This is a genomic window from Massilia atriviolacea (genome assembly GCF_003953935.1).
GTDB lineage: Bacteria > Pseudomonadota > Gammaproteobacteria > Burkholderiales > Burkholderiaceae_D > Telluria_A > Telluria_A atriviolacea.
Genome location: NZ_RXLQ01000003.1, coordinates 460,235 through 513,626, shown reverse-complemented (window position 1 = coordinate 513,626; position 53,392 = coordinate 460,235). Strand labels below are relative to the sequence as shown.

General features: G+C 63.7%; 67 protein-coding genes and 1 tRNA gene (2 of these 68 cut by a window edge). 25 read left to right on the top strand and 43 right to left on the bottom strand.

The window, feature by feature from the left end; genetic code table 11:
* The 27 genes from EJB06_RS07620 to EJB06_RS07505 form a co-directional block, all read right to left on the bottom strand.
* On the bottom strand, nucleotides 1–599 hold the 5' portion of the coding sequence (locus EJB06_RS07620; protein WP_126073402.1) for a hypothetical protein. Its footprint begins 46 nt before the window's first position; 599 of the gene's 645 nt are visible here — the first part of the coding sequence; it begins with the start codon at nucleotides 597–599; its stop codon lies off the left edge, out of view.
* On the bottom strand, nucleotides 599–1,585 hold the full coding sequence (locus EJB06_RS07615) for a hypothetical protein (RefSeq protein WP_126073401.1): 987 nt from the start codon (nucleotides 1,583–1,585) through the stop codon (nucleotides 599–601). Before EJB06_RS07615 ends, EJB06_RS07620 begins: the two co-directional genes overlap by 1 nt.
* Before the next feature lie 10 nt (nucleotides 1,586–1,595).
* The gene (locus EJB06_RS07610; RefSeq protein WP_126073400.1) at nucleotides 1,596–2,258 is read right to left on the bottom strand and encodes a phage adaptor protein; all 663 of its coding nucleotides are present in this window, start codon (nucleotides 2,256–2,258) and stop codon (nucleotides 1,596–1,598) included.
* Between the two features lie 8 nt (nucleotides 2,259–2,266).
* Nucleotides 2,267–4,141, bottom strand: coding sequence for a right-handed parallel beta-helix repeat-containing protein (locus EJB06_RS07605; protein WP_126073399.1), 1,875 nt, complete (start codon nucleotides 4,139–4,141; stop codon nucleotides 2,267–2,269).
* On the bottom strand, nucleotides 4,141–4,335 hold the full coding sequence (locus EJB06_RS07600; protein WP_126073398.1) for a hypothetical protein: 195 nt from the start codon (nucleotides 4,333–4,335) through the stop codon (nucleotides 4,141–4,143). The genes EJB06_RS07605 and EJB06_RS07600 overlap by 1 nt, the downstream gene beginning before the upstream one ends.
* Before the next feature lie 49 nt (nucleotides 4,336–4,384).
* Complete coding sequence (locus EJB06_RS07595) at nucleotides 4,385–5,572, bottom strand: P22 phage major capsid protein family protein (RefSeq protein ID WP_126073397.1); 1,188 nt, start codon at nucleotides 5,570–5,572, stop codon at nucleotides 4,385–4,387.
* A gap of 66 nt (nucleotides 5,573–5,638) precedes the next feature.
* On the bottom strand, nucleotides 5,639–6,502 hold the full coding sequence (locus EJB06_RS07590; protein ID WP_126073396.1) for a hypothetical protein: 864 nt from the start codon (nucleotides 6,500–6,502) through the stop codon (nucleotides 5,639–5,641).
* A gap of 63 nt (nucleotides 6,503–6,565) precedes the next feature.
* Complete coding sequence (locus EJB06_RS07585; protein WP_126073395.1) at nucleotides 6,566–8,383, bottom strand: SGNH/GDSL hydrolase family protein; 1,818 nt, start codon at nucleotides 8,381–8,383, stop codon at nucleotides 6,566–6,568.
* Nucleotides 8,380–10,509 (bottom strand): portal protein, encoded by a 2,130-nt coding sequence (locus EJB06_RS07580; protein ID WP_164557858.1) that lies wholly within the window; start codon nucleotides 10,507–10,509, stop codon nucleotides 8,380–8,382. The genes EJB06_RS07585 and EJB06_RS07580 overlap by 4 nt, the downstream gene beginning before the upstream one ends.
* An 8-nt stretch (nucleotides 10,510–10,517) precedes the next feature.
* The gene (locus EJB06_RS07575; protein ID WP_126073393.1) at nucleotides 10,518–11,765 is read right to left on the bottom strand and encodes a PBSX family phage terminase large subunit; all 1,248 of its coding nucleotides are present in this window, start codon (nucleotides 11,763–11,765) and stop codon (nucleotides 10,518–10,520) included.
* Nucleotides 11,758–12,051: a hypothetical protein gene (locus EJB06_RS07570; RefSeq protein ID WP_126073392.1), complete on the bottom strand. Its 294-nt coding sequence runs from the start codon at nucleotides 12,049–12,051 to the stop codon at nucleotides 11,758–11,760. Before EJB06_RS07570 ends, EJB06_RS07575 begins: the two co-directional genes overlap by 8 nt.
* A gap of 84 nt (nucleotides 12,052–12,135) precedes the next feature.
* Nucleotides 12,136–12,339 (bottom strand): hypothetical protein, encoded by a 204-nt coding sequence (locus EJB06_RS07565; protein ID WP_126073391.1) that lies wholly within the window; start codon nucleotides 12,337–12,339, stop codon nucleotides 12,136–12,138.
* Between the two features lie 14 nt (nucleotides 12,340–12,353).
* A complete protein-coding gene (locus EJB06_RS31790) occupies nucleotides 12,354–12,512 on the bottom strand; it encodes a hypothetical protein (protein ID WP_164557857.1) in 159 nt (52 codons plus the stop codon).
* Nucleotides 12,509–12,637, bottom strand: coding sequence for a hypothetical protein (locus EJB06_RS32870; protein WP_267876895.1), 129 nt, complete (start codon nucleotides 12,635–12,637; stop codon nucleotides 12,509–12,511). Before EJB06_RS32870 ends, EJB06_RS31790 begins: the two co-directional genes overlap by 4 nt.
* Nucleotides 12,638–13,054: 417 nt before the next feature.
* A complete protein-coding gene (locus EJB06_RS07560) occupies nucleotides 13,055–13,576 on the bottom strand; it encodes a hypothetical protein (RefSeq protein WP_126073390.1) in 522 nt (173 codons plus the stop codon).
* Between the two features lies 1 nt (nucleotide 13,577).
* Entirely contained in the window at nucleotides 13,578–14,084 is a 507-nt protein-coding gene (locus EJB06_RS07555) for a hypothetical protein (protein ID WP_126073389.1), read from the bottom strand.
* On the bottom strand, nucleotides 14,081–14,215 hold the full coding sequence (locus EJB06_RS32865; protein WP_267876894.1) for a hypothetical protein: 135 nt from the start codon (nucleotides 14,213–14,215) through the stop codon (nucleotides 14,081–14,083). The genes EJB06_RS07555 and EJB06_RS32865 overlap by 4 nt, the downstream gene beginning before the upstream one ends.
* A gap of 60 nt (nucleotides 14,216–14,275) precedes the next feature.
* Nucleotides 14,276–14,695: a Gp49 family protein gene (locus tag EJB06_RS07550; RefSeq protein WP_126073388.1), complete on the bottom strand. Its 420-nt coding sequence runs from the start codon at nucleotides 14,693–14,695 to the stop codon at nucleotides 14,276–14,278.
* 43 nt (nucleotides 14,696–14,738) lie between these two features.
* Complete coding sequence (locus EJB06_RS07545; RefSeq protein WP_126073387.1) at nucleotides 14,739–15,335, bottom strand: recombination protein NinG; 597 nt, start codon at nucleotides 15,333–15,335, stop codon at nucleotides 14,739–14,741.
* Complete coding sequence (locus EJB06_RS07540; protein ID WP_126073386.1) at nucleotides 15,332–16,144, bottom strand: hypothetical protein; 813 nt, start codon at nucleotides 16,142–16,144, stop codon at nucleotides 15,332–15,334. Before EJB06_RS07540 ends, EJB06_RS07545 begins: the two co-directional genes overlap by 4 nt.
* 61 nt (nucleotides 16,145–16,205) lie before the next feature.
* Entirely contained in the window at nucleotides 16,206–16,580 is a 375-nt protein-coding gene (locus EJB06_RS07535) for a hypothetical protein (RefSeq protein WP_126073385.1), read from the bottom strand.
* A 1-nt stretch (nucleotide 16,581) separates the two neighbouring features.
* On the bottom strand, nucleotides 16,582–16,767 hold the full coding sequence (locus EJB06_RS07530) for a hypothetical protein (RefSeq protein WP_126073384.1): 186 nt from the start codon (nucleotides 16,765–16,767) through the stop codon (nucleotides 16,582–16,584).
* Entirely contained in the window at nucleotides 16,764–17,513 is a 750-nt protein-coding gene (locus EJB06_RS07525; RefSeq protein ID WP_126073383.1) for a replication protein P, read from the bottom strand. Before EJB06_RS07525 ends, EJB06_RS07530 begins: the two co-directional genes overlap by 4 nt.
* Nucleotides 17,510–18,274, bottom strand: a complete 765-nt coding sequence (locus tag EJB06_RS07520) for a hypothetical protein (protein WP_126073382.1) — start codon at nucleotides 18,272–18,274, stop codon at nucleotides 17,510–17,512. The genes EJB06_RS07525 and EJB06_RS07520 overlap by 4 nt, the downstream gene beginning before the upstream one ends.
* Nucleotides 18,274–18,489 carry a hypothetical protein gene (locus tag EJB06_RS07515; protein WP_126073381.1) on the bottom strand — a complete coding sequence of 72 codons (216 nt, stop codon included), beginning with the start codon at nucleotides 18,487–18,489 and terminating at the stop codon, nucleotides 18,274–18,276. Before EJB06_RS07515 ends, EJB06_RS07520 begins: the two co-directional genes overlap by 1 nt.
* Nucleotides 18,482–18,679, bottom strand: coding sequence for a hypothetical protein (locus tag EJB06_RS07510; protein ID WP_126073380.1), 198 nt, complete (start codon nucleotides 18,677–18,679; stop codon nucleotides 18,482–18,484). Before EJB06_RS07510 ends, EJB06_RS07515 begins: the two co-directional genes overlap by 8 nt.
* Nucleotides 18,680–18,793: 114 nt before the next feature.
* Nucleotides 18,794–19,042 (bottom strand): hypothetical protein, encoded by a 249-nt coding sequence (locus EJB06_RS07505; protein ID WP_126073379.1) that lies wholly within the window; start codon nucleotides 19,040–19,042, stop codon nucleotides 18,794–18,796.
* A gap of 377 nt (nucleotides 19,043–19,419) precedes the next feature.
* On the opposite strand from EJB06_RS07505, the gene EJB06_RS07495 reads away from it, so the two are divergent.
* The 19 genes from EJB06_RS07495 to EJB06_RS07410 all read left to right on the top strand — a co-directional run bounded on the left by EJB06_RS07495 (nucleotide 19,420) and on the right by EJB06_RS07410 (nucleotide 28,789).
* The gene (locus EJB06_RS07495; protein WP_126073377.1) at nucleotides 19,420–19,887 is read left to right on the top strand and encodes a helix-turn-helix domain-containing protein; all 468 of its coding nucleotides are present in this window, start codon (nucleotides 19,420–19,422) and stop codon (nucleotides 19,885–19,887) included.
* A gap of 315 nt (nucleotides 19,888–20,202) precedes the next feature.
* Nucleotides 20,203–20,637, top strand: a complete 435-nt coding sequence (locus tag EJB06_RS07490) for a surface-adhesin E family protein (protein ID WP_126073376.1) — start codon at nucleotides 20,203–20,205, stop codon at nucleotides 20,635–20,637.
* Between the two features lie 196 nt (nucleotides 20,638–20,833).
* Complete coding sequence (locus EJB06_RS07485) at nucleotides 20,834–21,157, top strand: hypothetical protein (protein WP_126073375.1); 324 nt, start codon at nucleotides 20,834–20,836, stop codon at nucleotides 21,155–21,157.
* Between the two features lie 85 nt (nucleotides 21,158–21,242).
* On the top strand, nucleotides 21,243–21,398 hold the full coding sequence (locus tag EJB06_RS31785; RefSeq protein WP_164557856.1) for a hypothetical protein: 156 nt from the start codon (nucleotides 21,243–21,245) through the stop codon (nucleotides 21,396–21,398).
* A 53-nt stretch (nucleotides 21,399–21,451) separates the two neighbouring features.
* Nucleotides 21,452–22,291: a hypothetical protein gene (locus EJB06_RS07480; RefSeq protein WP_126073374.1), complete on the top strand. Its 840-nt coding sequence runs from the start codon at nucleotides 21,452–21,454 to the stop codon at nucleotides 22,289–22,291.
* Nucleotides 22,288–22,575: a hypothetical protein gene (locus EJB06_RS07475; protein WP_126073373.1), complete on the top strand. Its 288-nt coding sequence runs from the start codon at nucleotides 22,288–22,290 to the stop codon at nucleotides 22,573–22,575. The genes EJB06_RS07480 and EJB06_RS07475 overlap by 4 nt, the downstream gene beginning before the upstream one ends.
* Before the next feature lie 85 nt (nucleotides 22,576–22,660).
* Entirely contained in the window at nucleotides 22,661–22,981 is a 321-nt protein-coding gene (locus EJB06_RS07470; RefSeq protein WP_126073372.1) for an XkdD/Y8K6 family phage-associated protein, read from the top strand.
* Nucleotides 22,978–23,310 carry a hypothetical protein gene (locus EJB06_RS07465; RefSeq protein ID WP_126073371.1) on the top strand — a complete coding sequence of 111 codons (333 nt, stop codon included), beginning with the start codon at nucleotides 22,978–22,980 and terminating at the stop codon, nucleotides 23,308–23,310. The genes EJB06_RS07470 and EJB06_RS07465 overlap by 4 nt, the downstream gene beginning before the upstream one ends.
* A 102-nt stretch (nucleotides 23,311–23,412) precedes the next feature.
* Entirely contained in the window at nucleotides 23,413–24,279 is an 867-nt protein-coding gene (bet, locus tag EJB06_RS07460) for a phage recombination protein Bet (RefSeq protein WP_126073370.1), read from the top strand.
* On the top strand, nucleotides 24,276–24,929 hold the full coding sequence (locus tag EJB06_RS07455) for a lambda exonuclease family protein (protein ID WP_126073369.1): 654 nt from the start codon (nucleotides 24,276–24,278) through the stop codon (nucleotides 24,927–24,929). The genes bet and EJB06_RS07455 overlap by 4 nt, the downstream gene beginning before the upstream one ends.
* A complete protein-coding gene (locus EJB06_RS07450; protein ID WP_126073368.1) occupies nucleotides 24,926–25,147 on the top strand; it encodes a hypothetical protein in 222 nt (73 codons plus the stop codon). Before EJB06_RS07455 ends, EJB06_RS07450 begins: the two co-directional genes overlap by 4 nt.
* Entirely contained in the window at nucleotides 25,144–25,605 is a 462-nt protein-coding gene (locus EJB06_RS07445; protein WP_126073367.1) for a DUF1367 family protein, read from the top strand. Before EJB06_RS07450 ends, EJB06_RS07445 begins: the two co-directional genes overlap by 4 nt.
* A gap of 11 nt (nucleotides 25,606–25,616) precedes the next feature.
* On the top strand, nucleotides 25,617–25,973 hold the full coding sequence (locus EJB06_RS07440; protein WP_126073366.1) for a helix-turn-helix transcriptional regulator: 357 nt from the start codon (nucleotides 25,617–25,619) through the stop codon (nucleotides 25,971–25,973).
* Nucleotides 25,970–26,464: a hypothetical protein gene (locus EJB06_RS07435; protein WP_126073365.1), complete on the top strand. Its 495-nt coding sequence runs from the start codon at nucleotides 25,970–25,972 to the stop codon at nucleotides 26,462–26,464. Before EJB06_RS07440 ends, EJB06_RS07435 begins: the two co-directional genes overlap by 4 nt.
* Nucleotides 26,465–26,475: 11 nt before the next feature.
* Nucleotides 26,476–26,991: a hypothetical protein gene (locus EJB06_RS07430; RefSeq protein ID WP_126073364.1), complete on the top strand. Its 516-nt coding sequence runs from the start codon at nucleotides 26,476–26,478 to the stop codon at nucleotides 26,989–26,991.
* Complete coding sequence (locus EJB06_RS07425; RefSeq protein ID WP_126073363.1) at nucleotides 26,988–27,176, top strand: hypothetical protein; 189 nt, start codon at nucleotides 26,988–26,990, stop codon at nucleotides 27,174–27,176. The genes EJB06_RS07430 and EJB06_RS07425 overlap by 4 nt, the downstream gene beginning before the upstream one ends.
* Nucleotides 27,173–28,360 (top strand): hypothetical protein, encoded by a 1,188-nt coding sequence (locus EJB06_RS07420; RefSeq protein WP_126073362.1) that lies wholly within the window; start codon nucleotides 27,173–27,175, stop codon nucleotides 28,358–28,360. The genes EJB06_RS07425 and EJB06_RS07420 overlap by 4 nt, the downstream gene beginning before the upstream one ends.
* A complete protein-coding gene (locus EJB06_RS07415) occupies nucleotides 28,353–28,538 on the top strand; it encodes a hypothetical protein (RefSeq protein ID WP_126073361.1) in 186 nt (61 codons plus the stop codon). The genes EJB06_RS07420 and EJB06_RS07415 overlap by 8 nt, the downstream gene beginning before the upstream one ends.
* Complete coding sequence (locus EJB06_RS07410; RefSeq protein ID WP_126073360.1) at nucleotides 28,535–28,789, top strand: hypothetical protein; 255 nt, start codon at nucleotides 28,535–28,537, stop codon at nucleotides 28,787–28,789. Before EJB06_RS07415 ends, EJB06_RS07410 begins: the two co-directional genes overlap by 4 nt.
* On the opposite strand, the gene EJB06_RS07405 is transcribed toward EJB06_RS07410, so the two are convergent.
* Both EJB06_RS07405 and EJB06_RS07400 read right to left on the bottom strand, forming a co-directional pair.
* A complete protein-coding gene (locus EJB06_RS07405; protein ID WP_126073359.1) occupies nucleotides 28,784–29,731 on the bottom strand; it encodes a tyrosine-type recombinase/integrase in 948 nt (315 codons plus the stop codon). The two genes, EJB06_RS07410 and EJB06_RS07405, sit on opposite strands and share 6 nt — an antisense overlap.
* Before the next feature lie 153 nt (nucleotides 29,732–29,884).
* Nucleotides 29,885–29,971: transfer RNA gene (locus EJB06_RS07400), tRNA-Leu, on the bottom strand.
* 222 nt (nucleotides 29,972–30,193) lie between these two features.
* On the opposite strand from EJB06_RS07400, the gene EJB06_RS07395 reads away from it, so the two are divergent.
* Nucleotides 30,194–32,308: a DUF6055 domain-containing protein gene (locus tag EJB06_RS07395; RefSeq protein ID WP_164557825.1), complete on the top strand. Its 2,115-nt coding sequence runs from the start codon at nucleotides 30,194–30,196 to the stop codon at nucleotides 32,306–32,308.
* Between the two features lie 19 nt (nucleotides 32,309–32,327).
* Nucleotides 32,328–32,780, top strand: a complete 453-nt coding sequence (locus EJB06_RS07390; RefSeq protein WP_126073357.1) for a hypothetical protein — start codon at nucleotides 32,328–32,330, stop codon at nucleotides 32,778–32,780.
* A 28-nt stretch (nucleotides 32,781–32,808) separates the two neighbouring features.
* Here the strand turns inward: EJB06_RS07390 and EJB06_RS07385 are convergent, their stop codons facing one another.
* On the bottom strand, nucleotides 32,809–33,393 hold the full coding sequence (locus EJB06_RS07385) for a hypothetical protein (protein ID WP_126073356.1): 585 nt from the start codon (nucleotides 33,391–33,393) through the stop codon (nucleotides 32,809–32,811).
* 302 nt (nucleotides 33,394–33,695) lie between these two features.
* On the opposite strand from EJB06_RS07385, the gene EJB06_RS07380 reads away from it, so the two are divergent.
* Both EJB06_RS07380 and EJB06_RS07375 read left to right on the top strand, forming a co-directional pair.
* A complete protein-coding gene (locus EJB06_RS07380) occupies nucleotides 33,696–34,895 on the top strand; it encodes a cation:proton antiporter (RefSeq protein ID WP_229426971.1) in 1,200 nt (399 codons plus the stop codon).
* Between the two features lie 349 nt (nucleotides 34,896–35,244).
* The gene (locus EJB06_RS07375) at nucleotides 35,245–36,666 is read left to right on the top strand and encodes an aminotransferase-like domain-containing protein (RefSeq protein WP_126073354.1); all 1,422 of its coding nucleotides are present in this window, start codon (nucleotides 35,245–35,247) and stop codon (nucleotides 36,664–36,666) included.
* A gap of 1 nt (nucleotide 36,667) precedes the next feature.
* Here the strand turns inward: EJB06_RS07375 and EJB06_RS07370 are convergent, their stop codons facing one another.
* From EJB06_RS07370 to dgoD, 13 genes are all read right to left on the bottom strand, one after another.
* Nucleotides 36,668–37,345, bottom strand: coding sequence for an ion channel (locus tag EJB06_RS07370; RefSeq protein ID WP_126073353.1), 678 nt, complete (start codon nucleotides 37,343–37,345; stop codon nucleotides 36,668–36,670).
* 89 nt (nucleotides 37,346–37,434) lie between these two features.
* Nucleotides 37,435–38,397, bottom strand: coding sequence for a diacylglycerol/lipid kinase family protein (locus EJB06_RS07365; protein ID WP_126073352.1), 963 nt, complete (start codon nucleotides 38,395–38,397; stop codon nucleotides 37,435–37,437).
* A gap of 175 nt (nucleotides 38,398–38,572) precedes the next feature.
* Nucleotides 38,573–41,104 (bottom strand): hybrid sensor histidine kinase/response regulator, encoded by a 2,532-nt coding sequence (locus EJB06_RS07360; RefSeq protein ID WP_126073351.1) that lies wholly within the window; start codon nucleotides 41,102–41,104, stop codon nucleotides 38,573–38,575.
* Nucleotides 41,105–41,245: 141 nt separating this feature from the next.
* Nucleotides 41,246–41,674, bottom strand: coding sequence for a 4-fold beta flower protein (locus EJB06_RS07355; RefSeq protein WP_126073350.1), 429 nt, complete (start codon nucleotides 41,672–41,674; stop codon nucleotides 41,246–41,248).
* Nucleotides 41,675–41,764: 90 nt separating this feature from the next.
* On the bottom strand, nucleotides 41,765–42,529 hold the full coding sequence (locus EJB06_RS07350; protein WP_126073349.1) for an SDR family NAD(P)-dependent oxidoreductase: 765 nt from the start codon (nucleotides 42,527–42,529) through the stop codon (nucleotides 41,765–41,767).
* Between the two features lie 140 nt (nucleotides 42,530–42,669).
* Nucleotides 42,670–43,293, bottom strand: a complete 624-nt coding sequence (locus EJB06_RS07345) for a 2-dehydro-3-deoxy-6-phosphogalactonate aldolase (RefSeq protein ID WP_126073348.1) — start codon at nucleotides 43,291–43,293, stop codon at nucleotides 42,670–42,672.
* Nucleotides 43,294–43,295: 2 nt separating this feature from the next.
* The gene (locus EJB06_RS07340) at nucleotides 43,296–44,171 is read right to left on the bottom strand and encodes a 2-dehydro-3-deoxygalactonokinase (RefSeq protein WP_126073347.1); all 876 of its coding nucleotides are present in this window, start codon (nucleotides 44,169–44,171) and stop codon (nucleotides 43,296–43,298) included.
* A 197-nt stretch (nucleotides 44,172–44,368) separates the two neighbouring features.
* Nucleotides 44,369–45,322, bottom strand: a complete 954-nt coding sequence (locus EJB06_RS07335; RefSeq protein ID WP_126073346.1) for a LysR substrate-binding domain-containing protein — start codon at nucleotides 45,320–45,322, stop codon at nucleotides 44,369–44,371.
* An 85-nt stretch (nucleotides 45,323–45,407) separates the two neighbouring features.
* On the bottom strand, nucleotides 45,408–46,394 hold the full coding sequence (gene araH, locus EJB06_RS07330; protein WP_126073345.1) for an L-arabinose ABC transporter permease AraH: 987 nt from the start codon (nucleotides 46,392–46,394) through the stop codon (nucleotides 45,408–45,410).
* Nucleotides 46,391–47,956 (bottom strand): L-arabinose ABC transporter ATP-binding protein AraG, encoded by a 1,566-nt coding sequence (araG, locus tag EJB06_RS07325; RefSeq protein ID WP_126073344.1) that lies wholly within the window; start codon nucleotides 47,954–47,956, stop codon nucleotides 46,391–46,393. Before araG ends, araH begins: the two co-directional genes overlap by 4 nt.
* 6 nt (nucleotides 47,957–47,962) lie before the next feature.
* Nucleotides 47,963–48,949, bottom strand: a complete 987-nt coding sequence (locus EJB06_RS07320; RefSeq protein WP_126073343.1) for an arabinose ABC transporter substrate-binding protein — start codon at nucleotides 48,947–48,949, stop codon at nucleotides 47,963–47,965.
* Nucleotides 48,950–48,970: 21 nt separating this feature from the next.
* Complete coding sequence (locus EJB06_RS07315) at nucleotides 48,971–49,855, bottom strand: SMP-30/gluconolactonase/LRE family protein (protein ID WP_164557855.1); 885 nt, start codon at nucleotides 49,853–49,855, stop codon at nucleotides 48,971–48,973.
* Nucleotides 49,849–50,997, bottom strand: coding sequence for a galactonate dehydratase (dgoD, locus tag EJB06_RS07310; RefSeq protein WP_126073341.1), 1,149 nt, complete (start codon nucleotides 50,995–50,997; stop codon nucleotides 49,849–49,851). Before dgoD ends, EJB06_RS07315 begins: the two co-directional genes overlap by 7 nt.
* 305 nt (nucleotides 50,998–51,302) lie before the next feature.
* Between dgoD and EJB06_RS07305 the strand changes: the two genes are divergently transcribed.
* Nucleotides 51,303–52,628 carry a PLL family lectin gene (locus EJB06_RS07305; RefSeq protein WP_126073340.1) on the top strand — a complete coding sequence of 442 codons (1,326 nt, stop codon included), beginning with the start codon at nucleotides 51,303–51,305 and terminating at the stop codon, nucleotides 52,626–52,628.
* A 177-nt stretch (nucleotides 52,629–52,805) separates the two neighbouring features.
* On the top strand, nucleotides 52,806–53,392 hold the 5' portion of the coding sequence (locus tag EJB06_RS07300) for a DUF4214 domain-containing protein (RefSeq protein ID WP_126073339.1). 781 nt of this gene lie beyond the right edge of the window; 587 of the gene's 1,368 nt are visible here — the first part of the coding sequence; its start codon is at nucleotides 52,806–52,808; its stop codon lies beyond the right edge, outside the window.

Sequence of the window (53,392 nt, the reverse complement as noted above, 5' to 3'; positions counted from 1 at the left end):
ATCGGGTAGCTGGCACCTGGCGTAACCGCGACCCCGGGGTAGGCCACAGGCGTCGCATAATCGCCAACACCACCGAGGAACGTTTTTCCGAGCCCGGTCGCGTTTGCGCCGACCGTAGCCCCCGAGGCCGTGTAGCTGTAATTCACAGTGGCGGTCCACTGCTGCGGCGAACCTGGCATCGCGCCGCCAGTAATCGGGCCGCTCGGCTGCCATCCGGCCTGGTACGAGACAGAAGCGCTGCCGGCAAGCGATGGCCCCGACCTCACTGTGGTGTTCAGGATGTAGGTGCCGCCGCTGTATTGGGCCACCTGATATTCAGTCCACGAGCCGGCGCCGGCATTGATCGCGCTGGCCGCTGCCGACGCGGCCGCCTGCGCGTTATCCCATGTGGCCACGCCGGGATTAGGGCCTCCGGTTCCGATAAGCCACGTCACCACTGCGACGACGACGCTTGTGGCGGTTGTTCCGCCGGGCGAGCCATCCTGCCCCCGCCCCAGCATGTCAACCGAAGTCGTTGTCATCGGCGCGACCCACGTGCCATCAGCGTAAAACGACACCTGCACGAGGCGCCGCGAGCTTGCGTAGAATTCCTCGTCCATCAGCGCATCACTTTCACGAAAATCGTGGCGCCGCCGTCATCGCTGAACAGCAGCACGTTATCGGTGCCGGAGGTCTGAAAGGTCACGTTTGCGAGCGCCGCCGTCGCCTTGTACGAGCCGTCGTAGTTGATGTACGTCGCGCCGGTGATCGTCGGGATGCCGCCGGCAGCGAGGTTCACGCCCTTGACGCGCAGCGAGGCATAGATGCCGGCCGGCGGCCAATTGGTCACCGTCAGGGTCTTGGCGCCGGATGCTGGCGCCCAGCGCTGCGACCGTCCGTTGCGATAGTCCAGCGTGCCCGACGCGCCGTTGTCGTAGTGCCGCACAGCCTCTGCAACAGCCGTGCCGTCTGCGCGGGTGACCGTGGCCCGGAACGACGTCGTCGTCAGCGCAAGCACGTCCACCTCGTCGCCGGCGGCCAGGGTGATCGACCCGCCCTTGATCGTGAGGTTCGCGCCCTGGATCATGTAGAACCCGGTCGCGGCGATCAGCTTGCGCTTTGCCCCTGCGCGCGGCGCCGCAGCGAAGCCGGTAACGGCCGTGCTGCCGGTCAGGAGCCGGGTACTGCCGATGCCGGACCAGATATCAGGCGCGGCGGCCGTGGCCACGTCCGGCGCCATGGCGTCGTTGAAGCTTGCCCAATCCTTCCAGCTGGAAGTCGTGCCATCCGTCGAGATGATTTTGCCGCCGTTGCCAGCCTGGTCGGGGAGCGAGCTGGCAAACGACAGGCCGTTCACGTAGGCATAGGTAACCGCGTCGGCGGTATTCTGCTTGGCGTCGAGCTGCACCTGAATCGGGCTTGTGACGCCCACAAGATAGTTGATCTGCGTGTGCGTTGCGTTGACCGCGCCGGCGATCTGCGTCCACGACGCCTTGAGCACGGATTTGATCATGCGGATCTGGTCGTCGCCCTGGGATTTCGGATCGGCCGCAGTCGGATTCGCGGTGTTCAGGTCGGTGATGTAGGTTGCAGTTTCGAGAGCCATGATTTTCCTGTTAATAGCAGCGGCGCGACAGCATCGACGTCGGCACGTCTGTGGTCAGCACGCCGACCGATCGGCTTTGGTGCTCGCTGTTGTTGATTTCCTGGATTGCCTGGTCGAACATGCTTTTCCACAGGCCGATGCGCTCGTCCGCGCCGATGAACGGGGCCGACTCCAGTAGCGCGCCGTACAGGTACAGGTCCGGGTATTGAGACAGCAGGTAGTTTGTCGGCGCCTGGGCGGTCAGTCTGAAGCGCGCGCGGTAGCGAAGCGTGATCGGATATGCCTGGTCTGGTACGCGGTCGAACGCGAGCATCGTGCCATCCACTGCCCAGTACGTCGGCATGCCGGAATCGCTGGCTACCGGCATTTGCTCAACCACGAGCGGCGTCAACTTGGCTCGCGGCTGGTTCGCATCCAGCCACACCGCCGACGGCGCCACGTAATCGGACGGCAGCACCACGAAGCGCGAGCCCGGCGTCATCACCAGGGCAGCGTCCACGCCCATCACGCGCACGCGCGCTAGGCGGTTGATGCGCGATTCGGCCAAGAGGATGAAGTCCGGCACGCGCGCCGCCAGGTCGCTGCGATGAAGCCAGTTTTTGACGGTTTCGACCAGCCAGAAATAATCCTGGCTGGTGATGTCGTCTGGGGTGCTGGGGGCAACAATGCTCATGGCTGTCCTTAGTTGGTGCTGCGTGCGATTTCGACCCAAGAGCTGCCGTCGCAAATCAACGTGATCGTCTTCTTGAATGCGGTGACGTAGTTGCCCGCGATGTTCAGGTTGCCGCCGTCCGTGAAAGTCAACACGTCATCGAATTGCAGCGTCACCATGCGCTCGGGGAAGCTGGCCGTCATGCTGGTGATGCTCGTCGTACCGGTGATGTAGAAGTACGAGCCGCCCGGCGGCAAGATGAGTGCCGCAGCCGATGCGACGGTCCGCGATACACCGGTTTCGTTGTCGGTCACGCGGGTGGACACGTTCGGCTGTGCGATCTGGCCGGCCGTGTTGCCGCGCACCGTGTTCATGCCGATGATGTTGCGCGCCTCGGTGCCGGAAACGTTGACGCCCCAACCGGTGTTCCCGGAAAAATTGCCGCCCGTGATCGTGGAGTCGGTCACGTTGCCGAGCTCGATGCCATCGCCGGTGTTGGCGCGCGACGTGCAGCCGTTGAATGTCAGGAAGGAGCTGGCCACACCGTTCCGGAATCCATCGCCGCCATTGCCGCTTGCGGAATTGCTGCCGAACGAGAGGCCGATGCAGCCGTCGATAGCGAAGCCGTGCGCGGTGTTGTCGCACGACGAATTGCCGTTGACAGAGCCGGTGGTGCAGTTTTCGAACCAATAGCCGCTCACGCCGGCGCCGAACACCGAGTTATTGCCGACAGTGCAGCCTTTGCAGATGCCCGTATTCGCGGCCATGACGATGCCGTATTGGGTCGGGTCATAGACAGTATTGTCGGTAACCACCATGTACTGGCCGCCCATGTGAATGCTGTTGTTCAAGCCGCCTTTGCAGGAGTTGTTCGATACCGTGACCGACGTATTCGCGACGTTGTAGCCGGTGATGTTGTCCGCGTTCGGCGTGCCCTGGCCGTTGTCCCAGCAGGCATTGCCGCAGATCATGCCGTGCTTTGCGATGCCGATAATGCCCACGCCGTGCGTGCCGTTCAGCCAGCAGGAATTTTCGTTGAAGGCGAAATTGGTCACGGTATCGTTTGCCGTGATGCCGCCGGCCACGCACCCGGTCACGAAGTTGTTCATGGCCCGTACGCCGCTCAACGTGGCGCCGGCGAAATAGATGCCGGCCGCGCTGCAATTCTTGATGTAGCAGTCCAGCACGCGGATGCTCGATCCGCCGTCGATGGCGATGCCCATGCTGGCCGTGTTGGACGCCTTGGTGCCGTCGATACGCAGGCCGCGAATCTCCACGTTGTCGGCGTTTGTCGCCACGCGGAAAACGTGCTGGTTGACGCCGTTGCCAAGATAAATCTGTGCTTGATCGCCGAAAATGACGGCGTTGCTTGGCACGATCAGCTGGCGGTCGAACAGGTATTTCCGGCTCGCGGACGGCACGTACACCGGCATTCCGGTCGCCAGCGCCTTTTCGAACGCGTCGACCACGGAGATGGTGCCCAGGCCCGCCGCGACGTTGTTGCGCTGCGCCGTCGTCATGAAGTCCTGCGGCGTTACCGCGCCTTCCAGCAGCTTGGCCTGAAGAGTGGTTGCGACCGCGCCCGCGCCAGGATTGATGCAGCCGACCAGCCCGGGCCCGGAGGTCGAGGCCAGCGCCGATTCGGCAACCGGGTTCTTGATCGTCACGTCGCGAATCGACGTCGTGGTGGTATCCGTTTTTGACAACGTGATGTCTACGTCGCCATCGGCCACGTAGAACGCGAATTGGCCAAGCGCATCGGTTACCAAATTCGTGATCGGCGTGACACCGTTGTCCGAATAGATCGTGACAGGCAGCCCGGTTTCGTTCGACGTGACCGAAACCAGCGCGCCAGGGATGCCGTTACCGTAACGGTCCTGGTAGTTGTTCGCGTACCGCAGCATCAGGCCACCTTCTTGTTGTAGGCGCGTTTGGCCGGCGCGGCCGGCTCTTCGTCAGCTTCCGTCGCCTGCATGGCGGCGATGTCTTCTGCCCAATCGGCAAAGCCGCCCTCGCGCGCGGCAACCTCGCCGTCCTCGTCTGCGACAATTGTGCATTCCCCCTTGCGGTAGAGCGCTTTCGGGTATTCGATGTACATGCGTACTCCAGATGTGGAAGCGCCCCAGCCGAAGCCAGGGCGCTTGCGGTTAGTTCGACAGGATGCGAACGGCGGTCTGCGGGCGCAGGGTCTTGTAGCCGTACAGCACGTCCAGGCGGCATGGGAAGCTGCGGTCGCTGATCTGGAACGCGCGAACCATCGACATCGAGATACCGTCCATGACCTCGCGCGCGGCGAAGTCAACACCCTTCGGCTGCACCAGGTCGGCAGTGGCGAAGGTGAAGGCGTCCTTGTGGAACGCCAGCGATGGGCGGTAGATGCCCGAGGCGCCGCCGATCTTGACCACAGCGCCGCCGTTGGTTGGCGAGGCGGTCACGTTCTGGCGCCCGCCGCTGGTCACGATTGCCGGGGAAATCAGCAGAGTGCCGGCGCCGCCCGCGTAGTCCGCAGTAACGACGAACTGTTGCAGGGCGCCCGTATCGAGCTTGGTCTCCGGGTGCACGCGGTTGCAGCCGACGAATGTGACAACGTCGCCTTTCTTGAACGTCGCAGTACCCGTTTGCACCACAACGCCCGAGCCGGTCTGGCCGGCGCCGTTGACGGTGTAGCCGGTGGTGGCGGCAGCCGTGCCGGTCAGCTGCGACGGCATCAGCGTGTTTTCGAAGATGTCGCCAAAGCCGGCCGTCGTGCCAACCTTGCCTTCGCGGTACTGCTTCGAAATTTGCGTCGAGTCCTGGAACAGGCCTTTGACGCCATCGACGAAATCGAGGTTGTCTTGGGTGTTCACGATCAGCGTGCGCTTGTCGCCGGGGGTCAGGTTGTCAACCAGCACCTTGCGTGCGCCCAGGGCCTTGTTGAAGGTCAGCGGGTTGCCGACGTTGTTCACCACGTTGTACACGTCCAGCATCATGTTGAACGCGTCGGCTTCCACCTTGGCCGCGAGCACGGACATGGCCGGTTCGATAATGCGGTCGGTGAAGTCCTGGATATGCAGGGTCAGATCGAGCGACGAGAAGTTCAAGTCGACACCCTTGACGGTCGAAACTTGCAGGGTGGTGCTTTGCTCGACAACGTCCTGCGCCGCCATGGTCATGCCGTCACGAACCGTGTATTCGTTCGGCAGTCGGATTTTCAGGCTGTCACCGATCTTGGCGCCATCCTTGGCGAACGAGTCGTCGTACTGGCGGTTGATCGAGCCGATGAAGTTCAGCTTTTGGTGCAGGATCGCCAACGCGGCGCGGGTGACCTGAACAGGGGTGAGAATGCTATTTGCCATGAGTTTTATTGCTCCAGAAATGACAAAGCCCGCTCAAGTGGCGGGCTTCATTGGGTTTGCGAGGGGTTATCGGCGCTTGCTGCGGTCGGCATAGAACTGCTTGGCCCAGTCGTCGGCCGGCATCTTGTCCAGGTCCTTTGCCGCTGTGGCGCGCGAGGCGCTTACGCGGGTGACTGGTGCAGGCGGCGGGGTCGGCGTCTTGGGTTTGGCGGTCTGCTTCTTTTCCAGCTGGGTGTACAGTTCGGCCTGGTGGAGGATTTTCGCGAACTGCGGGTGCTTGAGGATCACGGATGCCAGCGCTTGGGCTGGGATGCCGCTATCGACTGCGAATTTCGCCACCTGGTTATCCCGCTCTGCGGTCCAATTGGGGATTTCACGCTGAAAGTAGGCACTCGCGTCCTGGACTTGCTTGGCAGTTGCCTGCTGCTCATTCAGTGCAAATTGTTGCTGCTTTTGCGTAATGACATTTACTGCTTGGTCGCGCGCCAGTTGCAGCGCGCGGTGCTCTTGCTGCCACTTCATCGCCTGCACCGGATCGTTGTCGATAGCGGCGTCCCAGTCGAGCTGGGCGAACTGGCTCAGGCGTTCATCGATGGACTGCACCTTCGCAATCTCACCGATGTACTGCTGCTGCTCGCGCGCCTGGCTTTCCACCTGGGCGGCGCGGGCTTCGATCTGCTTGCGGGTTTCTGCTACTTCCTGCGTCTTGCGCGTGTAGTCGGCCTGCATCAGGCGCTCGGCCTTCAGCGTTTCGGCCGCGCTTTTCGGCAGGGCGAACTTGCGGCCTCCAACCTCGACTTCCTCGTCGTCCTCTTCAGGCGTTTCGAGATCGGGGCTGTCAGCATCAAGCTCTTGCTGCGGCTCGTCGTGCTCCGCAGGCTCAACTACTTCTGCGGAATCCTGTGTGACAGGTTGTTCCAGGTCGTCCATGTATACTCCAAGAGTGCGCCGCCATGAGGCAGCAGGGAATGCCGCGCGTAGGCGGCAAGAGGGCTACAGGCGCAACAGGTTCGAAATGAACGCGGTTGCGGTGGTGGAAAGCGGGGATTCGATACAGGCTTCGTTTGGGTGGTAGCCGTCTGCTGCGTAGTTCAGCGCTGTTGCCCAACGCTCCGGGTTCGCACCATCGCCCAGACCGGGAAGCGGCATCCACTCGATGCCGTAGGCAGCGGCCAGCTTCGACAGTTCGATGTCTTGAGCCACTTTCAGGGCGTATTGCGGAGCGGTGAGCGTGTTCAGGGGCATGCGTGGGCACATCACCACCTTGCCGATGCCGTACTTCTTGGCGGTGCTGATCACGTCTTCCGCAAATCCGAAGGCATTGATGATCGTGCCATCCGTGTTCACACCGTCGTTCACGCTATCCATGCCGATTACCATGATCGATGGCGCCGGTGCGCCAGCAGCAAGCGCTGCTTTGGCCTGATTCCAGTACGTCAGCGAATTTTGTGACGACGCACCAAAGTTCGCATACACGATAGGCTTTTGCGGAGTCGAAAGATTCAGGCACGCGCGATACATCCACGAAGAAATTTTGTCCGTGACCAAGGCATCGTTCTGCATAGTCGAGTCGCCTACGCCCCAAATGCTGATGACCGGCACCGAGTACGACACGACCGGGTAGACGTCCAGCAGTTCGCCGGCCAGACCCATCAGCGTGTTTGGCGTGGCCACGGCATCGCTCAGTGCATAGGCCATTTGGTACGTGCGTCCGCGCAATGCTGTTGATGGCGTCCGGGCGACAGCCGACATGGTGTGGAACGGGAACGGGTAGACGGTGCCGTTGCAATGCAATCGGATCAGCAGCAACGGGCGGCCACTGCCATCCAGGCGCGGCACGCTCTTGATGTACGTTTTTTCCGACTGCGCATAGGTCTGATCCACATTCGGTCGCAGCACACCAACCATGTTGGCCGTGTAGCTGCCGACCACCGTTGCGGCCGCACCAGGATCAGCGCCCATGGTGTAGGTAAATGCCGTCGTGCTGGTGACAGTTACGGCGGCATTAGTCACGTTGTAGGCTGGCAGATCGACGTTGCGCACTGTGACTATGGCGCCAGTGATAAGCCCGTGCGGCAACTTGGTCGTCAGCGTTGCAGTGGTGGTCGAATTGGTCAGGCTTGCAACCTCGCGGCCAGGCCAGATAACCGGCTGGAAGCCGTTCGCTGTGCCTGCCGGCGCAAGCTGCGCATACGAGACGCCATTAATCACCGGCGTGGTGAGGTTCTGACTCACCGTCAGGCCATACGACGTGTCGATGGCATTGGAACCGGTCACGCCGATGAGCGCCTTCTGCGCGTCGAGCGAGTTGGCGGCCGAACGGTTGATCCGCAACAGGCGAACCGCATAGAACGGCGCTTCCATTTCCATTTTCATGCTGGACGTGAAATTGCTCGGCGACTGGTTGACGCCAGGGTGCAGCACGCCGCCAGTGCCGCTGACGCCCCATATGCGCGACAAGGCCTCGTTGCGCGTGATCGTGGTCGCCCATGGGTCGGCGCTTGACCAGTCGGCGCGATATGCAGCGAGGCTGGCGGTGGAAGGATGGGAGTCGATATCCAGCGCAACAGCGCCGCCGGTGGCAGTCACGCGAATAAACACGTTGTCGCCCAGCAGGTCGCTGGCAGAGGCGCCGACGGTGCCCTTGCTCCAGATCGCCCACTTGGCCACGCCATTGGCGACGGCGGCGGCGTCAGCGGTCGTGTACTCGACAACAGCCGATGCGCCCGAGTCAGGCGATACGGCCACAATCGAGCCACGGCCGGCGGCTACCGGCTGCGAAATGGTCGCGGCAGGAATGGAAATGGTCATTGCTGGAATCCTTCAGGTGTAAAAAAACCGCCATCGGGCGGTTGCGGTTGTTCGGGCTGCATCATTTCCTGCGGCGGGGGCGGTTGCTGCGGCTGCTCCAACATCGGCTGCTGCATGGGCATTTGCTGCGGCGGGCCGGCGTTCGGCGTGATGTCGGGCGAGCCGAGCATCTGCTGCAGCGTTTGCATCACCAGCGCCTGGATTTGCTCAGGCCCCATGGCCGTGCCAACCACCTTGAGGCGATTCGTGTCGGCGTTGAACGCGTCGATCCTGAGCTTGTCGGCCTCGATCTGCTTGTCGCGCTCGGCGTCGGCCAGTTGCTGCTGCATCTGCTGCATGACCTGCTGGAGCTGCTGCATCTGTTGCTGCGCCTGCTCCAGCGCGGGGTTCTTCCCTTGGGCTTGCGGTGGCAACATCAGCTTGAGGCGGTCGGCAATCTCGTCCGCGCCCGGCCAATCCAGGTTCTTCGCCAGCAGGTCGCCGATCAGGCTACCCGCAGCCGGCACAGCGCGCATGAACTCGGTCATTTGCGCCGCTGCTTCCTCGCGCTTCGTGGTGTAGCTCGGCCCGGACTCGCACGTCACGTCGTACTTGCCGGCGGTCAGGTCGTAGATGCGCTGGATGCCCACGTTCTGCTCTTGCTGCGCCTTCTGCTCTTCCGGCGTCGGCGCGGTCGGCTGGTTCACCGCCACGTTCTGGTTGCTGCCGTCCTCACGAATGGTGCGGATGATGCGTGCGCTGCTGTACACCTTCGGGATCAGGTCCGAGATGATGCGGCCGGCGTGGCGAATCGCGCGCGACAGGTTGTCCGTGAAGTTGAACGTGCTGACGTCGCCCTCGCGCTGCCGGGCCAGGATCGCGCGGCCGGACGACTCGTTCGACCTGGCGCCCAGCGAGGCATCGAACAGGCCCATGATTGCCTTCATGTCCTCGCCTGCGTTCATCGCCTCCTGGAGCGCGCCAGCGGGCGGGCCGTCGAAGAACTGGCGCTGCGGTGGACCGCCGCCGGCAACAGAGTCGTATTCCAGGTACGGATGCGACACGGTATTCGCCGTCTGCCAGTTCGGGTCCGTGTTGAAGCTGCCAACCGGGCCGATGAACGGCGCTTTCGGCGCCAGGGCCACCAGCTCAGTGCTGATCGTGCGCCAGTAGTTGTTCATGCGCTGCGCATCCTTGGCGAAGTGGATCATCGACAGCAGGTAGCGCTTGCCGTTGATGACCACCTCGTCGCCGTAGACCGGCACGATGGGGATGTACTTGCCGGCCCACTCGTTAGTCTCGATGATCTCGGCGCCGCTCATGATGTGCTGCGTGACCTTCATCGTCTTCGTTGGGCGCTGCTCCACGACGGTGATGCCAGCCACCTCGAACAGCTCGACGGCCTTGTCGTACTCGTCCTGGTGCATGCAGGCGCCATTGCTCAGCTTGAGCAGCGTGGCCGGCACCTCGCGGCGGGTCCACCACTCGGCAACGCGCACTTCCTTGCCATCCCACCAGCCCGGCGCGACGTCCTTGCCATCACCTTCGAAGTTGGAAGTCTCGGCCTTGGGCCACTTCGCCTTGAACGCCTCCAGCGAGTAGCTGTCCTCCACGAACGCGTTGTCCCAATTCGCGGAATCGGCGTCCATGCAGTAGGCATCGGGGATGATCGACAGGCTGTTTGCCACGCGCTCGATGCGGATGTCCTGGTCGAACACGTCGTCGCCGGCGTACTCGGTCGTGATGCGGAAATACCCGAACCCGCCCGATACCGCGTTGTCAATCGCCGTGTCGTAGGCCACGTCGGCGTTGCTGCTGTACTCGATGTTGCGCGTCAAGCCGTCGAGCACCTTGGCGGTCCACTCGTCGGCGCCGTCGCCCACCGCATGAAACTTGATGCTCGGCTTGTTCTGGCGCGCGTCGTTCGTCACCTGGCGGATGAAGGCCGGCATGCGGTTGTTGGTCAGGCAAGGCCGCCCATCCTGCTCGCGCTGCCGGCGCACCTCTTCGGGCCACTGCTCGCCCAGGCGGGCAAAGCGGATGTCATCCTCGTAGGTCTGACGGTTCTCGCTCTCGCGTTCCACGGCGATTTTGTAGATTTCCAGCCCTTCGGCGTGCAAATCCTTCTTCTCGGTCTTGTCGGTCATATGTCGGGCTATCCCATCCATCCGCCGCCATTGTTGGCGACAGCCTTTCGTTTCGGTGGCGGCACGCGCATAGACACAGCGGCGTAGCGGAATGCGTCAGCGCCGTGCGACGCCCAATCGTGCAGCGGGTTCTTGCTGTACTGCTGCGTCTCGGGATCGACCTCGTAGCGGTAGTTGCGCAGGCATTGCAGCCCATCGGCGCAGGCCTCGGCGTCGAAGTAGCACGAGCCGAAGAACGCGCGCGCTGCGGCGATGCCGTCGGCAATGCTGGTCTTCGGGGTGATCTGCACCTTGTAGCCGGCGGCCCGGACCTGCTGCGCAATCGTGCGCTCGCTGGCCAGCAGCTCGTTCTCGGCGTCGTGTGGCAGCCAGACCTCGCCGTACACGTAGGGCTTCGTCTGCAACTGCTTGAGGTAGTGCGCGAGCGCGTGCCCCTGGTTCTCGTAGTAGTCGATCATCCGGTACTCGAACCCAACCTGCTGGGCGAACCAGATGGCCGTCTTGTCGGCCCGACCCAAGTCCCAGAACGTCAGCACGGGCTTGCTGGCGTCGTACGGCACGCGCATGAAGCGGTCGCCAAGCAGCGCGGCCTTGACCTCGTTGGCGTACACCGCGCCGTCTAGGGTCTGCTTGCAATGGCCTTCCCACACGGTCAGGTAGGCCGATTCGTCTCGCTCTTTCAAGTCGTCTTTCTCCTGGCGCAGCACGTCGGGGAACCATGGGTTATCGGACCAGTTCACCTTGACCACGATGCTGTCGGTCGGAGGCTTGAGCACGAAGCGCTGGTAAGTCTCGTCCGCCTCAAGCGAGGGGTTGAAGCTGATCCAGATTTCGCTTCCAGGCTTTCGGATCGTCGGCACCAGCGTTTCCCACGATGACTTACCGACCGTCTGCGCTTCCTCGACCCAGGCCACGTCCGTGCCCTCAATCGATTTGATGTTGCCGATGTTGTGCCGCAGGCCGTGGAAGGTGAACTCGGTGCCGTTGCTGCCCTTGATGATGCCTTCCTGCACCTGATAGAAGTCTTGCAGGCCCATCGCCTTGATCTGGTCGGCCAGCAGCTTGTGCACCGAATCGCTCATCGACCTCTGGAACTCGCGTGCGCACAGCACCCGGAGCGGCTTCGATGCGCCGATGATCAGCAGCGCGCGGGCAATGCCCCATGACTTGGCGCCACCGCGCCCGCCGTACAGCGTCTTGTAGCGGCTGGGCTTGAACAGGCATTCCAGCTTCTCGGGGAACTCGATGTTATGCATTTGGCTTGATGAAGGTCACACCGATGTTGCGCACCAGGTGCTCGCCATCCTCGCCGGCGCCGGTCAGTTGTAGCGGCAGAAGCTTCGGGTACACCGTGGTCCAGAACGCGCGCTCGTTGAGGGGGTCTTCCTGCGCCCAGGCGACGAGCCGTGCTGCGCCGCCTAGCTGGGCAGCGGCAAGCGCGATTGCCTCCTTGGCGGTCTGTGTGGTCTTGTTGGGGATGCCTTTGCGCGAACCGCCCTTGGGCTGCGGGCGCTTTCCGGCACTTTTCGGCACTTTGTCCATACGATTCACATAAAAAAATGCCCCGCTCAGCTTTCACTGGCGGGGCGAAGGTCGTCGCTTGGTAGCGAGACAGGGGAGACTGCTTTAGCCCACGAACGATGGCGTTGCGTGAGAGCCGAAGGTCGGCACGAACTGGTTGGCGCGGAGCGGCGGGATCGAGTTGACGTCGATCAGGATGGCGCCCCGGCCCTTGGTATTTGCCGCAACTGCTGCGCGCCCATCTGCCATGCTGCGGCCTGAATATTCGTACGCTTGCAGCTTCCCGTCACATTTGCGGTAAATCTTCATATTGGCTCCTTGGGCTATTCGGGCACCTCCGGCACCGGCCCGTTATTGGGCAGGAGCCACCAGCCAAGCTGACGCTTGATTTCCTCAAGGTCGGGCGGCGGGCTTTCTGCGTGCGTGCGTTGTTCGAGATACTCGCGCGTGAGGCGCTTGTCTGGCTTCGTGGTCTGCGTCATGGCAGCCGCCAGTCGGTGAGCGCCCATGCAGCGCGGAAGGCTGCGCGCGGAGGGTAGATGCGGCGCCATGCGGCATAGCTGCGCTCCAGTCGAGCCAGAAACGAGTTGTGGCTGAGAAAGATCATGGCGTGCCTCACGATGCGGATGGGCAATGCAAAAAGCCCGCGACCTTTGCAGGGGCGGGCTTTCGTCTGGATGTGCGGAGGGCTCCCACCAGGGAACCCACTGCGTTTAATCTTGTCGAACTGAATCAGTTGCGTGGTGGAATTGTATGCTTTTCTTGCGCGATGTCAATGACATTTGGAAATTTATTTTATGCTGGCGCATTAACTTTCCAGCCTCCGCACAATGCCGCTGCTGCCTTCTCGTTGAATGTTAGGGGCACTCTTTTCGCTGGCTCGATGCCATAATTCGGGTTTTTGACCCACCCCAGCCACTCTATGTAAAGCATGTACCCGTTTCCGGTTCCGCCTGGGCTATCGTAGACAGCTCCATACTTTTCTGATGTGCTGATTTGCCTCATATCCGCCCCCTGTTTGCGGTTATTTTACGTCAAGCCAGCAATTATCAAGACCAGATCGCCGGATAACAGAGGCCAGATCAAGGGCGGAAGGCCCATCAATAGCTGCGGATATGCATGCTGTGCGCACTTGTTCGGCCACAGCCATATCCCGCGCCGCCCGCTTTTCCTTGCCGAGCTGACTGGCGATTTCCTGCACCTCGGCCATGCGAACGACCTGCTGGGCGTCGATGGCGTGGCGCAGCGCGGCATTGGCGATGGCCCGATGAGTGTGCAACATATTTGGCTTGAGCTGGAAAGCCATCATGGGGTCTGCCCCGGCTATTTCATCGTAAATTTCATTGTCGCTCATCCGCGTCACCGGGTATTCCACCTCCGGCGCGATGGGCTTGATGCGGTATTCGGTGGCGTCCCAAGCAGGGACGGAACCGTCGGCAGGTACACACCAATCCGTCCAGCCTCCAGGCCCGAGACGTTGACGACATTCAATCTCGACTCCATCAGCCCATGCTTTGATAATTTCTGCGTGTTTGCGTGCTGCCATGTTATTTCACTCCTTGGTTATTTGCCAATACTTCGATAGCCGCTTTCGCAGCGAAGACGCGCGCCACAAACTCCGTGGGCGGTCGAATGGATATGCCGATCACCTTGCAGATCATCTCGGGGCGCCATTGCTCGATGTAGCAGTAACGCAACAGGTCGCGGCTGGCCTTGTCGAGATGGATCATGGCGCGGGCGATGCGCAGGGCGTCGTTGTCGTCGATGGGGTGGCGCGATGCTGGGCGCGCTTCACCGATGGTCGCCGGATCGTGCTCGCGCATGGCGTCGCAGATGATGCCGGTGATCGAGGACTCCCCGCGTGCGCCCCGGCCGCCTGTGCACCAGCGCGACCAGTTCTCAAGACGCAAGCCGATTTCGCGGGCGGCGTACTCGGGCGCGGGCTCGTCCTGCGTTTGGCACAGGACGAAATCATCGGCCAGCACATACCCGGCATCCGGCACCGGGTCGGCCTTGCCGCGCCATGCGAGCGTGATCTTCGGCCTGGCGCTCACAGGCGCTCCTCGTCGAACTCGCGGTCCATGAGCTGCTCAATGAAGCCGCTTGCCATGCAGGCCAGCGTGACGATGACGCCAGCGGCGATGCCGAGGCCGATGACGAGGAAAATGGCGATGATGGTCAGCATGATGCGGTCTCCTTGAGGTGCCGCGCATATCCGGTGCGCGGCCGGCCGGTTACACGGCTGTTACTGCTGCCTGAAGTTGGCGTCAAATTTGTCGGCGATGCTCAGGCGCTGCTTGAGCAAGTAGCCTTCCAGCAGCCAGATTTTTTGCTCGGCGTTCTGGCGCGCGATCTTGCGGCCGATTTCCGCGTCGAAGTTCTCCGGGCTGGCGCACGCGCTTTCGCCGGTCACCGTAAATCCGTTTTGCAGAACGAGCACGCAGAAGGTCAGCAGTGACAGCGGGCCTTCGATGCACTCAACTGCTACGCTCTTTGTCGGCAGGGCTCCGCCGGCGTCGATCTTTTGCGCGACTGCGCCAATGAAGCCCTCGGCCGCAGTGAAGTAGTGCACCTGCGCGATTGCCGCTTGAATGTTCGCCGGCGTGATGCGCGGTGCGGTCTTGCCCTTGGCTTGGATTTCCTGCTCGATTGCGTGGTCGGTCATATGTGCTTTCGTTGTGCCGCCCGGATCGCGGGGCGGCTGCGCGTTACTTCGCTTGCTGCAACTGCTTGAGCTTGCCTCGGTAAATCAACTTGATCCGCGTGGCGTCTTCGATGGTGTAGCGCGCTGGCGCGTGCTCGGTTTCCAGCAGCTCGACGCGCAGCGCCCCGATCTTCTGGATGAGCCGGATGCGGTATTCGACGATGTTCCCGGCGAGGTGGTTATTGCAGGGTGCGCACTGCTTGTGCACGTTGGTTTCGTCAAACCGCAGCGCCGGCTGCGCGCCCACGGAGCGGAAGTGACCTGCATGCCATTGGCCGTCGTGGTGCCGGCCGCACGAGATGCACGGCTCGTCCCGGTCCCGCTCGCGGATGAAGGCGTTGAACGCGGCCTGCGCATCCTTGAGGTGGTCTTGCCGCGACTTAAGCGCCTGCTTGCGCGCGCGGTCGGACTTGCGCTCGGCTACCTGGCGGGCGGTCACTGCCAGCGCGGCCGCACATTCCGGCGAGCAAGCCTTGTGCGTCATCGACCGGGGCGGAAACAGGGCGCGGCAGGCGCTGACGGCGCACTTGCGCTGCCTCGGCCCCTTCGCCGGCTTGGGCTCCCTGACTGGCTTCGGGTGCGGGGTGAAGGTGGCGGTCATACGGTGCACTCGCATGGCAGCAGATCGGGCGTCGAGGCGATTTTGATGAACTTGCGCGCATCGGCCCAAAACTTCTGGTGCGAGATATGCTCGGTCTGCGGCACGCCAGCGCATTTCATAATCGCGAACTTCGCCTCCATGTCCTCCAGGTAGACCGGCCCGCTGTCGTCATGGTGAATCGCGTAGCCAATCTCCTCCTCGGCCCACTTAGCCTTGAGCCAGATATCTGGGCGCGTGCAATACACGATGTACCAGTGCTGCCATCCGGCCTTGAGGCACCCGATACAGTTGGCGTGCTTGAATTGCGAGTACCCGAGCGGCGGCTCGATGTCGATTTCCTTGGTCGAGAGGATTGTTCGATCACCGAACGCCAGCGGATAGGCTGTGGCGTAACCCTGGGCGCCCAGGATGCCAGTGCGGCGCTGGATACGGTCGCGCTCGTTCGCGTCGAAACCGTAGTAAATCACCACGTCCTTGCCCGGGAATGATTTGCTGAGCCACGACATGAACGGTTCGGTCTTGAGCCGCGCAGTGCACAACTCGGACCCGGACCCCACCTTAAACGCCTGGGACTCGACCGACACGTCGAATTGATCCAGGCTTGCGCCCTTGTAATTGACAAAGGTGATCGGCAGACCCAGATACTCGGCAACCTGGCGCTTGAAGCGCTTCACGTCAGCGTCCTCAACGGTCACGTGCATATCGTGGTTCACGAGCATGACGTTGTCGCGTCCATGCTTGCGGGTAGTTTCAATCGCGACCAGGGCCGAGCTGTGCCCGCCGGAATAGCAAACGATGTGCGTGGTCACGACAGCACCTCCTCATCCAGCACGAGCTGGCGCGGGTCGGCCTCGACGTAGATGGTCACCCTCATGACATCGGCCCGAACGCTGGCGCCGACTTCGGGTCGTACTCGACCCACGTCATCACCGGCGCGCCCTGCTTGATGACCGGGCCGCCGTTTTTATCGACCTTCGGTCCGCGCGACATGATCACGCAATCCTTGACCTCGTCTTTCCCGGCTGCGATCCAGTCCATGCAAAACTGCGGCGCGTCCAGCTCTGGCGAAATCTTGCCGCGCTTGGTCGTTTCTGCGAACAACCTCTCGGCCAGCTCATCGCGCGCGGCGCCGAACTCCGAAATCGTCAGGCTCTTCGATGTGCCTTTGCCTGTTGTTGGCTGCTTCTTCGTTGCCGTGATCTTGCATACCGACCGGCTGATTCCATAAACGCAAAATGCTCCCATGTCATTCTCCTTTTTGTGAAATAGCCGGATACACGCGGTACTCGGCGCCCGGCGTGCGCTCGATCAGATGCAGCGCGGTTTCTGCCCACTCGCGCAAGCTGTACGGATCGGTGATGGCGAACCATCCGATGGTCGGGCCGTCGAAGCGCTCGACTGCGTAGCCGAGGTGGTTGGTGGCGAGTCTCATGCTGTAGCTCCCATCGCCGTCTTGGCGAAGCTGATTTGCAGGCTCGACAGCGCCTTGTCGCCGCGCTCCAGGCGGTCGAGGATGCGCTTCGCCCATGCCTTCGAGTCGTCGCCGCGCCCCTTGATGATTCCGCTCGCGCCCAGGTCAGCCAGCATCTTCGTGGCGTGCGCCTTGGCAGCCGGCGATACGTCAGGCATCGGCAGCAGCACACGCGCCGGGGGAATTGGCGCCCACTCGCCGCGTTCCATCTGCGACTTGAGCAGCGCGGCCCAGCGGTCTTTCACGACGGCGTAGGTCTGGCCCATCAGGTCCATGCGCAGCAGGCTTGCCGCCCAGTAGATCGCCGGGTGCGACCACGTGCCCATCTCTCCCTTGCCGCGCGCTTCCAAGCCGGCCAGCGCTTCGTGGTAGGCGATCAACGGATCGGCACCAGGGCGGCATGCTTGGATGAACTCGGCACAGCTCGGCGGCCAGGTGAAGCGCTTGCGGCACTCGCGCAGCCCGATCTTCACGTCGGCCGGCGTGATGCGCTCCTCTTCGAACGCCTCGACCCAGCTTTCGGCCCAGTTGTCGATGGCCTGCTGATTGGCGAAGTTCGAACGCCACTTGTGCGGATAGGCGCCGTCCAGGCGGTTGAACAGGTGGTCGATGAAGGCGATCCCCAGCGATGCGGCCGGCTCGAACCACTGCGAATACGGGCGGGTCGATGACGATGCAGGCAGGTCTAAAACGGTCAGTGGAGTCATGGCGGTATCCGGTTGCGGTTCACGTAGGCAATGGGGTCAAACTTCGGCGTGGCGCCGGGCGGTGGGCCTTGCGCTACGCCGCGCCGCTCGTTGCGGACCCAGTTGCGCCAGGTCGCGTTCCAGTCGGCTTTCTGGCCCTTCGTGCCCGGCATGGCATGCCAGTAATCGCGGAACCGGTCTGCAACCTCGGTGAGTCGGAGGTCTGGACGTTCGGCTTTGCAGAACTCGGTATCGCCATCGGTCGGAAGCCAGTCAGCAGGCAACCGCGTAGCGGGTGCTGTGGCCTTGCGCTTTGCGGGTGCGGGTGTTGCCTCTACTGGAATCAGAGAATCAGGTATCAGTAAAGAGGGAATCAGAGAATCAGGCGATCTTGGCGATGACACGCCATCATCAAGGTCATGCCTAGGCACTGCCTTGGCTGTGCTTGGCACCGTTTCGACTGGTGCAGGTATGGTGCTTGCCTGTTCCCGGACGTGTGGAGTCTGGTGCTCGCTGAACTTGAGCACTTGGATATACCGCTGGCCGTCCACCTCGTAGCGCAGGATGAAGCCGTAGCGGGCCAGCTCATCGAGAAGCTGGTCAACGTCGGCGTTGTCGAACGGCAGCAGTTCGGCCTTGATGCGCTTCGGGCGATCTTCCATACGGCCGTCACGGTCAGCCAGCATCCACAAGCCAGGGAACACGAAGCGCGCCCAGATCGAGCACTCGGCCAAATCCTCGTTCTTGTAGAGGCCGGGTTTGATGTTGCGCGCGCGGGCCATCAGCAACCTGCCTGACGCGCATCAATACGCTCGGCGCCGGCTGGGGCATGATGGGGTTCTGCCGCTTCGGCCAAACCCAATGCATAGCCACGGTTCCAGTCGGCCATTGCGGCAGACCCGTGGTTCATGTGGTGGGCGTCAGGCGCATCGCCACGAAGAGCGGCGTTGTAGCCCTTCCGCTCGATGCGGGCGCGGAGAATGATGGGTTCATCCATGCTTGCCCCCTGGGTTCTTACTCAGGTCGCGAACCGTTTCCAGGGTGGCGAGGATGGCTTTGGCACAGGCGATCTTGCGGGTGGCCTGCTCCGGGGTGATGTGGCCGATGGCGACAGCGCGCGGAAGCGCCTTGTCCTCTTTGTACTTGACGTCGCCCTGTTGAAACTCGATCAGGTCGTAGATATTCACAATTCACCTCCGGCCGGCTGGCTGCGGGTGTATTTGCTCGTCTGCTTGGTCATTGTGTTGCTCCTTCGTTATTGGCTTGCGTTGTGCGCTGGCTCGTTTCGTAATCGAAAACCCTTAAACCTGCCTCCGGACCATCGGACGTGCGATGGATGCGCGGCTGGCTGGGCGTCCGGCACCCCGGCAATGTCGGGATTCCTTCGGCGGCGCTGGCGGCGTACCATGCGTGCGCGCTTCGGCGTGAAGCAGGCTGCGGAAGAACGGGCTTGCGCCCAGGCCGCCGCGAAGGCCATCGAGCGTGCTGCGCTCGGCGCCGTTCAAGAGGATTTCGATACAGATGTTGCGAGCGTTCGGGTTGCTTTTCATGGGATGGTTCCTTGTGGTGATCAGTGGGGACTTCGGGGATGCTTCTGTTGCAATGGATCAGGGTGGCGGCGCGGGGGTGCGCTGCCGTTTGCGTTTCGCCGGGGCTTCCCCGAACACGTCCGGGCGGACGGCTCGCAGATACTTGAGCTGGGTGCGGGGGATTCCGTTGTGAAGCCATTGCGAAACCGCCCCAGGCGTCACCTCGCACAGCGCGGCTGTTTTGGCGTTCCCGCCGAGAAGTTCGATTACTTTTCCCGGCTCAACTAGATGTTTTGACATGGCTTACCTTCGGCGTTGGATGAAACTGCATCCAGTATAGAACGCTAAACCGCAGCGAGTCAAGCACTCTAAACCAAACTTTGTTTAGAATTCTTAACATGAAACTACTGTCCGAAAGATTGGCCTTTATCTACAAGGAAACCCCTGAATTGGAGGGGGAGCGCGGCCAGACCGGGCTTATCAAGGCATCGGGCGCGTCAAAAAGTGTCGTGAACCAGTGGCTCAACGACAAGATCAAGTCAATAGATATCCGATACGCCCTGAACATCGAGCGCGAGCTGGGCTTCTCGCATATTTGGCTGATGACAGGCGACGGCGATCCGCATGAACCGCCGGCGGCGTTTTTGAAGGGCAACCGCCCATGGCACTCGGCGGCACGGGCGGAGGCAGCCGAGGAGGCTCGGATCACATTGGATGAGGCGCTGACCGCGAAGTGTGGGACAGCGGAAGAGCAGCAGTTATTGACCGCCTACAGGCTTACGGATGAGGAGGGGCGTATTGCGTTCCGAGCCACGATGAAGAATGTTCTCATCCGCACCGAGGTGACCCGGAATAAGGCGCAGTAAAGGCCGCCCCTTGAGCGGAACAGGCTGCGCAGATTCGGCGGCCATCGACCGACCTATGCCAAGCCACAGCTCGCGCAGACTCGGATTTAGGGCATTGTGCACTGCAAGAAATTCGTTTTCGGCTTTCATCTTTTCCCTGTGCCAGATCAACAAAATGGTGCGCTTGGACAGGTCAAGATTACGCCGAAAGTTCCCGACCCGCAACGCATATTCTTACCTTTGTGTAACTAAAAGTTGCCCGTAGTTCACAGAAAGTAACACCTGTGTTTATTGTTTAAGGCGCTACGGCACGCCAGGATGCCGAATAGGTTAAATATGAAAATAGCTATTACAATAACGCTGTTGTTTTGCTTGCCCGGCATCGCGCAGAGCGCAGACTGGCTTGCTGTGACGGGCGGCGAAAGCAGCACAGTGAGTGTCGATATTCACTCAATCTCGCAGGTGGGGAAATACTGGAAAGCTTGGGTGAAGACCGATCTTGATGCGCCACAGGAAACTCAAAATTTCCCCGTCAAGAAGTACGTTTCAACAAAATATCTTGAGTACGTTGATTGCCGAAGTAAAACTGGGGTGGTCGTGCAATTTCTGGCATACGATTCAGGTGGGGACGTTGTTGAGCAAAGTCATGCTGAATTTAACCCAAAAAATCTACGTGAAATGGTCCCGGACACTATCGGCGAGCATGTAGCCGGCTTTATTTGCGGAGTGGCGGAGCGGCGGACGTCAGGCGTAAAAAAGAAGGGCAAATAGCTTCGCCCATGTTGACGCCGGTCATTGCTCGCTGCTCACGATACCCCCACCCAACAACGCCCCGCTAGCCGGGGCTTTTTTTCGTCCCGCGATTCGAGGATGAAATTATTTCGCAAAAATAGTTTAGAACTCTTGACTGTAGCTGTTTAGAGTTCTATACTCACTCCATCGAATCAGCAACCAGATGGAGCCGCAAATGAACGCACCGATCTACAGCAGCAATCTCACCTCGCAGCTTCCTGGCGTCCTGCTGCTGGCGGGCTGGCAGCAGACGGACACCCTCCAGCTGGACCTGTATGGCTCCCGCCCGACCGCTGACGACGGCCACATTGTCGAGGCGATCACCGCCCACGGATGCACCGCCAACATCATCGAACTGTTCACCGGCACCCAGCTGGAAAAGATGGGCGAATACCTCGACTTCGAGCACGACATGTGCCCAGTCGGCAAGAGCATTGCAGCCCGCGCCAAGCACGAAGCCATGCAGGGTCCGTGGGAAAAGAATCGCGGCCTGAACTGACCCATCCCGCCCCGCCGATCCATCGCCACCCTTGAGGTGGCATCGGCAGTACAGCGCCGCCTGGCGCACTTACTGAAAGCAGATCATGGACACGAAACAAGAAGCTGAAAGCGAGCATGTAAAGATTGAGCTGCTCATGGCGGCCCTTAAGCAGATTGAACGCCTTGCACGGGAAGGATCGCGCGACGGCCATTTGATCCGCGACGCAATTCAAGAAATTGCCGCCAAGGCTATTGCCTAACACAACCCCGCGCTGCCTTCGGGCGGCGCCCCACCACCTCACAGGGGATTACGATGAACGAACAGAAATTGCAGAGCGGCTGGAAGCTGGTGCCGGTCGAGCCGACCGACGACATGCTGGCCGCAAAGCCAAAGAGCGCCGGCGTGCAGGGCCAGTCAGTGCAAAGCATGCAGCGCAATGCAGACATCGCTAAATACCGCGCCATGCTCGCCGCCGCGCCATCCGCCCCGAGCTGGTCCTCGTGCACCGCGCCCGGCCCTGACGGCTACCAGCGCACGGTGCAGGTGCCGGGCATGCCGGGGGCGGCAAGGGATGCGGCGCTGGAGGAAATTGCAGTGCTTATGGATGGCAAAGACGATGGGGTATGGGCGAATACTTGCGGGCCGCTTATCCTTGCCCGCAAGTCTATCGCCGCGCCCGCCCCGGTGCAGCAGGCAGCATGCGGCCTATCTGCTGCGGAAGTGCATCACGCCGAGCGCATCAACGTTATGCACCATAACGTTGTTGGCGTGTTCGCAGCGATCAAGGCAGAGCACAGCGCCCCGGTGCAGCAGGCAGCGCCGAGCGATTACACCGACGGATTGCGCACGGGCCTGATGCAGGGCGCAACTATCGCCCGGCAGTTGTTCGTGCAGCATTGCCATCATCACGGTGTGGAAGGGTTGCTGAAACGCTGTGAAGAAGCGGAGCAAAAATTGATCGAGGCAGCACGCACCGCCGCGCCGGCCCAGCCGGCCATTCCGGCGCAGCAAAAAAGCATCGACACGCCAGAGTTTCGCAAGCTGTTACGCCAGATCGGCAACTGGCACAGCGGATACACGACAGACGAAATCATTGCCAAGGTCATCCAGCACGTCGACGCCGCCATTCTCGCAGCCAAGGAAGCGCCATGAGCCTCGACCAAATCTTCGACGCGCTCGGACGCGCAGACTCGGCCATGCAAAAGCAGGTCCGCATCAACGAATTAACAAACGATATATCCAAGATCGGACGGCGTTGCGGCGACTGCGATAAATGGATGAAGTCCAGTGGATGCCCCGCCGAGCGAAACGTCAAGGGCCGCAATGTCGGGCCGTCCTGCGAAAGCATCATCTGCAAATCGTTCGCCGAAGCCGGTAGTGCGACCCGGCGGCGCGCAGATCTGACCGAGCGGCTGCAAGGGGAGCAAGCATCGTGAGCCGCTACCTCGACCGCCACCCCGGCGCGTGCATGTGTGCTGCTGCCGCGCTGTACCTGATCGTGCTGATGCTGGACGGTGCGCCATGAGCGCGCATACACCGGGGCCGTGGGTACTGGAGCCAAATGCTCGTGGCGGAATAAATATCCGCTGCTCGTGGGGCGTGATTGGCTGCGCCTTCTCTGGAGTCAGCTTTGCTCCGGGCGAGCCCAATCAAGTCATTGAGCAGCGCGCCAACGCCCACCTGATCGCCGCCGCGCCGGACCTGCTGGAGGCGTTGCGCGAATTGGCGAACGACATTGCCGAACGCTTCGACATGGAAAGCTCAAGCACGAATCCGGGCATGAAGAACGCAGTAGCCGAGGCTCGCGCGGCCATCGCCAAAGCAACCGGAGGTAAGTCATGAGCGCGCGCACCGACCGGGAGCTGCTGGAACTGGCTGCGAAGGCTGCGCAGATCGCACTGTGGCCGCACGGCGACGCGTGGCGAGATATGGCCATCGGGACAGGGTTGCTGCTGGCAAATGGCGGGTGGATATGGAATCCGCTTTTGCACGACGGCGATTCGTTGCGACTTGCTGTGGCGCGCAGCCTGACCCTTTATATCAACCACGACGACATCGACGTGGTGGACAACGAAACGTGCTTCACCGAAACGTGGGCCGAGCACAACGGCGACAAGGGCGCGGCAACCCGGCGCGCTATCACCCGCGCCGCAGCAGGAGATGCGCCGTGATCCGCGACTTCTTCCGCGCCACCGTGATCGTCCTTGGCCTGCTGCTGGTCATGGCCGAAGCCGACGAGCGCGGGCAAATCGAACAACAACTGGAGTATGCACATGAGTAACCTCGCAGTTCAACAGCAAGCCGGCTTGGTGCCGCAGACCGAAGACGACGTAATCCTGGTCCTGCAAAACTCGCTCTACCCCGGCGCGAACATCAACTCGGTCCGCCTGGTGCTCGGCTACTGCCAGGCGGCAGGGCTGGACCCGATGCAGAAGCCGGTGCACATCGTGCCGATGTGGGACGGCAAGCAGGGCGGCATGCGCGACGTGATCATGCCGGGCGTGAACCTGTACCGCACGCAAGCATCACGCACCGGCCAGTTCGCAGGTATGTCCGAGCCAGAGTTCGGCCCCATGATCGAGGAAGTCCTGGGTGGCCAGAGCGTGCGGTATCCGGAATGGTGCCGCATCACCGTGGAGCGCATGCTCGAAGGTGGGACGATTGCCAAGTTCACCGTCATCGAATACTGGATCGAGAACTACGCGGTGAAGGGTGGCAAGGAAAAATCCATCGCGCCAAACGCCATGTGGACAAAGCGCCCACGCGGTCAGATCGCCAAGTGCGCCGAAGCCCAGGCGCTGCGCAAAGCTTTCCCGGAATGCGGCAGCCAGCTTACCGCCGAGGAAATGGAAGGCAAGGCCATGGGCGCCGAGCCTGAGCCGATGGTGGCGATGCATGCCATCACGCAGGATTGGGCCGCAGCCGCCGAGGCGTGCGCCACCACCGAAGAGGTAACGGCCGTCTGGAAGGTGGCGATCAAGGAATTGCAGGCCGCCGGCGACAAGGCCGAATACGACCGGGTGAAGGCTGCCGTCGCCAAGCGCGGCAAGGAACTAACAGCCATCGCCGTCGAGCATGTCGAGCCGATGACCGAAGCAGAAGCGGAAGCCGCCGACCTGGCGCGCGGGGTGCAGCCATGAAATTCATCGAATGCGCCCAGGGCACGCCTGAATGGCACCTGGCCCGCTGCGGCGTGACGACCGCCTCTTGCTTCGCGGACGCGATCAGCCTGATGACCCGGACGTCCGGGCTGCGCAAGGTGGGCGACCCGACCGCCGCCGCCGAGCGCTACGCCGCCGACCTGGCTATCGAGCGCGTGAGCCAGAAGCCGCACGGCGAGCCGCCGAAAGCCTGGGTGCTTGAGCGCGGCCACACGATGGAAGTGTCGGCCCGCATGATCTACGAGGCGCGCACCGGGGCGTTCGTGACCGAGGCTGGCGTCTGCCTGACCGATGACGGCCTGTTCGGATATTCGACCGACGGCCTGGTCGACACGGATGGCCTGATCGAAATCAAGGCGCCCATCGACAGCGCGAAGATTCTGCACATCATCCAGACCGGCGACGTGTCGGAATATTTGCACCAGATGCAAGGCGGTATGTGGATCACCGGACGCAAGTGGTGCGATTTCATCATGTACGTGCCCGATCTGGAAGCCGTCAGCAAAGACCTGTACGTGCGCCGCATCGCCCGTGACGACGAATTTATCGACAGCATGGTCCGCCAGCTTATGCGCTTCCAGGCACTGGTCGACTCCTACGAAAACGTTTTGAGAAAGGCAGTGGCATGAACCCGACGCTTGAAAGAATGCAGAACCTGATGCGCCAGGCCGCCGCCGCGCCACGCGCGCTGTCGCTGGCCGAGCTGGCCGACGACGTGAGTGACGCCGAGCCGACCGACGTTGAAATTGTGGACGTGCTGGTCGAGAGCTTCGACATGACGCGCGGCCAGGCCATCGACCGCCTGAACCACATCGACACCGTTGCGCTGCGGGCGGCCCTGCCATGACTGCCATCGTCCTCACCAAAGCAGCCGGGGGCGCGCTAGTGCCGGTCGATCAGCAGGCGGTCGAGTTCCTGCAAAAGCTCAAGCTCGGCGCCGGCGTCACCGTCGAAATCAAGCGGAACAACAACGTCGCGTTTCACCGAAAGCTGTTTGCGCTCGCCAACTACGCGTTTGAGTGCTGGGAGCCCGGCGAGAAGGAATACAAGGGCCAGCAGGTCGAGAAGCAATTCGACCAGTTCCGCGAGGACATCACGATCCTGGCCGGCTTTTACGAAACGCGCGTGCGCCTCGACGGCACGATCCGGCTGATTGCGAAAAGCTGGTCGTTCTCCAGCATGAACGACGCCGAGAAAGACCGCCTGTACAACAGCATCATCAACGCGGTGCTCAAGCACATCATGCGCGACATGCAGCGCTCCGATCTCGACCGGATTGTCGACCAACTGCTCAGCTTCACCTGAAAGGCAGAGACATGCGCACCCAAAGCAAATTCAGCCCAGCGCAGCACCGGGCAAACACTGACTTAATGCTGGCCTACCTGGAGAAGCACGGGCCGCTGATCGCGCACAACTTGGCTGCGGCAATCGGACTGCCAAAGCCCACGGTTCAAGGCTACCTGTTTCGAGTGATGCGCGCGGGCGAGGCGCACAGCCAGCGGCAGCGCGGAGAGAATGGAAAGGTTGCCTGCGCGCTGTACTGGTTCGGTCCCGGAGATAAGGCGCCGCTCGATATCGAAATCCAGTCATGCCGCACAGTGAAGACCTTCCCAATGCACGCGGTGCGCGACCCCTTGGTGGCGGCGCTATTCGGCCAAGCGGTGCGCTCATGAAGAAGCCGCGCAATAAGCGCTACCGCCCGAAGCCGGTCTCGCTGAACCCGCTGTCCGAGGTCTTCGGCGGCATGAGCGGCGACCACGCCAGCCACTTGCGCGTGCTGAATATCCGGAACCACGCGGCCATGGCGGCGCTGACGACTGGCACGGGCGGCCGGGAAGAATGGGATCTGCTGGTCGGCGCCATCAACATCGCCAACGTGATGTGCGAGCAAGGCATTGGCGACGAGTTCCGCGCCGAGACCATCGCGGGCCGGGATGCGCTGATGGCGGTCGGCAAGCGCGCCATGACCATGGGCCGCTTCGTGTTCCGGGGTGACGAGCTGGCCGCCATGAACAAGGCGCTCGCCTGCCACGACACGCAACTGGAAAACGTCCGCGCCATCGACATCGACCGGGCGTCGAACGAGGTAATCCGCCGCATCCGGCACGGCATTAATTCAACGAACGTGCGCGCCGAGCTGGCGCGCGATGCAGCACAACAATAACGGGAGAGATGATGGATACGAAAGAATTGAAGCGGCTCGCAATCCAAGCGCAATGCGCGCCCGGCACAAATTCCGAGTTGGAGCAATTTCAACAGGAATATTATGACGCACTCGATACGCAAACAGTCTTGGCGCTGATCGCCCGCATCACCGAGCTAGAAGCCGCAGCCGGTGCGCCCGACCTGCGCAGCGCGATTGAGGCAGCGGCAAAAGCAATGGCGCTGTCGGTCGGCTGGGATAAGTGGGACACCGCTACGGATTTCACGCATACCCACAGCGGCAACGATCCCGCAGAAGAAAGAGACTATTTCAGGGGCCTCGCTCGCGCCGCCCTCGCATCGGCTGCGCCAGTTGAGGAGGCCGCGCTGACGGATGAGGAAATTCTGAGAATTGCCGCCAAGAACGAACTCGGATGGGGTGGGGCAGGTAGCGCCGTCGCTCCATTTTCAGTAACGGATCAAGATGCCGAGCCGTATATTTCCTTCGCCCGCGCTATCGAGGCGCGCATCAAGGGAGGGGTGGAATGAGCCCATTCCTTGAACGCAAGGCAGAGCGGATCGCGTATTTTGAAAAGTACGTGAACGGCTGGAAGCAGAAAAAATGCACAGCCTGCAACGGAAGCGGCTACTACGACCATAACGGAAGTCCTCCTTGCAGTGGCTGCGATGGAACCGGTAAAACATTTGAACCACCGAAAAAGGACGCACCATGACCATCCCTATTCAAGCCGCCATCGAGGCGCTGACCCGAATCAAAAATGAATGCATTGCAAATGATGGCCCGAGTGACGATCACGGACACATTCTGGCATCAAATGCCTTGGCCGAAATCGCCGCCCTCCAAGCCGCGCCAGCGCAGGGCAGCATTGATACGCCGGATGAGCGGGCGCTGTTCGAGCGCGAATTCCCCGGCGTGTCGGCATCGTGGAATGGCGCTGATTATGGGGCGAGCCGCTGCCAGCGCATGTGGACCGTATGGCAAGCCCGCGCCCACATCGCCCAGCGTGCGGCCAGCGGGGATGAGGTGACGGGCGATCCGTTGGACTGGCCGATCCCCTGCGATCTTGTCGATGACGCGGTGACGCTGCGCAAGGGCGTGAAGCTGCGCGTGGTGTTGGCCCGCCTCAAGTTTCTATCGGCGCTGGCAAGGGCGCACGGCGCGCAGACTGCCAGCGCGCCAGATGCGCCGGCGGGGGATGATCGCAAGGCATTCGCCGCAGCTTTCCGACAGGTAGACCCTTCCGCGCCGCAGCAGGTCTTGGACATCGCGTGGGCTGGCATCCCCGGTGCTATGTGGCGCGCCGCTCGTGCCGCTGCTGCGCCAGCAGGATCATGGCGCGACAAACTGCGCTGGTCGAAGGCCAACACCGATTACCACGGCATGATCGCGTTCACGCCCGCGCAGCTGGAGCATTTCGTGTCGATGCTGACTGTTGAGCCAGAAACGAATACGGACGATTTTATAGGCGACTTGCAGCGCGAAGCACGCGAAGCAAAGCTGGCCGACTTTGTCGCCGCATCGAAGCCAGCAGAGCATGCGGAGCCAGTGGCGTGGTATGCCGACACGCAGTTAGACGTGAACGAAGACAGCCAGAACGGTCCGGCGCGCTATGTTGCACACCGAGTTTTGGTCGACGGCGCGGAACGGCCGAAGTCAAAAAATGATTGGCATCCTCTTTTCGCCGCCCCTGTAGCAGCAGAGCCAGCGCCGACCGTTCCCGCGCAACCGGCGACGGACCTACGCGCTGCAGTGAAAGCCGCCATCAACGCCCTGGCCGACGAGGTCAACAATTGCGACGAGGATGCGGCCAACGAGAAATTCACGGCGGGGCGATGCGCTGGCATCTTCGACTTGAAGCGCGCGCTCTTGGCGCAGATCGGCGGCGGCCATGAGTAAGGGCAGCGCGCGCCGGCCGGGGCATATACCGGATGACGCCTGGGAGCGGATATTCCACGCGCCCATCGAACCGCCCAAGCCGGAAGCCCACGAGCTGGGCGACGAGAGCGACGGCGCCGAGGTGCCCAGGAAAATAATCGATCTGGATGATGGTGAAGAGAAAGGTGGCTTGATATGAGCGCAGAAGAAATGCTTGAGAAATTGCTCGCACGACTGGCGGCCCAGCCGGCGCCGCTGCCGGTCCAGATCGACGCGTGGGATGTCGAGCACATCGCCCGGTACATGAAGCGGTCGCAGAACACCATTCGCCGCGAGGTGGTTGTGCAGCCCAGCTTTCCGAAGGCTATGCGGCTGCCGGGCGCGGCGCGCGGCCAGGCGCTCTACAAGGCGCGCGAGGTCGTAGCCTGGCTGGAGCGCCAAACGTCATAATTTCGCGGCGATGTCCTCAGCACTTTCGTTATAGTAGATCATCAGTTTGCGGATATCCTTGTGCCCCACCATGCGCGCCAGGTCGAGAACATGCAGTTTCTTGGCTAGGCGCGTAATCGCTTCGTGCCGGGTATCGTGAAACGTCATCCCCTCAATCGAAGTGGTATTCCGAGCCTTGCGGAAATTCGCGTCCAGCAGCTCAGGCGTAACGCCAAAACCTTTCGGGCACATACCCCATAGCTCGACTGCACGCGGCGACAGTGGAACGTGACGAGTATCTCCGTTCTTGGTGTCGCGCACCGTGGCCACCCGCCCGGATACATCACCCGCCCCCAGCTTGCATATCTCCCCTGCCCTCATGGCCGTTTCCAGGGCAAACAGGAAGACCGCCGCCACTTGTTGCAGCCTGGTCTTTGGCGCCTTGTTGTGCCAGCCCAGCGCAACGCACATCTCGCCAATTTCGTCAGGCGTGATCCGCCGAAAACGCGGCTTATTTTCCTCCGGGCGCTTTACATCGGTTGTCGGACTGGCCGTGATCCATTTCCATTCCTTCCATGCGACCATGAAAACGTTCGACAGGAGATTCATTTCTCGCTGCACGGTCGACCCTTGAACCGATTTCAGCCTGGCATCGCGCCACGCGGCCACATGCACCGAGCTCACATCGCGCATCAGCACCGGGCCAAGCGCGCTACGACCAAACGCAGCCAGGCGCAATTTCTCCCACTTGGCGCCTTTCTTCTTTCGCGAAACGTCTCGCTCATATCGGTCGAAGGCGTCTATGCAGGTTTGTGTTGTAGCGCCGCCGCCAACAACGGCCGTTCGCTGCTCGGCCTCCCAGGCAAGCGCCGCAGCCTTCGTGTCAAACGTCCCGGAAGTTCGTTTTCCCTTCACCATTACGCGATGCTGCCACCGCCCATCTACCTTCTTTGGAGCCGCCATTTTGCCAAATCCTTTGCCAATTTTTGGCAAATGGTAGCACCGGAATGGCGTATTTCCGTTAACTTTCGTCAGGAGCGGACGTAAAAAAAGCGCCGCATCCCTCTATGATAGGAGGGATACGGCGCTTTTCGATTATTTCCTGCAAGTATGCTGTGGTGCCCGGAGCCGGAATCGAACCGGCACGCCCTTACGAGCACGAGATTTTAAGTCTCGGGTGTCTACCAGTTTCACCATCCGGGCAGCGGGCAGGATTTTAGCACAGGATATGGTCGATACGGCCACTTTTCCCGTGCACGGGGACGACTCGTGCCGAGGAACGCACGTCCGCCCGGGAAGCCAAGCGCCTTGCGCGAGCCGTCCCAGCCGAAAAAATATCGTTGTAAAAACGCGCCAGAAGTTACCAATACAATAAGTCATCTGATAACATACAATTTCACGTTGTACAACATTACAGGGATGGAAATGACTCAACTGATCCGCAAGACATTGATCGCCAGCGCCAGTGCGCTGCTGGCCTGGAGCGCAGCGCTGCCGGCGTCTGCCGCCGACTGGCCGAGGGGCTACACCAAGTGCGCCACCGAGAAAGAAACCTGCGTTGTCGGTAGCAGCAAGCGCTCCGTGTCGTATGGCGCCAGCGACAAGTGGGTCACTAAAACCCTTTCCGGCAATGTGGCGTGCACCAACGCGACATTTGGCGATCCGATCGCGGGCAAGAAGAAGTACTGTGCGATCGGTCCGCCCACCCCTACGCCTACTCCGACCCCTACGCCTACTCCGACACCCACGCCGACGCCTACTCCGACGCCCACGCCGACGCCGACTCCGACGCCAACCCCGGTGGTCGACGCCGGCACGACCACCACCGTCTGGGCCACCGGCTGCGACACCAGCAAGCCCGCCAGCACGCCGGGTACCTGGACTGCGGGCGGCCCGTCGCCCGACCGCGCGAACTACCGGCTGGTCAAGGAATCGGCGCACTTTGCCTTCTACTCCGACGAACAGGTCTCCGACGCCGACCTCAATCTGGCCGTGACCACGCTCGAAAACACGGTCTGGCACAATCTGTTCAACAGCAACCTGTTCATGCCCGAGCCGTTCTACAACACGGCCACCAAGATCAAGCCATCGATCCACATCCACTCCACCGACGGCCTGACCGCCGGCGGCTGGGCGCGCGACCGGGTCGGCATGTGGGTGGGGCCCGGCGCCCTGAAAGACCACTGGGGCCTGACCCACGAATTCACCCACGCCTGGCAGTACTGGATGGCTTACAACGGCGGTCTTGGCTGCCCCGATTCGAACACCTGCGGCTGGATCGCCGAGAGCCACGCCAACTACACGCCGCACCAGCTGCCCGAGTACAAGAACGAAGCCCACTGCTCCGAGATGCTGGCGAACGCGCCCCACCTCTACCTCGGATCGAGCCGCGACCGCTACTGCAACTGGCAGTTCATGGAGTACCTGAAGGACAAACAGTGCCCGGTCGCGACCAACCAGATCTTCACCACGCCCGGTCCGGACCCGTTCACCAACATCCAGAAGTCGCGCGGATGGAGCATCTCGCAGCTCAACGACTTTTTCGGCGACTGGGCGATGCATAACGTGACGTGGGACTACAAGGCCACGCCCGACGCCTTCCGCAACGCCTATGGCAATATCACCCAGACCGACAAGTCCGAGCGCCTGCACCGCCTGATGCCGCTCGAAGCGCTCGACAGCAACTGGACCGGCAACCGCCGCTTCGTCTCGCCCCACTACGGCGCGCCGCAGCGCTTCGGCTACAACGTGGTACGCCTGTATCCGGCCAGCGGCGCCACCACCGTCAGCGTCAAGTTCCGGGGCGTAAACCAGCCCGGTTCCGATGCCGACTTCCGCTGGGGCCTGGTGGCCACCAACGCGCAGTTCAGCGCGCCGCGCTACAGCGCCTTGCAGAAGGGCCTGGACGGCAACCTGACCTACAAGGTCAATCCGGGCGAACCGCTGTTCCTGGTGGTGACGGCCACGCCCTCGGTCTTCAAGACCATCGTCGCCGAACAGGAATATGGGACCATCTGGCGCTATCCGTACATGATCGAACTGGCCAACGCCTGGCCGCAAGGCTTCCAGAACGGCCAGCGCGATCCATGCCCGACCGGCACCGCACGGCATGCCAACGGCGGCGGCTGCGCGCCGTCGACGACACCGGCCAGCGTCTACGTCGGCCCGTACGCGACGGTCATGGCGGGTAATTCGGTCACCGGCAATGCCCGCATCGAGGACCAGGCCATCATCGCCAACGGCAGCGTATCGGGCGGCACGGTGGGCGGCTTGAGCGTCATCGGCGAGCGCGGTAATAATGGCGACAACGCCTTCATCGTCGGCGGCGCAGCCCAGGTGCGTACCACCTTCTATCCATTGGGATTCTTCGAACGGGCGCAGGTCGCATCGGGCACGCTGAACCTGTACGGCGATGTGGAATACCGTGGCACCGGCCTGAATCTAAGCTCGGGGAATCGCTCCGGCTTCGTCGATGCCGAATCGAGGACGGGACAGGCGACCGATATCAACACCAAGGCAAGGCCGGTGTGGCGCCCGTAAACGGCGCAGCGACGCAGCGATGAACGCTTCCCGGTCCCGCCCCGCTCCCAAACGGTGGCGGGACCGGGCTTTAAATGGCAATAACAATGTCAGCGCCTGCCTGGTCGGCCGCAAGGGCAATGGCGTGTTCGATGCGACCACCTTCGCCAACGACGACGTCTACTTCCCGCTCGCGTCGCCGGTGGAATACACGGTGGAGACGAGCGACAGCGTTGCGCCTGAGGTGAACCCGTTTCATGTCGAGGTGCTTTACCAGGGCGTGAGCAAGGGTGAAGTCAAGATCGCTTACCGCGAATTCATGAATAACCGCACGCGGCCCGCATTCAACCAGGACCTGTCGTACGAACTGCTTGCCTATGGCCCGACGAAGACCGGTTTCAAAGGCATGCGGCTGCGCGTGCTCAAGGCCGATAGCGAAGGCATCGAATATATCGTCGATCGGCCGATTACGCCGGCCACGGTGACGGAGTGAGGGAGTGAGGGAGTGACCTGGCGGCCGCTTACATCTCGGCGCTGTAAATGACGAGCAGGCCTTCCTCCAGCGCGTTTTCGACTACCTTGAGCACGCTGCGCAGGTAGGTAAACAGGTAGTCGGCCGTATCGCCCTCGTCGCCATATACCTGGGTATCGGCGTACGGCCTGCCGCTGACGTAATCGCGCGCCAGCGCGTTTTCGATATCGCCATCGGACAGATGGCCGAAGGTTTCGGCGTCGTAGGCAATCGAGGGATCGGCCCTGAGGGCGGCGAACAAGGCGTTCATCTGCTCGATCACGGCGCGCTGCTTCTGCGCGTCGAGCACCTCGACCAGCGTGGTGCCGTACTCGCCTTCGAAGGCATATTGCTGGCCGCTGTCGGTCAGGAAGGTCAACGCCGGAAAATCGAAGTTGGCCAGGATGTCGCCAAAATAGTAGATCGCATAACCGCTGCGCGTGCTGCCGAAGATGTGATGCAGCTTGTCGGTGCGCGCGCAGGCCACCGCGCCGGGGCCGTGCGCCAGGGCCTCGTAATCCTCGGCGCTGGCGAGCGGCGAGCGGATGCTGGCGGCGGGTGCGGTAAAAATGCGCGTTTCGGATGAGTGGGACATGGGATGGTCTCCGACAGACTGTGGGCGGCGGGGCCGGCGGCAGCACCCACTATACCGCGCCGCGTAATGACGCCACCAGCGCCGCGAACATATTGTTGCCTCCTCACAACTGATCGACAGCCGCCGTCATCGGGCGTCGTACCACTTTCTCATTCCAACATAATTGTTGAATTTGCTCAATTGTTGAGCTAGCATCGGTCTGCGGCACTGATGAAACTTTACTACGTACCGCAGCAAGCAGCGCGAGGGCACATTCGCGCGCATCCCATCACAACAACGAGACAAATCCCATGCACACCGCCATGAACACGACGGAGATCTTCCTCCTCGCGATGCTCCTGATTTTCACCATTCCCTACCTGATCTGGCGCGTATTGAAGACCGATTACTACGCCCCGCTGGTGGTGGTGCAGATCATCACCGGGGTGTTGCTCGGGCCGGGGGTGATGGGTGCAGTTTATCCGGATTACTACAAATTCATCTTCAACCCCTCCGTCATGCTGGCCATGAACGGGATTGCCTGGTGGGCGGTCATGATCTTCGTCATGATCGCCGGCATCGAGCTCGACCTCAAGCAAGCCTGGGCGCACCGCCGCGAAACGACGATCACCTCGGTGCTCGCGCTGGGCGTTCCGCTGGTGTTCGGCGCCGTGGTGGCGGCCGGGATGCTCGGCTACGCCGGCTGGATCGGACCGAAGGCGATGACCTGGCAATTCGTGGTCGGCGTCGGCATGGCCTGTGCGGTAACGGCGCTGCCGATCCTGATCCTGCTGATGGAAAAGCTCGACATCCTGCGCCAGCCGATCGGCCAGCGCATCCTGCGCTACGCCAGCCTGGACGACATTGCCATCTGGGGCGTACTGGCCCTGATCCTGCTCGACTGGGACCGGGTCGGCCGCCAGGTCGGGTTTTTGCTGGTGTTCGGCATCGCCACGGTCCTGTACCGGCGCCTGATGGTCTGGCTGGAGGAGCGCGACCGCTGGTACGTCGGCCTGATCTGGCTGGCGCTGTGCGGTTTCGGGGCCGACTGGGCCGGCCTGCACTTCATGGTCGGCGCCTTCCTGGCCGGCGCGGTGATGGACGCGCACTGGTTCGACCAGGCAAAAATGGACCTGATGCGGCACCACGTGCTGCTGGCGATCATGCCGGTCTACTTCCTGAGCACGGGGCTGCGCACCAACTGGGACATGGGCAGCGCCGCCGTCTTCATCGCCGCCGGGGTGCTGCTGGTGGCATCGGTGGGCGGCAAGCTGATCGGCGCGCACATCGCCGGACGCATTCTCAAGTGGAAAAAGGGTGAAGCGGGGATTATCGGCTGGCTGCTGCAGACCAAGGCCCTGATCATGATCATCTTCGTCAACATCCTGCTCGACAAGCAGATCATTACCAGCGAGACCTTCACCGCCCTGCTGCTGATGGCGATTGCCAGCACGATGCTGACCGTGCCGGTGGTCTACCCGCGCCTGCAACGGATGAAAGAACTGATCTTCCGCAACACCTGAACCCGAACCGCCGCCCACCGGGGTCAGAGCTCTGATTCGAAACTTTTAACATCAAACCAGCAAATTCCTACAACCGGGGTCAGAGCTTTAATTAGCAACATTTTTACAATTGGAGTAACAGCCGTGCCATTGACGGCGGTTGGCGAAAAGGATGCCGGCGCGCATGTCACAGTATTGCTAATTAAAGCTCTGACCCCGGTTGTGCCGGGGCGGTGATGTAACGGTGTTTCGAGTCGGCGGTCTGCCCCCGGTTGGGACGGGGCGTTGGATGGTGGAAAGGCCGGCGCGGCGGATTTGCATTAAGATGCAGCCATTCCGTCTTCCGCCCCCCTCGGGCCGTTGCTGCATCATGAAACTTTACGAGGCGCTTGCGCGCGATATTTCCGAATCGATCCTGAGCGGCGCGCTGCAGCCCGGCGACCGCCTGCCGTCCGTGCGCAAGACCAGCGCCAGCCGCGGGGTCAGCCCCGCCACCGTGTTCGAGGCCTATTACACCCTCGAAGCCCAGGGCCTGGTGCAGGCGCGCGAGCGCTCCGGCTATTTCGTCAGCGTCAGCGCCGAACGCTTGCCGCCGGAACCCGATACCGCGTCGCGCCCCGCAGAAGACGCCCAGCCCCTGGCCATGAGCGAACGCGTCTTCGACCTGCTCGAAACGACCATGCGGCGCGATGTGGTGCCGTTCGGCTCGGCCTTTCCGAGCCCGCTGCTGTTCCCGCTGGCGCGCCTGGCACGCCTGATGAGCACCAGCGTGCAGCAGCTCGATCCCTGGGCCAGCGTCGACGATCTCACCCCCGGCAACGCGCGCCTGCGGCGCCAGCTCTCGCTGCGCTATCTGATCGAGGGCATGACCGTGCACGCCGACGAGATCGTGGTCACCAACGGCGCGCTGGAAGCGCTGAACCTGTGCCTGATGGCGATCGCGCGCCCCGGCGACGCGGTGCTGATCGAGTCGCCCGCCTTCTACGGGTCGCTGCAGGCGATCGAGCGCCAGGGCCTGGAGGCGATCGCAGTGCCGACCCACCCGCGCGATGGCATGGACCTGGCGGCGGCCGAACGCGCGCTGGAGCGGCATCGCCCCAAGGCGTGCTGGCTGATGACGAACTTCCAGAATCCGCTCGGCAGCCTGATGCCCGACGAGAAAAAGCGCGACCTGGTGCGCCTGCTGGCGCGCTACCAGGTGCCGCTGATCGAGGACGATGTCTTCGGCGAGCTGTATTTCGGCGACAAGCGCCCGCTCCCGGCCAAGGCCTTCGATACCGAGGGCCTGGTGATGCACTGTTCCTCATTCTCGAAATGCCTGGCGCCAGGCTACCGGGTCGGGTGGGTGGCGGGCGGCCGCTACACGCGCCAGCTGGCGCGCCAGAAGCTGGCCAGCACCCTGACCACCTGCGCGCCGGCCCAGGGCGCGCTGGCGCTGTACCTGGAAAAAGGCGGTTACGACCGCCACCTGCGCCTGCTGCGCCACACCCTGGCAGCCCAGCAGGCGGTGTTCATGGAGGCCGTGCGGCGCCACTTCCCCGAGGGCACCCGCGTCACGCGGCCCAAGGGCGGTTATCTGCTATGGCTGGAGCTGCCGGGCGCGGTCGACGCCCTGGCGGTGCACGCGGCCGCCCTGGCCGAAGGCATCAGCGTGGCGCCCGGCCCGATCTTTTCGCCGCAGCCGGGCTTCGAGAATTGCCTGCGCCTGAACTACGGCCACCAGTGGGACGCGCACGCCGAAGCGGCGCTGGCCACGGTCGGACGCATCGTGCACGCCCAGCTGCAACGCTAGCCTAGTCGCGCCCGTCCTTGGTCTGCTGCAGGGTAAAGCCGATCAGGCGCGAGACCACCGCCGCCAGGTAGATCAGGCCGACGAACATTTCGACGCTGGCCAGCGCGCGCGCATGCGCGGTCAGCGGAATCACGTCGCCGATGCCGGTGCTCGAGAGCAGCGCGAAGCTGAGGTAATTGAGTTCGGTCCAGGTGCGCGCATCGGCGGCATTCACGGCGGCCGCATAGGTCCCGGGATGCATGGCCTGCACCAGCACGAACAGGTGCGTGAAGCCCCAGGCGATCAGGGTGAAGGTGGCGCCGGCGGCGAACAGTTCGTCGGTGGTGGCGAGCCGGTCTTCCATCATGTAGGCGATCAGGCTGGCCGCGGCATAAAAATAGAACAGCGCTTCGAGCGCGGACGACCAGGGCAGCAGGTCCTTGCGGCCGAACGCCATCTGCAGCACCAGTAGGACGATGATCGGCAGCGCGATGCTGGCGCTGATCCAGGCGTGGCCCGGGGTGCGCCGCACCATGCGGGTGGTGAAGCCGAGCACGATGATGCCGAAGGCGTTGAACACCACCAGCCCGCTCGGGGTCGATTCGATGAAGGGATACAGCATCATCCCGAGCAGTTGCACCATCAGCAGGATGGCGGACGGGTGGCGGTGGGTACTGCGCATCAGCTTGAAAGCGTTCATGGTCGACCAGGTTCATACGGACAAGGCCGCATTGTAGACCAGTCAATACGGACGCTGGCGGCCGCCGGCCCAAAAAATGTGTTCCGGCCTCAGGAGGCGAGCGCCATCTGCTCGACCCCGGCCTGCGCGCTGGCCTGCACCGGCTTGAGCAGCAGCAGCTGCCCTTCCAGCACGCGAAACACCAGCGGCGCGTCCAGGTGGGTGATTTCGCCGTCGATCGCGACCTTCATGCGGCGCCGCCCCGCCAGCCCGCGCTGCCTGACGGTCATGCGGGTCAGGCCGAAGGCGTGCAGGTTGGGCGCGTCGGCAAGGCGCCCGAGCGCGCCGCGCGCCAGCAAGGCCAGCATGCCGAGCTTGCCCACCGGCTGCGGCGCCAGCGCGGCCAGCTTGCCGTCTTCGATGCGCTCGGCCAGCGGCGCAAAGCCGACCTGTTCCATCTGCAAGCGGTTGTTGCCGACAAACAGGGTCGGCGTGCGCAGGGTGCGCGTCTTGCCGTTGAGCTCGACCGTAATGTGCAGGTGCCGGTACGATCCGAGCACCGTTTTCAAGGCCGAGAGCAGGGCCACCAGCCGGCTGCGGCCGAACTGTTTCTTGTCGATCTCGCGTTCCTCCAGCAGCCTGGGATACAGCCCGATGCTGGCGTTGACCAGAAACACGCGTTCGTTGACCAGCCCCACCTGCACCGACTCGACCCGCGCCGTCAGCAGCGCCTGCACCGCCTCGCCCAGGTCTTCGGGGATATGGTGGGTGCGGCCGAAATAGTTGAAGGTGCCTTGCGGCAGCACGCCGAACTGGCAGCCGCTTTCCACCGCCTGGCGCGCCACCGTGTTGATGGTGCCGTCGCCGCCGGCGGCAACGAGCACGCCGCCGGCCTCGCAGGCGCGCCCTGCCATATGGCGGGCGATGTCGGCCAGCTCGCCCGCCTGGTCGACCACGGCAAGCTCGAATTCGCGCCCGGCGGCGGTGAGCAGGTCTTCGATGGTCGTGCGCTGGAGCTCGGTTTCGGCGTGGCCGGAACCGGCGTTAAGGATGATAAAAAGCGGCGCGGGCATGGGAACTGACTGGAAGTTGAATGATGCCAAACTTTATCACCAGCGCGAAAAATTGCGTTTTCAATACGACATCGGAATTCCCCGCCCGCAAGGCAGCCGGCCGTTCGCGCCACGCGAAGCGGCGCCGGACCCGAACGGCAACCAGTGCCGCCGTTTTTCGTCCACGCCACCGGCCTCAGCCTTCGATGCGCTCGGCCAGCGGCGCTTCCTGCCTGGCGCGCCGCACCGGCTTGATCCGGGCCAGCACGCCGATCAGTTCGGCCGTGTTGGCCGGCTTGACGAAATAATGGTCGAAGCCGGCCCGCACCGCGCTGGCCTTGTCGTATTTGTTGCCGTAGCCGGTCACGGCGATCAGGGTGGCCGCGCGCGCGTGCGCGCTGGCCCTGAGCCGGCGCGCCAGTTCGTTGCCGTCCATGCCGGGCAGGCCGATGTCGAGCAGGCAGGCGTCCGGCGCGAAACTGGCCACGGTGTCGAGCGCGTGGTGCGGATCGTGCTCGACCCTGACCACGTGGCCGGCCGATTCCAGCACCATCGCCATGGCATTGGCGGCATCCTTGTTGTCGTCCACCAGCATCAGGCGCAAGCCTTCGCCCGCATGGCTGCCGGGTCCGCGCGTCGCCTCGCCGCCATCGCCGGCGAGCGCGTGCTTTTGCAGGTACACCGAAAAGGTCGCGCCCTCCCCCGGCCCCGGACTGGCCGCCGTCACGTGCCCGCCATGCAGCAGCACCAGGCTGCGCACCAGCGCCAGCCCCAGGCCGAGCCCGCCCTGCGAGCGGTCGGACGAGCGCTTTTCTTGCCTGAACAATTCAAAAATATGCGGCATCAGCATGGCTTCGACGCCAATGCCGTTGTCGCGCACATGCAACTCGACCGTGTCGCCATGGTGGCTGACCTCGACCGCGATCCGGCCGCCGCCCGGCGTGTACTTGGCCGCATTGTGCAGCAGGTTGGTCAGCACCTGCACCAGCCGCTTGCGGTCGCCCAGCAGCGCCACCTCGCCCTCGGCCGGCAGGTCCAGCACCAGCTCGTGGCCGCGTTCGCTGATCAGCGGCTGGGTCTGCTCGACCGATTCCAGCACCACCTGGTGCACGTCGATCACCTGCTTGTCGAGCACCACCAGCCCCGTGTTGACCCGCGACACGTCGAGCAGGTCGTTGATCAGGCTGGTCATATGGTTGACCTGGCGTTCGATGATGACGCTCGACATTTTTACGCGCGCGGTGTCGTCGGGCGCCATGGCCAGCAAGTGCGCCGCCGAACGAATCGGCGCGAGCGGATTGCGCAGTTCGTGCGACAGCATCGCCAGGAATTCATCCTTGTGGCGCGCCGCCTCGCGCAGGGATTCCTCGGCCCGCTTGCGCGCGCTGACGTCGATCGACACGCCGCGGATGCAGGCGGCATGCCCGGCCTCGTCCGGCACCACGGTGGCGTACACCTGCAACCAGACCAGCTGGCCGTTGTCGGGCCGGCGCAGGCGCACCACTTCGCTGTAGCTCCCATTCGATTGGAGCGCCTCGCGGCGCGCAAGTTCCACCCGTTTCAGGTCGTCGGGGTCGATACAGTGCCAGACATGGCGCATATTGGTCCAGCTGGCGCCGAACAGTTCGGGCGCGTTGTCCGAAAACACCACATCGTTGCTGTGCAGGTCCCAGTCCCACACTGCCATGCGCGCCGCTTTCATGCCTTCTTTCAGGCGCAGTTCGCTGTGTTGCAGGGCCTGGCGCGCCATGCTGCGGTCGGTCACGTCGAAGCCCTGCACGAAGATCCCGCCGACAGCGCCGTTCTCGACAATCGGCTGGTAGACGAAGTCGATATACGCCTGGGTCGGCGCGCCGCCAGGCGCCTGTTGCAGTTCGATGCGCAGGTCGCCGGCCTTGTACGGCTTGCCGCTGGCATACACGCCGTCGAGCAGCTCGAAAAATCCTTGCCCGACCACGTCCGGCAGCGCTTCGCGCACGGTCTTGCCGATCAGCGTGCGTTCGCCCACCAGGCGCAGGTAAGCCGAATTGGCGAATTCGAAAACATGCTGCGGTCCGCGCAGGATGCACATGAAGCCGTGGGCTTGCTCGAACAGCGAGCGCAGGCGCATGGTTTCGGCTTCGCGCTGTTCGCGCAGGGCCTGTTCGGCGCGCAGCCGTTGCGTGGTCTGGATCGCTTCGTGGCGCTGGGCGTGCTCGCGCTGGGTGATCTGTTCGGTCAGGGCCAGGTTCATGCGTTCCAGCGCGGCATTGGCATTGTGGCGCGCGGTCACGTCGTTGCACACCACCAGCACCCCGTGCACGCCCTCGTGGTCCTCGATCGGGCTGTAGCCGTAAGTCCACCAGACGTCTTCGCGCTTGCCGTGGCGCGTGACCGGCACCAGCTGGTCTTCGTTCCAGGTGCTGCCGCCGCCGCTCATGACCAGCGCGATCTGCGGGCCGATGATGGGCCAGATTTCGTCCCAGCACTCGCGCCCGCGCCCGCCCAGCGCGCTCGGATGGCGCTCCGGCCCCATGGTCAGGCGGTAGGCGTCGTTGTAGAACTGGATCAGGTCCTTGCCCCACCACAGGAACATCGGGTGGCTGGAGCTGAGGATCAGGCGAATCGTGCTTTTGAGCAGCGTGGGCCAGTGTTCGGGCGGACCGAGCGGCGTCGTGCTCCAGTCCCTGGCGCGCATCAGGGCGCCCAGTTCTCCGCCGTTGGAAAGAAAATCAAATGTCAGACGCATCCGATGCCTGGGTGGTAGTCGCCAATAATAGGGATCATGCGCGTCCCAAAGCGGCCGCGCATGCAGGATCGTATCATTTTTGTGAAGGCAAGCGACGTACGTTTTGTCCAGCGTAGACAGGTGGCAACAAGCGCCTGGCGTTCAGCCCGGCGCGTCGTTCAGCGAGGAATGGGCGGCCGGCAGCAGTGCGCCGACCGGGGCCGCCGCGGCGGGCGCGCCGCTGTCGACATAGTCGGCCAGGGCGTGGCGCGACCAGCCGCCGGCCGGCCGGCGCACCGGGCGCGCGCGCAGGGTCGGCACGTTGGGGCGCTTGCCGAAGACCGGCTCGGGCGGCGGCGGCTGGAGCGCCGGAAAGTCGTGCGCCATGCCGCGCGCGCCGGCCAGGAAGCCGAGAATGCGGTTTTCGACGTCGTACAGCACGCCGTCCTCGAACCAGCCGATGTGCTCGCCCTTGATCGAAAACGCCGAGAGGCCGAACACATAGCCGGCCGGCTCGCCATCGATGGTGCGCAGGCAGAATTCATCCAGGATGGCGGACGCCCTGCCCGCCTCATCGTATAACCAAGTCACCAAAACCATCCCCTCGTTGCGCCTTTTCGTCGTTCTTGTTGACAATTTTAACTTGTAACATTCACAACTTGGCGCACCGTTGAAACCGCCTCAGGTCCAGCCGGCGTCGACCACGAACTCCTGGGCCGTGATCATGCGGCTGTCATGCGCGCCGAGGAACAGCGCCATGCTGGCAACGTCCTGGCCGACGATGCGTCCGGGCAGGCACTGGTTCTCATCCATGGCGCGTTCGCCCTGCGCGTCCACCCATTTGTCGCGCTGGCGCGGGGTCATCACCCAGCCCGGCGTGAGCGTGTTGACGCGAATCCCGCTCTTGCCGTACTCGCGCGCCAGGCTGCGCGTGAGGCCGTTCACGGCCGACTTGGCGGCGGCGTAGACCGGGTAGCCGGCCACCTTGTTCTTCCAGCCGGTCGAGCCGAGGTTGACGATCGCGCCGCCGCCGCGCCGGCGCATGCCTTCCAGCACCGCCTGGGCCGCGAAAAACGCCACCTTCAGGTTGATCGCCATTTTGGCGTCGAAGTACTCGGGCGTGACCTGCAGGAAGTCGTGGCGTTCGTCGTTGGCGGCGTTGTTGACCAGCACATCGAAGTCGCCCAGTTGCTCGCCGGCCGCCTTCACGCTGGCGCGCAGGGCATCGATATCGGACAGGTCGCAGCCGATAAAGTACGGCGTGTGCGCGACCGTGCCCGCCAGGCCGTCGACCAGTTCGGTGGAGGCGGCGATGTCGCGGTCGGCAAAGGCCACGCGCGCGCCCTGGCGCGCAAAGGCGGCCACGATATCGGCCCCGATGCCCGAGCCGCCGCCGGTGACAAACACGGCTTTGCCGGCCAGGCTCGGGTAAGTCGCAAATTCCATGGTGTTTCCTGTCTCTGCATTGTTGATCTGGTTGATCTTGTTGGTCTTGCTGATCTTGTTGATCTGGTTGATCTTGCTGATCTTGCTGATCTTGCCGATCTTGCCGATCTTGCCGATCTTGTTGATCTTGCCGATTCCTGTCAGCTGTTCTGCGCGGCCTGCCAGGCGTCGACAAAGGCGTGCGCGCGCGAACTCAGTATCGCGGGCGTGGCGCCCGGCGCATACAGCGCCCCGCCGATGCCGAATCCGCTGGCGCCGGCCGCGACCCAGTCGGCCATGCTGCCGGGCGAGACGCCGCCGACCGGCCACAGGGGCGTACCCGGCGGCAACACGGTCTTGAAGGCTTTCAGGCCGGCGTAGCCGACCATTTCGGCAGGGAAAATCTTGAGCGCATGGGCGCCGGCCGCGAGCGCGTCGAACGCTTCGCTCGGGGTCGCCACGCCGGGCGCGCACAGCATGCCGAGGGCGGCGGCGCGCGCGATCACCTGCGTGTTGCAGTTGGGCGCGACCAGCATGCGGCCGCCGGCCGCGTGCACCGCCTCCACATCGGCCACGCTCAGCATGGTGCCGCCGCCGACAATGGCGCCGGCCGGGGCCATGCGCGCCAGCAGCGCGATCGCTTCCAGCGCGCCGGGCCGGTTGAGCGGCACTTCCAGCAGGCGAAAGCCGGCCGCGAACAGGGCCGCGCCGGCCGCTTCGGCCTCGCCCGGCTGGAGGCCGCGCAGGATGGCGACCAGGGGCGGGTTCAATTGGGTCGTATCCATGGTCAAAGGCTTTCGAAAAAGTAGGCCAGCGCGGCCAGGTAGACCTCGTCCGGGTCGTGCACGCGCGCCGGCATGCCGAAATGCAACGCCGCCTCCTCGTAGCGGGCGCTCAGCGCGGGCGAGCCGATGATGTCGATGGCGCCGTCGGCGTGGCCTTGCGCCGCCACGAACTCGGCGCCGATCAGCAGGCCGCTGACAAACGAGCGCGCCTGCGCGGCCGCCATGCTGTTCGACACCACGCGCGCGCGCACGCCGAACAGCGCGTTCGACAGCGGGCGCGCGCGGCGCGCTTCCTGCAGGCCGGCGCCGAAGGCGCTCTCGTCGTCGAGTCCGCAAGCCATCAGGGCGGCCAGGGTGCCGCCGGCGGCCAGCATCGAAAACAGTTCGCCGGTCATGTACGTGACCAGCTGGTCGACTTTGCCGCCGCGCAGGTAAACCCATTTGCTGTGGGTGCCGGGCAGCACCACCCAGCCATCGAGCAGGCCGCGCCCGACGGCGCCCAGCAACTGCGTCTCTTCGCCGCGCATCACGTCCACCGCGCCGTCGCGCGCGCAGTAGCCGGGCACGATGAAGCAGCCGGGGTGGCCGCGCACCGGCGCCAGCCGGGACGGCAGGCCGGTCAGCGGCACGCTGGTATCGAGATAGGGTACTTCCTGCCAGCCGCTGGCCGAGCCGACCATGCCCGACATGACGACCGGCACGTCCGGCGCGACCTCCATGCGCGCGCGCAGGCTGGCCAGCGAGGCGGCAAAGTTGCCGCCGACGGCCAGCAGGCCCTGGTCGTCCGCGTGGCGGGCGAGGCATTTGCCGTCGCGCCCGGCCAGGTAGGCGCGCCGGTTGCTGGTTCCCCAGTCGATTCCAAGTAATTGCTTGTGCATGCTTTCTCTCTGAATATGAACGGCGCGCGGGCGCCTGCGGCCCTGGCCTTAAGCCCTCGCCTTAAGCCCTCGCTCGAGCCCTCAAGCTATCGACAGCAAGACGCGGCAAAAGTTCGGTCTCATGATGGCATGCTACGGATTCCCGGAATAGGATTCCAATTGCTTATTCAGACAGAAGCATACGGAAATCGTATAGCTCAGGCGCTTGGCGGATAGCGCAGCGCCGCCACTTCGCGCATGGTCGCCAGCATGCTCTCGGCCCCGGGCGAGAGTTGATGATGGCGGCGCGTGACGATGCCGTACATGTCCATGCGAATGCCGAGGTCGAACGGCAGCACGGTCAGCAGGCCGGTTTGCAGGTAGGGTTGCACGAGTTCGATGGGAAGCGCTACCACCATGTCGCTGCCGGTCAGCAGGTGGGCGATCACCGGCAGGGCCAGGGTTTCCACCGTTTCGGCCGGCGGTTCGAGGCCGCGCGCGAGGAACAGGGCGGTCAGGCGGTCGCGCAGGATGCTGCCGTTGGGCGGCAGGATCCAGCCCTGGCGCGCCAGTTCGTCGAGCGTGAGATCGGTGCGCGCGGCCAGCGGATGGCCGGCGCGCGCGATCAGGCTGTGCGGTTCGTCGGTGACCGGCTCGAAATGCAGCTCGGCGGCGGCGCCGGTATCGAGGATGCGCCCCACCACCAGGTCCAGTTCGCCGGCACGCAGGCGCTGCACCAGGATCTTGCTGGTATCGACGCTGATCGATACATGCACGCGCGCGTGGCGCGTCTTGAGCAGGTTGACCGCTTCCGGCACCAGGCTGGTCGATGGCGTGAGCACGGTGCCCACGTCGACCCGGCCGCGCAGGCCGGACAGCAGTTCCATCACTTCCTGGTGGGCCGCGTCCATCTCGGCCAGGGCCGCGCCGGCGCGCCGGATCAGCACCTGGCCGTACCAGGTCGGCGAGACGCCGCGCGGCAGGCGTTCGAACAGTTGCACGCCGAGCGCGTGTTCGAGTTCGCCGAGCAGCTTGGAAGCGGCCGGCTGGGTCAGGTTGGCGGCCTGGGCCGCGTGCATGATGGAGCCGTGCCGCCCCAGTTCGACCAGCAGCACCAGGTGGCGGGTCTTGAGGTGCGAGCGGACGAAGCGGTCGGAGCGTGGATCGGGCATGGCGGGCAATCGGTTTCAAGGATGTCGATGATATATGCGCAATGGCTAAATCGTCAACATGTATGACCTCCGACATGCTACCGGCTCAGCTGCGGCGTTCTCCACGGGCCTTGAGCTGATCGAGCAGCACCGCCGCCAGCAGGATCGAACCGCGCACCAGGTACTGGTAGAAGGAATCGACGTTCAGCAGGTTCATCACGTTTTCCACGGTGCCCATGATCAGCACCCCGATCAGCACCCCGAAAATGCGCGCCTTGCCGCCCTGCAGCGACACGCCCCCCAGCACGCAGGCCGAGATCACATCGAGCTCGAAGCCCTGCGCCGCATTCGGCTGGCCGCTGGTGATGCGCGAGGCCAGGATCAGGCCCGCCATCGCGGTGACCAGCCCTTGCAGCAGGAAGATCCAGACGCGCAGCTTCTCGACCTTGACGCCCGCCAGCCGCGCCGCTTCCGGATTGCCGCCGATGGCCAGGGTGTTACGGCCGAACACCGTATGATTGAGCAGCACGCCGAACACCAGGAAGCAGGCGCCCGCCACCAGCACCGGCAGCGGCAGGCCGACCACGCGGGTGTCGCCGAAGGCGATGAAGGCGTCGGAATTGATGCCGACCGCCTGCCCTTGCGAGGCGATGAAGGCCAGGCCGCGCACCATCAGCATGGTGGCCAGGGTGGCGATCAGGGCGTTCACGCGCAGGTAAGCGATCAGCACGCCGTTGCCGGCGCCGATCAGCGCACCGGCACCGAGGCCGGCCCCGACCGCCAGCGCCACGCTGCCGGTGCGTTCCAGCACCATCGCCCCGAGCACGCCGGCAAAGGCGATGGTCGAGCCGACCGAGAGGTCGAAGTCGCGCGAGGCCAGGCACAGCATCATGGTGCAGGCGACCATGCCGATCTGCGCGACCGACAGCATCAGCCCGACCACGTTGGCGACCGAGAAAAAGTTATCGACGGTGGCGGCCAGCACCGCGAACAGCAGCGCGTATGCCAGCGGCATGCTGTATTCGATCAGGAGGGCGCGCTGGCGGCCGGCCGGCGCGGGGGCGCCGCTGTGGGTGACGGGGATGGTGCTCATGCGGTTCTCCGGGAAGGGGTGGCGGCGCTGGCGCCGTTGTCGTTGTCGTCATCGTTGTTGTTGCTATCGGTATCGGTATCGGCCACGGTGTCCGGCAGCGCCAGGCGCAGTACCGCTTTTTCGTCGGCCTCGCCGCGCTCCAGCTGGCCGACGATGCGGCCGTCGCGCATCACCGCCACGCGGTCGGCGATGCCCAGCACTTCCGGCAGCTCGCTCGACACCACGATCACGCAACAGCCGCGCGCGGCCACGTCGTGGATGATGCGGTAAATGTCGTTCTTGGCGCCCACGTCGATGCCGCGCGTCGGCTCGTCCAGCACCAGCACCTTCAGGCCCGGTTCGGCCAGCCAGCGCGCCAGGATCACTTTCTGCTGGTTGCCGCCCGAGAGCAGGCGGATTTCCTGCTCGCGGCTGGGGGTCTTGATGCGCAGGCGCGCGATGAATTCGTCGGCCAGCGCGGCCTCGCGCGCATGGCGCAGGAACACGCCGCCCAGCAGCGCATGGCGGCGGCAGCTGATGTTGATGTTCTCGGCCACCGAGGACTGGGCCAGGATGCCCTGCTCCTTGCGGTCTTCCGGACACAGGACGATGCCGGCCGCAATCGCCGCCGACGGCCCGCCCATCGGTACCGGGGCGCCATCGAGCAGCACGGTACCGGGCGCGCGCTTGTCGGCGCCGTACATCTGGCGCATCAATTCGCTGCGTCCCGCGCCCACCAGGCCGAAAAAGCCCAGCACTTCGCCGGCGCGCACCGAAAAATCGCAGCCCTCGAGCATGCCGCGCACGGTCAGGCGTTCGGCCCCCAGTGCGCGTTGGCGGTAGTCGTAGATGTCGCTCAGTTCGCGCCCGACCATGTCGCCGATCAAGCGCTCGCGCGGCACCTCGGCCATCACCGGGTGGGTGGCGACCTTGCGGCCGTCGCGGAAGATGGTGCAGGCGTCGCACAGCGCGTACAGTTCTTCCAGCCGGTGCGAGATGTAGATCAGGGTGCGCCCGTCGGCGCGCAGCTCGCGCACCAGGCGGAACAGGATCTCGGTTTCGCGGTGCGACAGGCTGCTGGTCGGCTCGTCGAAGGCGATGACCCGGGCGTCCTGCATCACGGCCTTGCAGATCTCGACCATCTGGCGCTGGGCGATCGAGAGGTCGGCCAGGCGCGCGCCGGGGTCGAGGTCGACACCGATCTTCGCCAGCCGCTCCGACACCATCCTGTTGGCGGCGGCCTTGTCGAGAAAGCCCATGCGGGTCGGCATGCGCCCCAGCAGGACGTTCTCGGCCACCGTCAGCTCGGGAACGTACTGCAGTTCCTGGTGGATGATGGACACGCCGGCGGCGATGGCGTCGCTGGCCGAACCGAAGCGCACTTCGCGTCCGTCCAGCAGCAGGCGCCCGCCGTCCGGGCGGTATTGCCCGCCCAGGATCTTGAGCAGGGTCGACTTGCCGGCGCCGTTTTCGCCCAGCAGGCCATGCACGGTTCCGGCGTGGGCCTCGAAGCTCACGCCCCCGAGCGCGATCACGCCGGGGAAGTGCTTCGAGACCTGGTCAAACTGGAGGTAAGCGGACATCGTCGCTCACTGCCCCATCTCGGCGCGCACCTTGGCGGCATTGGCGCGCGTCATGAGCATGCCGGCGGTGAGGGTTTCGGCGGCCGGCTGCCTGTTCGAGACGATCCAGTCGTACAGGTTGGCGGCGGTCTCGTAGCCGTGGCGTTTGGGGCTGATCATCACAGTGCCGAAAAAGCCGGTCGCCTGGGGCTTGGCGAATTCGTTCTGCGCCGTCTTGCTGCCGCCGATGCCGATGCCGATCATGGCGTCGGCGCGCATGCCGCGTCCTTCGGCGGCGCGCACCGCCCCCATGACCGATTCGTCGTTCAGGGCCACCGCCACCCACTTCTTGAAGCGCTGCTGCTTGGTGTAGGCGATGTTGGCGGCGTTGAAGGCCGATTCGGTGTCGGTCTTGGACTGCGGGGCGTCGACCACGTTGGCCGCCGGGATGCCGGCCGCTTTCAGCGCGTCGACCGCGCCCATGGTGCGCTCCCTGGCGGTCGGCAGCTGGTCGTAGGACACGCGCAGGATGCCGACCTCGGCCGGGTTCCAGCCGCGCGCCCTGATTTCGGCGGCCAGTCCGGCGCCCACCTGCTTGCCGATCTCGTAGCCCGAAATGCCCATGTGCGGCACCGACGCCAGCGGCTTGCCGGCGCCATCGAGCAGGCGGTCGTCGACCGAGATGACTTTCATGTTGTTGCGCGCGGCGGCGCGTTCGACCGCCTTGCCCAGCTTGACGTCGGGCGCGCAGATGACGAAGCCCTGGGCCTTTTGCGCTGCCAGGTTGTCGATCGCGGCGATCATTTTTTCGCCGTTCGGAATGCCGATCTTGATCAGGGTGAAGCCCTTGTCCTTGGCGGCCTGCTCGGCGAAACGCCACTCATCCTGGAACCACGGTTCCTCGGCCTGCTTGACCAGGAAGCCGATCTTGACCGGATCGGCCGCGTGGGCGGCGCCGAAAGCGCACGTCAGCAGGGCTGCGGCGGCGAGTTTTGCGAAGGTACGTGTATGCATGGTGGTCTCCTGTTTATTTCATTATTGTGATGGATGATCGTCGAACGGACTGTCGGCCTGGCCCGCGACGCCGGGCACAGGGACGGTGAACAAGCCGCCCGCGCCGACGGCGGCGAGCTGAGCGAGGCCGGCGCCGCCAAAGGCGATGCTGGTGCAATCGTGCGCGATGCGCTGTACTACTTTTCCATCGGCGGCGTAGCGCAGCAGCTGGCCGGGCTGGGCGCTCCACAGGCAGCCGTCGGCGTCGAGCGCGGCGCCGCGCGCACCCGCGCCGGGCGCCAGCTGCGCAAACACCTCGACGGCGCGCACGGCGCCGGCGTCGGCGTCGTACTCGCAGGCCATGATCGCGCTGGCGCGGGCGTCGGCGAAGAACATGCGCCTGCCGTCCGCGCTGAAACAGATCGCGCTCGCTTCGGCCACCACCGGCAAGGCCAGGCGGCGCAAGCCATGCTGGCGCGAATACTGATAAAAACTGCCGATGGCGCGGCCATCCTCGGCCACGTTACGGGTACCGAACACCAGGAAGCCGCGCCGGTCGGTGCAACCGTCGCTGACCGCGGTGCGCGGCTCGGCGGCGTCCACCGCCACCAGCGGCTGCAGGCGCAACTGGCGCGCGCCGGCCTGCCGGTCCGGCTGCGCCAGGCCGAGGCGCTTGGCGAGGCCGAGCAGCATGCGTCCGGAGCGGCAGTGCGCCAGCAGGCCGGCGGCGTCGGGCAGGCGGCAGAGCAGCGGCGCGCCTTGCCGCTCGGCGCAGGCGTGCACCGCATGGGCGTCGCTGCCGGCCCACCACCAGCGGCGGCCTTGCGCATCCCAGCGCAGGCTGCGGCCCGGATGGTGCGACAGGCGTGCAAGCTGCGACGGCGGCGGCGACGGCGGCGGCGGCGGCGACGTCAGGACGGCTACCACTCGGCGACGCTGCCATCCTCGTGGCGCCACAGCGGGTTATGCCAGTCGGGCGCGTTCTTGCTCGCTTCGATCACGCGCTCTTCGTCGACCTCGACACCGAGGCCCGGCTTGGTCAGGGCGGCGATATAGCCGCCGTCCATGCGGAAGTCGTCCTTGTTCTTGACGTAGTCGAGCAGTTCGGCGCCCTGGTTGTAATGGATGCCCATGCTCTGTTCCTGCAGCACGGCGTTGTGCGAGACGAAATCCAGGTGCAGGCAGGCCGCCAGCGCCACGGGGCCGAGCGGGCAATGCGGCGCCACTGCGACATCGTAGGCTTCGGCCATGGCCGCGATCCTGACGCATTCGGTGATGCCGCCGGCGTGCGACAGGTCGGGCTGCAGGATCGCCAGGCCGCCCTGCTCCAGCACGCGCTTGAATTCGAAGCGCGAGTACATGCGTTCGCCGGCCGCCAGCGGGATCGAGGTCGATTCGGCCAGGCGCGGATAGTACTCGGCCTGCTCGGCCAGCACCGGCTCTTCGACGAACAGCGGGCGGTAGGGTTCGAGTGCGCGCAGCAGCACCTTGGCCATGGGCGCCGCCACGCGGCCGTGGAAGTCGATGCCGAATTCGATGTCGTTGCCGAACGCTTCGCGGATCTCGGCGATGCGTCCGACCGCCTGGTCGACCGCGCGCGCGCTGTCCAGCATGCGCAGTTCTTCGGTGCCGTTCATCTTGAAGGTGTCGATGCCGAGCGCGCGCAGCTTGCCGATGCCGGCGATGACGTCGGACGGCCGGTCGCCGCCGACCCAGCTGTACATTTTCATCTTGTCGCGCACCCGGCCGCCCAGCAGGTCGTAGACCGGCACCCCGAGCGCCTTGCCCTTGATGTCCCACAGGGCCTGGTCGATGCCGGCGATGGCGCTCATCAAAATCGCGCCGCCGCGGTAAAAGCCGCCGCGGTACATGGCTTGCCACAGGTCGTTGATGCGGCCCGGGTCCTGGCCGATCAACAATGGCGTCATCTCGTGGACGGCCGCTTCGACCGTGCGCGCGCGCCCTTCGATCACCGGTTCGCCCCAGCCGACGATGCCTTCGTCTGTCTCGATCTTCAACAGCATCCAGCGCGGCGGCACCCGGTACGTCGTCAGTTTGATGATTTTCATTGCTTAGCCATTAGTCAAGAATGAGAAACAGTCTAAGCCTGCGAGCCAAGCCCGAAATATGAAAGTTCGCGAAAAATCTATACGCAAATCGCATAGCTAGCGCGCCGTCGCCCCGGCCGCTATGCTGTTCCGACGGTTTGACCTGGGTCACGACCGATTCGCGAGGAACACATGCGCATGAAGCTGCTTGCACATCCATCAAAAGTTCCCATTGGAAATATCTCGATACTTGTCACAGGCCTGCACGCGCACGCTCTTGACGTCGCCGGGCAGGAAGACCATCAACCAACCGGAAGGGATTGAGCATGAGATCGATGCAATCGGAAGTGACGACGACCATGAACAGCGGCGCGATGGATCACGCCGGCGGCGGCGCGGGCAATAGCGCCGCGAACGCCCAGGGCATGCCGGGCGCGGGCATGATGAGCCATCCTGCGGCGGCGGCCCAGGCCGACACCCAGGATGCGGAGACGCTGGCGGCCCAGGCCGGCCCGCGCAAGCCCAGTTCGGGCCCGGTGGTGGCCTGGGGCCCGAACCGGCTCGACGTGTTCACCCTCGGCACCAACCGCGGCATGTATCACAAGTGGTGGAACGGGGCGAGCTGGAACCCGTCCCTGACCGGCTACGAGTTCATGGGCGGCATCGGCACCAGCGTGCCGCAAGCCATCTCGACCCAGCCCAACCGGCTCGACCTGTTCGTCACCGGCACCGACAGCGCCCTGTACCACAAGGCCTTCAACGGCAGCGCCTGGGTCCCGTCGCTGACCGGCTACACCAGCCTGGGCGGGGTGATCATCGGCGACCCGCGCGCCATTTCGTGGGGACCCAACCGGCTCGACGTGTTCGTGCTCGGCACCGACCGCGCCCTGTACCACAAGTGGCGCAGCGGCAGCACCTGGGGACCGTCGCTGACCGGTTATGAAAACATGGGCGGCATCATCATGGAGCAGCCCGAAGTGGTGTCCTGGGGACCGAACCGGCTCGACGTGTTCGTGATCGGCACCGACCGCGCGCTGTACCACAAGTGGTGGGACGGCAGCAACTGGGGGCCGTCGCTGACCGGCTACGAGCGCCTGGGCGGCGTGTGCACCTCGGCGCCGCGCGCGGTGGCATGGGGCGCTAACCGCCTCGATGTGTTCGTCACCGGCACCGATGGCGCGCTGTATCACAAGTGGTGGAACGGCAGCCAGTGGCTGCCCGCAGGGAACAACCTGGAACGCCTGGGCGGCGTGTGCATCGGCAACCCCGAGGTGGTGGCGTGGGGACCGAACCGGCTCGACGTGTTCGTGGTGGGCACCGACAGCGCGCTGTATCACAAATGGTGGAACGGCAGCAGCTGGGGACCGTCGGTGACGGGCTTCGAAAACATGGGCGGCATCCTGTCCTCGCAGCCGAGGGTGGTCGCGTGGGCGGCGAACCGGCTCGATGTGTTCGCCACCGGCTCGGACAGCGCGCTCTACCACAAGTGGTGGAACGGCAGCAGCTGGGGGCCGTCGCTCACCGGCTACGAGGGCATGGGCGGGATCATCCAGAACTTCGGCCAGACCCCGGTGGGCGCGGCCGATGCCGCCGACAGCGGCGCCGAGCGGGCGGACCAGGCGGCGCAGATGGGCAACGGCATGGGCAGTTAAATCGCGTCGTTAAAACAAGTAGTTAACAGAGCATCGCTTCACCGCAGCCCACGCCCGCGTGGGCTTTTTTTCGTCTTTTACATCACTTCAACGTTGCTTAGTTACAATTGAATAGAATTCAAGCTGGAAATTTTTATAAAGTGTGAACCTTAGAAAATATTGCCCCAAAGGACCAGAATGACTTACAAGACGATCGATCTCTTCCCCGACCTGCCGCCGCTGATGATGGTCAATGCGCACAAGCTGGTCTTTGGCGACTACAAGCCGACCAGTGGCAGCAACACCGAGGGCTGGGATATCCAGGCCGAGTTCACCACGAGCGCGCGCAGTGCCTCGCCGACCTTTTCGTGGACCGGCACCGAGGGCATGAATTACGACTTCCTCAGTTTCAGCGACATCGATCCGAGCATGATCATCATTTACGACCAGCACGGCAATGCGCTCGCCGGCAGCGAAAAAGAAACGCTCAAGGACGCCTCGGTCCTGAACGACTTCGTGGCGCCCTATTCCGGCACCTTTTATATGTGGGCAGGCTGGAAGCAGTCCGGCGCGACCCTGGCCGGCATCGGCATCTACGGCGACAAGGACTCGATCCCCGCACCGGGCATCGCACCGTACGCCCTGAACGGCACGGCGGGCGACGACGCCCTGGTCGCCACCACGTTCAAGGAAAACATCAATGCCGGCGCCGGTTTCGACAGTGTCAGCTACAGCGGCAACCGTGCCGCCGTCAAGCTCCTCAAGTCCGGCGACAGCCTGACCGT

Coding starts and splice junctions, on each gene's coding strand:
- EJB06_RS07615 (WP_126073401.1), bottom strand. CDS start 1,585: ATGGCTCTCGAAACTGCAACCTACATCACCGACCTGAACACCGCGAAT.
- EJB06_RS07610 (WP_126073400.1), bottom strand. CDS start 2,258: ATGAGCATTGTTGCCCCCAGCACCCCAGACGACATCACCAGCCAGGAT.
- EJB06_RS07605 (WP_126073399.1), bottom strand. CDS start 4,141: ATGCTGCGGTACGCGAACAACTACCAGGACCGTTACGGTAACGGCATC.
- EJB06_RS07600 (WP_126073398.1), bottom strand. CDS start 4,335: ATGTACATCGAATACCCGAAAGCGCTCTACCGCAAGGGGGAATGCACA.
- EJB06_RS07595 (WP_126073397.1), bottom strand. CDS start 5,572: ATGGCAAATAGCATTCTCACCCCTGTTCAGGTCACCCGCGCCGCGTTG.
- EJB06_RS07590 (WP_126073396.1), bottom strand. CDS start 6,502: ATGGACGACCTGGAACAACCTGTCACACAGGATTCCGCAGAAGTAGTT.
- EJB06_RS07585 (WP_126073395.1), bottom strand. CDS start 8,383: ATGACCATTTCCATTCCTGCCGCGACCATTTCGCAGCCGGTAGCCGCC.
- EJB06_RS07580 (WP_164557858.1), bottom strand. CDS start 10,509: ATGACCGACAAGACCGAGAAGAAGGATTTGCACGCCGAAGGGCTGGAA.
- EJB06_RS07575 (WP_126073393.1), bottom strand. CDS start 11,765: ATGCATAACATCGAGTTCCCCGAGAAGCTGGAATGCCTGTTCAAGCCC.
- EJB06_RS07570 (WP_126073392.1), bottom strand. CDS start 12,051: ATGGACAAAGTGCCGAAAAGTGCCGGAAAGCGCCCGCAGCCCAAGGGC.
- EJB06_RS07565 (WP_126073391.1), bottom strand. CDS start 12,339: ATGAAGATTTACCGCAAATGTGACGGGAAGCTGCAAGCGTACGAATAT.
- EJB06_RS31790 (WP_164557857.1), bottom strand. CDS start 12,512: ATGACGCAGACCACGAAGCCAGACAAGCGCCTCACGCGCGAGTATCTC.
- EJB06_RS32870 (WP_267876895.1), bottom strand. CDS start 12,637: ATGATCTTTCTCAGCCACAACTCGTTTCTGGCTCGACTGGAGCGCAGC.
- EJB06_RS07560 (WP_126073390.1), bottom strand. CDS start 13,576: ATGGCAGCACGCAAACACGCAGAAATTATCAAAGCATGGGCTGATGGA.
- EJB06_RS32865 (WP_267876894.1), bottom strand. CDS start 14,215: ATGCTGACCATCATCGCCATTTTCCTCGTCATCGGCCTCGGCATCGCC.
- EJB06_RS07550 (WP_126073388.1), bottom strand. CDS start 14,695: ATGACCGACCACGCAATCGAGCAGGAAATCCAAGCCAAGGGCAAGACC.
- EJB06_RS07545 (WP_126073387.1), bottom strand. CDS start 15,335: ATGACCGCCACCTTCACCCCGCACCCGAAGCCAGTCAGGGAGCCCAAG.
- EJB06_RS07535 (WP_126073385.1), bottom strand. CDS start 16,580: ATGGGAGCATTTTGCGTTTATGGAATCAGCCGGTCGGTATGCAAGATC.
- EJB06_RS07530 (WP_126073384.1), bottom strand. CDS start 16,767: ATGAGACTCGCCACCAACCACCTCGGCTACGCAGTCGAGCGCTTCGAC.
- EJB06_RS07525 (WP_126073383.1), bottom strand. CDS start 17,513: ATGACTCCACTGACCGTTTTAGACCTGCCTGCATCGTCATCGACCCGC.
- EJB06_RS07520 (WP_126073382.1), bottom strand. CDS start 18,274: ATGGCCCGCGCGCGCAACATCAAACCCGGCCTCTACAAGAACGAGGAT.
- EJB06_RS07515 (WP_126073381.1), bottom strand. CDS start 18,489: ATGGATGAACCCATCATTCTCCGCGCCCGCATCGAGCGGAAGGGCTAC.
- EJB06_RS07505 (WP_126073379.1), bottom strand. CDS start 19,042: ATGAAAAGCAACCCGAACGCTCGCAACATCTGTATCGAAATCCTCTTG.
- EJB06_RS07495 (WP_126073377.1), top strand. CDS start 19,420: ATGAAACTACTGTCCGAAAGATTGGCCTTTATCTACAAGGAAACCCCT.
- EJB06_RS07490 (WP_126073376.1), top strand. CDS start 20,203: ATGAAAATAGCTATTACAATAACGCTGTTGTTTTGCTTGCCCGGCATC.
- EJB06_RS07485 (WP_126073375.1), top strand. CDS start 20,834: ATGAACGCACCGATCTACAGCAGCAATCTCACCTCGCAGCTTCCTGGC.
- EJB06_RS31785 (WP_164557856.1), top strand. CDS start 21,243: ATGGACACGAAACAAGAAGCTGAAAGCGAGCATGTAAAGATTGAGCTG.
- EJB06_RS07480 (WP_126073374.1), top strand. CDS start 21,452: ATGAACGAACAGAAATTGCAGAGCGGCTGGAAGCTGGTGCCGGTCGAG.
- EJB06_RS07475 (WP_126073373.1), top strand. CDS start 22,288: ATGAGCCTCGACCAAATCTTCGACGCGCTCGGACGCGCAGACTCGGCC.
- EJB06_RS07470 (WP_126073372.1), top strand. CDS start 22,661: ATGAGCGCGCATACACCGGGGCCGTGGGTACTGGAGCCAAATGCTCGT.
- EJB06_RS07465 (WP_126073371.1), top strand. CDS start 22,978: ATGAGCGCGCGCACCGACCGGGAGCTGCTGGAACTGGCTGCGAAGGCT.
- bet (WP_126073370.1), top strand. CDS start 23,413: ATGAGTAACCTCGCAGTTCAACAGCAAGCCGGCTTGGTGCCGCAGACC.
- EJB06_RS07455 (WP_126073369.1), top strand. CDS start 24,276: ATGAAATTCATCGAATGCGCCCAGGGCACGCCTGAATGGCACCTGGCC.
- EJB06_RS07450 (WP_126073368.1), top strand. CDS start 24,926: ATGAACCCGACGCTTGAAAGAATGCAGAACCTGATGCGCCAGGCCGCC.
- EJB06_RS07445 (WP_126073367.1), top strand. CDS start 25,144: ATGACTGCCATCGTCCTCACCAAAGCAGCCGGGGGCGCGCTAGTGCCG.
- EJB06_RS07440 (WP_126073366.1), top strand. CDS start 25,617: ATGCGCACCCAAAGCAAATTCAGCCCAGCGCAGCACCGGGCAAACACT.
- EJB06_RS07435 (WP_126073365.1), top strand. CDS start 25,970: ATGAAGAAGCCGCGCAATAAGCGCTACCGCCCGAAGCCGGTCTCGCTG.
- EJB06_RS07430 (WP_126073364.1), top strand. CDS start 26,476: ATGGATACGAAAGAATTGAAGCGGCTCGCAATCCAAGCGCAATGCGCG.
- EJB06_RS07425 (WP_126073363.1), top strand. CDS start 26,988: ATGAGCCCATTCCTTGAACGCAAGGCAGAGCGGATCGCGTATTTTGAA.
- EJB06_RS07420 (WP_126073362.1), top strand. CDS start 27,173: ATGACCATCCCTATTCAAGCCGCCATCGAGGCGCTGACCCGAATCAAA.
- EJB06_RS07415 (WP_126073361.1), top strand. CDS start 28,353: ATGAGTAAGGGCAGCGCGCGCCGGCCGGGGCATATACCGGATGACGCC.
- EJB06_RS07410 (WP_126073360.1), top strand. CDS start 28,535: ATGAGCGCAGAAGAAATGCTTGAGAAATTGCTCGCACGACTGGCGGCC.
- EJB06_RS07405 (WP_126073359.1), bottom strand. CDS start 29,731: ATGGCGGCTCCAAAGAAGGTAGATGGGCGGTGGCAGCATCGCGTAATG.
- EJB06_RS07395 (WP_164557825.1), top strand. CDS start 30,194: ATGACTCAACTGATCCGCAAGACATTGATCGCCAGCGCCAGTGCGCTG.
- EJB06_RS07390 (WP_126073357.1), top strand. CDS start 32,328: ATGAACGCTTCCCGGTCCCGCCCCGCTCCCAAACGGTGGCGGGACCGG.
- EJB06_RS07385 (WP_126073356.1), bottom strand. CDS start 33,393: ATGTCCCACTCATCCGAAACGCGCATTTTTACCGCACCCGCCGCCAGC.
- EJB06_RS07380 (WP_229426971.1), top strand. CDS start 33,696: ATGAACACGACGGAGATCTTCCTCCTCGCGATGCTCCTGATTTTCACC.
- EJB06_RS07375 (WP_126073354.1), top strand. CDS start 35,245: ATGAAACTTTACGAGGCGCTTGCGCGCGATATTTCCGAATCGATCCTG.
- EJB06_RS07370 (WP_126073353.1), bottom strand. CDS start 37,345: ATGAACGCTTTCAAGCTGATGCGCAGTACCCACCGCCACCCGTCCGCC.
- EJB06_RS07365 (WP_126073352.1), bottom strand. CDS start 38,397: ATGCCCGCGCCGCTTTTTATCATCCTTAACGCCGGTTCCGGCCACGCC.
- EJB06_RS07360 (WP_126073351.1), bottom strand. CDS start 41,104: ATGCGTCTGACATTTGATTTTCTTTCCAACGGCGGAGAACTGGGCGCC.
- EJB06_RS07350 (WP_126073349.1), bottom strand. CDS start 42,529: ATGGAATTTGCGACTTACCCGAGCCTGGCCGGCAAAGCCGTGTTTGTC.
- EJB06_RS07345 (WP_126073348.1), bottom strand. CDS start 43,293: ATGGATACGACCCAATTGAACCCGCCCCTGGTCGCCATCCTGCGCGGC.
- EJB06_RS07340 (WP_126073347.1), bottom strand. CDS start 44,171: ATGCACAAGCAATTACTTGGAATCGACTGGGGAACCAGCAACCGGCGC.
- EJB06_RS07335 (WP_126073346.1), bottom strand. CDS start 45,322: ATGCCCGATCCACGCTCCGACCGCTTCGTCCGCTCGCACCTCAAGACC.
- araH (WP_126073345.1), bottom strand. CDS start 46,394: ATGAGCACCATCCCCGTCACCCACAGCGGCGCCCCCGCGCCGGCCGGC.
- araG (WP_126073344.1), bottom strand. CDS start 47,956: ATGTCCGCTTACCTCCAGTTTGACCAGGTCTCGAAGCACTTCCCCGGC.
- EJB06_RS07320 (WP_126073343.1), bottom strand. CDS start 48,949: ATGCATACACGTACCTTCGCAAAACTCGCCGCCGCAGCCCTGCTGACG.
- dgoD (WP_126073341.1), bottom strand. CDS start 50,997: ATGAAAATCATCAAACTGACGACGTACCGGGTGCCGCCGCGCTGGATG.
- EJB06_RS07305 (WP_126073340.1), top strand. CDS start 51,303: ATGAGATCGATGCAATCGGAAGTGACGACGACCATGAACAGCGGCGCG.